The following is a 57671-nucleotide window of genomic DNA, read 5'->3' as shown; positions in this document are numbered from 1 at the left end:
CCCAATTCACTGTATCAACTCAGGTGGCAGGCAAAACAGCACAAGCCGTCACTACGGCGACGATAGAGCTATTAAGGCCATATAGGTCAGCGCTTCATAGCATCACGGCTGACAATGGAAAAGAGTTCGCTTATCACGAGCAAATCACAGAGGCTTTAAGTGTTCCTGTTTATTTTGCTCACCCTTATCACTCATGGGAGCGCGGATTGAATGAAAACACGAATGGATTACTACGTCAGTATTGGCCGAAGAGCACCGATTTTAAGGCGGTAACACCAGCGCAAGTTATACCAGTACTTGAGCAACTTAATAATCGTCCGAGGAAGACACTTGGATTTGAAACGCCTGCAAAATTGATGCAGGATCACTTGGCGGCTAAAGCCGCCTAAACGTTATGCACTTCAGATTTGAATCCGCGTTGTTATTCTTTTTATTAATTGAGAGTTATTTTAGAAATAGTTACTTACAAATGCGTCGTTAATATTTGGTTAAGCTCTGTTATTATGTTGTTAGTGAGTTTTTGAGGTAATTAAGTTATGCAAACAAGAATACTTAAATGGGTTTTTCCTTTTGTTGCACTTGCCATTGGCATAGTGAGCTTTATGGGAATTAACGCTATTGCAGAAGAATCAGCAGAAAAAAAACCAGTAGATACACGCCCTACCGTTAAAGTGGAAAGTGCTTTGGCAAATAATCATCAGGTTATTATTAATAGTTACGGTGAAGTAAAGCCGCTTGAAAATACCCAATTGTCGGCGCAGGTGTCGGGTGAGGTATTAAGTTGGCACCCTAACTTTATTGCCGGTGGTGTAGTTGGCCGTGGCGAAACCCTATTTACTATTGAAAAAGATAATTACCAAGCAGCCGTTTTAATGGCTGAAGCTGAGCTTGCACGCGCACAAGCAGGCTTAATTGAAGAACAAGCACAAGCGCAAGTAGCAGCAGACGAAGCAACACGCTTTCCTGGTAAGGCCCGTACAGATTTATTTTTACGTAAACCACAAGTTTTGAGTGCACAAGCGTCGGTTAAATCGGCGCAAGCTGCCTTAAAACGTGCGCAACGTGACTTAGAAAATTGCGAAATAACTGCGCCATACGATGCGCTCGTTATTAGTCGTAATATTGGTGTGGGTCAGTTTGTATCTATGGGTTCGCAAGTGGCCGAACTTAATAACATAGAAACCGCAGAGGTGATCATTCCTATTGCCGGCTTTGATAGTATTTTTTTACCAGAGCGAATTAAAGGTATTACTGCAACAGTGATTCAAAAAGGACTAAATAGCTTTACTCGTGAAGCAGTAATAGACCGCGATTTAGGTATTGTAGATAGTGCTACCCGCATGAGTAGTTTAGTGGTGCGAATTGACGACCCTTACGGTTTAAAAAGCAAACAACCAGCAATTAAATTTGGCAGCTACGTACAGGTAAGTTTTGCAGGCGCTATGCTCAGTAACATTTACCGTTTACCGCAAGCATTAGTGAATAATCAAACGGTATGGATAGTAAATGAGCAGCAGCAACTTGAGCCGCGCAAAGTAACGGTTATTAGAGAAGAAGGTGAGTTTTTTTATATTAACAGCGGTTTAAATGCAGACGATAAACTCGTTGTTACCTTGCCAGAGTATCCGCAAAAGGGCATGGAAGTAAAAGTGGCTGGTACTAGTACTAACAGCGCAACTGAAAGCTCAGAGACAAGCAACTCTAATACTCAGCAGTTGTAAGGCAGCAAAATATGAATGAACCAATAGAGCAAAAACAAACGGGTATTATTGCCTACTTTGCAAAGAATTCGGTAGCTGCCAATTTAATGATGTTTTTTATCATTGTAATGGGGATTATTAGTTACTTTACTATTCAGCGCCAAATGTTTCCTAATGTAGAAATTAACTACATTAATATTGAAGCTAACTATCCAGGTGCATCGCCACAAGAAATAGAAGAAAGCATTCTCATAAAAATAGAAGAGTCGCTTAAGGATGTAACCGAAATTAAAAAAGGCGTGTATCGTGCGTTTCGTAATGGTGGCCGTGCGAGCTTAGAAATAAATACTGACGTTAAACTTACCGACGTGCTCGATAAAGTAAAACTTCGCGTAGATGGTATAGCCACGTTTCCTGGCGGTATGGAGCCGGTAACAATTAGCCAAGTAGAGTTTAGACAAGACGTAATAGGCATGACCTTAGTAGCCGACCTGCCACTGAGCGAGCTTAAGCCAATTGCAAACCAAATAGAGAGTGAGTTATTGCAGCTTTCTAATGTATCGCTAGTTGTTAACGATGTGCCACTTGATGAAATAGCCATTGAAATTGAACCCGATACGCTGCGCCAATATAACTTAACCTTAAGCGATGTAATGAATGCAGTACGCAGATATTCAGCTAACTTTTCGGCAGGGCAGCTAAAAACTGACTCGGGGGTTATTTCGGTACGCGTAGAAAATCAATTTTATAGCGGCGAAGAGTTTCGAAAAATACCGGTAAAAATTGGCGAGTACGGCGCAAAAGTATTATTGCAAGATATTGCCATAATTAAAGACCAATTTACTGAAGGTGAGCGCTACTTTAAGTTTAATGGGCAAAATGCGGTGTACCTTTCGGTTAAAGCAACCCAAGAGCAAAACATGATCCCGGTTGCTGAGTCGGTTAAAGCATTTATAGAACAAAAAAATAATCAGCTGCCGCCCAGTATACGGTTAGAGCCATTAATGGATATGACTTACTATCTAAATGCTCGCCTTGATATGATGAAAGCTAACTTGTTTCAGGGCGCTATTTTAGTGGCAATTATGTTGTCGTTATTTTTGCGTTTTAAACTGGCGCTGTGGGTAATGCTAGGGCTGCCAGTGTGCTTTTTAGGTGCAATGATGATGATGCCGGTATTTGGTATTAGTATTAATATTATTTCGTTGTTTGCGTTTATTATGGTGCTGGGAATAGTGGTGGACGACGCCATAGTCATAGGAGAGAGCGCCTACACCGAAATAGAAAGAAGTGGTGGTGGCGTTGAAAGCGTAGTGCGCGGCGCTAATCGTGTTGCAACGCCTGCGACCTTTGGCGTATTAACCACAATTGCAGTGTTTGCACCATTTACCTTATCGAGCGGCCCAGAAAGCGCGTTTTTTTACGGTATAGCGGTAGTGGTAATGCTGTGCTTAGTATTTAGTTTGGTTGAATCAAAACTAATTTTACCGGCGCATATTGCTCATACGCACTTTGCACCTATTAAAAAAGGCAGTTGGCGCGATCGCTTTAATACCCGTTTTTTTGGCTTTGTAAATGGCCCGTATAAACGTTTTATAGTGCGCTGCGTAGAATGGCGCTGGACGGTGATGTTTGCATTTATAGCAATGCTTATTCTTAGCGTTGGGTTAATTACCTCAAACAAAGTACGTACTGTACCCACCCCTAAAGTACCGCACGACTTTCCACAAATACGCGTAGAAATGAATGACAATGTTTCAGACATACAAACCATTGCAGCTATTCGCGACATTGAAGCTATGGTGCTGCAAGTTGATGAAGCAACCGAGCGTGAATTTGGTAAAAAAATGATCCGCGATATCTTGGTATTTAACCAAGGTAGAACAGAGTCACAGTTATTAGCGCCATTAGTTGATGAAGACTTGCGTCCGTATAACGCCTTTGAGTTATCGCGTCGTTGGCGTGAGGCTATGCCAACCATAGCTGGCGTTAAGTCGTTAACTATTCAAGATGATGCTGGCGGCGGCGGTGCCAACGGTAATGGTGAGTTTGGCTATTTATTGTATGGCTCAGACATAGACACGCTAAATAGTGCAGGGCGTCGTTTTATTCAATTACTGCAGCAACAAAAAGGTTTGTTTGATATTAGCTCGACCATTGATCCTGCTAGTAAAGAAGTGCAAATGAGCTTAAAACCGGTTGCTTACGACTTAGGTTTAGATCTTTCGAGTGTTGCCACCCAAGTAGGTGCTAGCTTTTATGGTGGTGAAGCGCAGCGCGTGATCAGAAACGGCGAAGAAGTACGTGTAATGGTTCGTTACCCTAAGCTTACTCGCGAAGCATTTTCATCACTTAAACATGCAGTGATCACCACACCACAAGGGCGTGAGGTATTACTCGGTGATGTAGTTGAGCTAACCGAAACACCAGGCATTAGTTATATTCGCCGTGAAGGAGGCTATCGTACAGTTTATGTATATGGCAACATCGACGAAGAACAAATAGAGCCAGGCGAAGTAGTTAAACAAGTTAAAGAGAACTTATTACCGCAGCTTAAAGATGAGTTCCCTACAGTTAAATCTGAGCTTGGTGGCGCAATAGAGGAGCAACAAGCGCAAGCAAGTGAGCAAATGATGTTTTTTATTGGCGGCATGATCCTCGTTTATATTTTACTGGCCGTGCCATTAAAAAGTTACTCGCAACCGCTTATTGTTATGTCGGTTATTCCGTTTAGCTTAACGGGGGCTATTTGGGGGCATTATTGGTTTGGTTTAGATATTAGTTTAATGTCGGGCTTTGGTTTAATAGCCGCCGCAGGGGTAGTAATAAACGACTCCCTAGTTATGACCGATTATGTAAACCAAGTGCGCCGTAACGGCGTAAGTATTAAAGATGCCGTTATTGAGGCAGGCTGTGCGCGTTTTAGAGCTATATTACTCACCTCAATTACTACCTTTGCAGGGGTATTACCTATTATGTTTGAAACCAGCCTACAAGCTAAATTTGTTACCCCAATGGCAGTGGCGCTGGGCTTTGCTGTCATGTTTGCTACTTTAATAACACTGATTTTAGTACCGTGTTTATATATTATTTTAACGGATATAGGCGCGTTATTTAAACGCCCGTTTAGTAAAAAAACCACTAAAGCTACAATTTAAAATAGCATTGTTAGTAAGCAGCAAAGTAAAAAGCCAACCGAATTAGGTTGGCTTTTTTGTTTTATATAGAGCTTAAGTATTAGATTTAAATTCTGGTTACATTCTTTTGTTTGATTGTTGCAAGCTTGCGAATTATAATCTTCATCTTATTAATAAACTGAGCTAATATTTAGTTTACATTTGTTTGTTTATTGCTCTAAATGTCTTGGCTGTGTATTTGTGTATTACCAATGCAAGGTTTGGATTTTAAGGTGTTGCTGTGTTTATGCATACGTCATTGGTCTGTGGAAAATGGACACCAATAGGTTGCTTAAATCAGGATGTCCAATTATCTATTGGCGATTCTGTAGTAGTAACCTTTTATGACATGCAACGAGAGCTAGTCGATTTATCATTTAGTTATGAAGTGACGGTATCTGAGCAGGGAGGGCCTAATGCGTGGCCGCGCCTAATAGCAGAATATATTAATGTGCATGTTCCCTTAGTTAGCGCAGGGCGCATGACCGATACAGGGCTAGTAGTTGCTTATCGTTATAATCAAATATTTGCACTAGAATCAAGCGGTATTTGTAAAGCGGATGTTAGTTTTAATTGTTTGACTAAACGCAATGTGTCGGTAATAGAAAATAGCGCAGAATACGATAGCGTTTATCCCGCTGGTGGCGATAACTATAATGCGGGCATAAAAGTATTGCAGCCCAAAACAGGGCATATTTATCAGTGTAAAGCATGGCCATTTAGTGAATATTGCCGTGTTAATGGTGAGCAAAGTGCCATGTTTGAACCCGGTGTGGGTAAAAGCTGGGCTATGGCTTGGCAGCAAGTAAAATAAATAGCTTGTATACAGTTTTGAATTGGAATTATTTCTCAAGGTGTTTTTCTTAAGATATTCTTCTTGAGGTGCTCTCTTCCCAAGGTATAAAGACAACAATAAAAATTGCAGAAATTTTAGTAATTGTACTTATACCGTTTAGCCCGCTCAGCAATGAGTGGGCTTTTTTATTTTTATGGTAAACTGACAAATATTGTTATTTTTTAATCGGTTTATTTGTGTCTACTTCTGATTTTTCTTTGGCCTTGCTGCCAAGCTTCCCTATTGCTGAAAAGCAAGCCTATACCCTTAACACACACGATAAAACACGTATCGATAATTACTATTGGATGCGTGATGACGAACGTCAAAATAAAGATGTATTAGCGCATTTACATGCTGAAAACAGCTATTGTGAAGCGCAATTAGCGCCAATGCAGCCATTGCAAAACATTCTTTTTGAAGAGCTAAAGGGCCGTATTGTAAAAGACGACAATACAGTACCGGTTAAAGATGGCAAATACTGGTATCACTCTGAAGTGCGTGGCGATGACGAATATTCTCGTCATTATCGCAGTAGTGATATGAGTACTAGCGATAAGCAAATTTTATTAGATGTAAATAAGCTAGCGGCCGGATTTGAATTTTTTGAGCTAGGCGAAGTAGCACTGAGCCCGTGTGAGCAATTAATGGCGTACTCAGAAGATACTGAAGGGCGTCGTATTTATACCGTGCACTTTAAAAATATAACCACTGACGAAATGCTCACCGATAAGTTAGAAAACACCGAAGGCCAAGTGGTTTGGGCTAACGACAATAAAACGGTTTTTTACGTTAAAAAAGATCTAAAAACATTATTAGGTTACCAAGTATTTAGGCACGTGCTGGGTACAGAGCAAAGCCAAGATGTAATGGTGTACGAAGAGCAAGACAGCAGCTTTTTTATGGGGCTGGGCAAAAGTCGCGACGAAAGCCTTATTATTATTGATTTAGCCAGCACCGAAACTAACGACACTTGGGTACTTGATGCTGACCAGCCAAACGGCGAGTTCAACGCATTAATGCCACGCGAAGAAGGCCATGAATTTGACGTTGATAAGCTTGGCGATACTTTTTACATAGTGACGAATTGGCAAGCCAAAAACTTTCGCTTAATGACCGCAACCAGTCAAACTATTGTCGACAAAACCCAGTGGCAGCAGCACACAGCTCATCGCGATGATGTACTGCTTGAAGGTGTTGAATTATTTAACGACTTTTTAGTATTAAGTGAGCGCGAGCAAGGGCAAGCCCGTTTTGTGGTTGTTAATAAACAAGGTGAACGCATGACATTAGCGTTTGAAGATCCTTGCTACTACGCCGCCATAGCAATGAATCCAGAGCCAGAATCACGCAGTGCCCGTATTTACTACTCAAGCTTAACTACGCCTGGCTCGCTATACGATGTTGATTTAACTACAGGCGAAAAAACCTTACTAAAACAACAGCAAATATTAGGAGACTTTAACGCCGATAATTATCAGTCAGAACGCCTAATGATAACTGCACGCGATGGCGTAAAAGTACCTGTATCTGTTGTTTACCGTAAAGAGAGCTTTAAAAAGGACGGTACTAATCCGTTGTTTCAATATGGCTATGGTGCTTATGGCTATACTATTGATCCTAGTTTTTCGAGTACATCATTAAGCTTACTCGATCGCGGCTTTGTGTACGTTATTGCGCATGTGCGCGGCTCAGAAATGTTAGGCAGGCAGTGGTACGAGCAAGGTAAAAAACAACATAAACAAAACAGCTTTAACGACTTTATAGACGTTACTAAAGCGCTGGTTGAGCAAGGTTACGGCGATAAAAATAAAGTATTTGCATCGGGTGGCAGTGCGGGTGGTTTATTAATGGGAGCCGTGGTAAACCAAGCACCTGAGCTTTATTGTGGCGTTGGTTGTCATGTGCCATTTTTAGATGTGCTAACCACTATGTTAGATGAAAGTATTCCGCTAACCACCAACGAATACGACGAGTGGGGTAACCCTAACGATGCGCAATTTTATGATGTAATTGCAGCCTATTCGCCGTACGATAATATTTGCGCGCAAGAGTATCCGCATATGCTAATAACCACAGGGCTGCACGACTCACAGGTACAATATTGGGAACCGATGAAATGGGTAGCTAAAATGCGCGAGCTAAAAACCGATAATAATATTTTAGTATTTAAAACCGATATGGATGCCGGACACGGTGGCGCATCTGGGCGTTTTAAAAGCTTAGAAGAAAGAGCGCTCGAAATGGCCTTTTTTATCGCCTTACTAAATAATTAGGCAACAATTAAAAAGTGCACAAATAAAAACATCGCCACTGTAAAGTAGGCGATGTTTTTATTTTATAGCTGCTTAAATACAGCGGTTAATGCATTTTACTTTTATTAATCTAAGTAAGCTTTTAACATCCAAACAAGTTTTTCTTGCTCTGAAATATAATCACTCATTAGCGCGGCTGTACCTTCGTCGTTTGCATCGGCTGCTTGGCTTAAAATTTCGCGCTGCATTTTAATCAACACACTGTAACCTGCAAGTAAGTTCTCTACTGCAGCTACACCGTCGCTAATACCTTTAGCTTCTTTAATTTTACTTACTTCTAGGTAATCTGAAAACGCATGCAGTGGCGCACCATCTAGCGTTAAAATACGCTCAGCAACTTCATCTACTTTTAAAAGCAATAAGTTATAAATTTCTTCAAACTTAATGTGTAGTTCAAAAAAGTTACGGCCTTTAATATTCCAATGAAACCCACGTGCGTTCATGTACTGAATTTGATAGCTGCTCAGTAGCGAGTTTAATGACTTAATAATGTCTTCACTTTTTGCACTGTTTAAACCAATAGCATTTACCTGTGACATAGCTTGTTCCTTAAATAACCGTTAATAACGTTAACTGCTAATGAGTATTGCCTATCATCAGCCGTTAGTAAAATAATTTAAATAGATGGGATTAATAGCTTAAATAAATCGTGTACTTACATTACTTATAAAAATAATAAATAGATCATTAATAGTAATGGGTCGGATTAATTAAAATACCACCCCTGAAGGGAAAATATATCTTCAACACTACAAATCATGATCCAAAACAAGCTTTAAACAAGTTAAGTGCGCCGCTGTCGCATTAATTGATTTAGGTCAAAAATCATTCGACTTGATAACGCATAATAAGGAGGTAGCAATCATTAGGAGAAATAAAGTGAGCACAAAAACAGCTAAACAACATAAAGCTGAATTGATCGTAACGGGTATCGCCGTGGTAGTGTTTTTAATTGGCGTAATAGCGCATTTAGCCAGTGCCAGCTTTGCTAACTTTGATACTTTTGGTTATATAGCCGCACCTATACCACTAGTATTAGGTATTATATTTTTAATTAGTTATAAAATTGCAGCAGCGGCAGAAGATTAATCGTCTTCGTTTAAGCGCTCTAAAATATAATCGAGTACTTGGCGAGAGTAAATCATACTGGTATGGCTTAAATGAAACACTTTATGTTCGGCCATACCTTTGAGCTTGGTTTCATCAAGTAATACAGTGCCATCAGAGCAACTGCCTTTAACAATAAGCGGCATAAGCCCTATGGGTAAATCACCAGCAATACTGTAAAGTTTGGCTTTAAAAGGCCAATTACCGTTTTTAGAAAGTAAAAACTCTACGCTATTTTTTAAAAAAGATTCAAACCCTTTTTGCTGCATTTTTTGCGCAATATGGCTGCCTTTATGTGGGGTGCCTAAAGTAATTACTTTTTCAACATGTTGGCTTGCAGGCGAGTTCGCCTCAAGATACGCACGAGCAACAAGCCCGCCCATAGAATGGCAAACAAAAGCCGAAGGCTGATCGCCTATAAACTCATCTATTTGCGCAAAAATAGCATCGCGATTAGGAGTGAGCGTATTGTAAGTTAGGTTTAACACTTTTACGCCAGAACTTTTTAAGCGAGAGCACAACGGGCGCATCACAAAGCCAGACATATATAAGCCGTGTAAAACAATAACCTGCTTAACCTTCATACGCCCCTCACCTTGGTGTTATCACATTAACTGCTGTGGTTTTATTTCAATATTGGTCGTGTCGGTATTAACCCACATCTCGCCATCTTGAATAGTAATAGCAAGCTTTATATTACGATCAACCAAATTGGCCAAAGCTTGGGTAACACCATAATCTAAACTAAATATACTAAGGTTTTTAAAATCACGTAATTTAGGCTGCTGTTTTTGCCACCAAATAGCTTGGTTGTTTTCGCCATAAGTGTAAAGCACCACTTTTTTAGCTTTATTACAGGCTTTTTTAAGGCGCTTTTCGTCAGGTAAACCCAGCTCTATCCACAGCTCTATTTCTTCACTGTAGTTTTTATGCCACAGCTCGGGCTCATCGTCAGAACTTAATCCTTTGGTAAATTCTAAACCATCACAGCTATTGAGTGCAAAAGCGAGTAAGCGGATCATCAAACGTTGTTCGGTTTCTGAAGGATGCTGGGCCAAGGTTAAATTAAAATCTTGGTAAACGTGACGGTCCATATCGCTAAGCGACAACTGCACTTTCATAATGGTGGATTTAAGAGCCATAACTACTTATTTGAAAAAATTTGCGCCAGTATAGCGCAATTAAATGAATTGCCTGTGAAAATACCAAGAAATTTACAATAGTGTTTAACTGCTGCCATATCAATTTACTGAGTAAGATTAATAATTGTTAGTTATGTTTTATAGAGGTTGATTGGGTTTTATTCATGGGATTGAATTTTTTGTTTTTAGTTTGTATTGGGCATGAGGTTATTTTATTAGTTGCATACCTTATAGGCTGAAAAATAAAGAAAATTTGCTCAATGTAGCCACATACTTTTTATCCGAGCGTAAATAAGATATTTTTCTATCAAAGCTTTAGCGCGATAGCATGATTAAAATTTCAACGGCTAGTTTATTTTAAGAAGAATTAAATCCTCTTTGTGTAGTAAACTGACACTATTAGCCAAGTACAAAAAGTGTAATTGTACTCTTTAGTACCCCACACAGTACCCATGGCGTTATGGGTTAGAATAAAAGGTTTGCAAATCAAATGAGTAGAGCAGGAATACAGTGGTTCCCTGGGCACATGAATAAAGCCCGTAACGAAATTAAAGAAATAATGCCGCAAATGGATGTGATTATTGAGGTGCTTGATGCGCGCATTCCTTATAGTAGCGAAAACCCTATGGTGGCGACGCTGCGTGAAGGTAAACCGGTAATTAAAATTTTGAATAAAGCCGATTTAGCTGATCCCAAAATGACTCAAATATGGAAAGATTACTTTGAGCAAGAAAACGGCGTAAAAGCAATTGCTTTTGGTAATGATAAAGCGGCTGAAGTACACCGTATTAATGAGCTGTGTAAAAAGTTAGTGCCTCACAAGGTGGGTGCCGATAAGCAAATTAAAGCCATGATTATGGGTATTCCTAACGTGGGTAAATCTACGTTAATTAATGTGTTAGCTGGGCGTATAGTTGCTAAAACAGGTAACGAGCCTGCGGTAACTAAAGCGCAGCAACGTATTAAGCTTGAAGACGGCATTATGCTTTACGATACGCCGGGTATGCTATGGCCAAAAGTTGAAAATGAAAACTCGGGTTACCGCTTAGGCGCAACTGGCGCAATACGCGATACAGCACTTGAGTATGAAGAAGTGGCGAGCTACACCGCTGAGTATTTAATAAAGGCGTACCCTGAGCTACTAAAAACACGCTACAAAATAGATGAACTACCAGAGAGTGACTGGGAGTTTGTTGAATTAGCGGGTAAAAAGCGTGGTTGTATTCGTGGTGGTAACCAAATAGACACTTACAAAATGTCGGAAATTTTAATTAACGAACTACGCGATGGCATTATTGGCCGCATTACTATGGAAACCCCACAAATGCGTGAGGAGGAAGAGATAATGGTTGCTGGTTTACGTGCGGCTGCGGCGGCTAAAAAGCAAGCCAAAGAAGACGAAAAGTTACAACGCCGAGCGCGAGCGCGTAAAAATCGTCGTTAATAATTAACCTGAATTTAGATAACTGAAAGTAATTTAATAGCTAAATTACAGACATAAAAAAAGCCCGTAAGGGCTTTTTTAGTTTCATATCTACCGTCACCGATATGAGCAATGTAGCAAGTAAAATAGTAGGGCGGTTACTCGTTATCAACATCAAGGGGCGTTGTGTTGAATTTACAAGTAACCATAGCAGTTAACGTGCGCTACACGTTGTTCCAGGGTCGAGAAACAAATCAGTTTATTTCGTAACAAGTTAGGATGTACTCCCCTCTTGTTGATAGTGATTATCAATTAGATTTGGGCGCGTGTCAACACTCAAATGCAAATAGTTCTTATTTGTTTTTATCGTGCATATTTTGAATTGTTAGCACTAAAGTGGGTGCTGCTTTTTTCTGCAAAAACACATATGCTAGTTAAATAATTATAAAAATAATTAAAAGAATAAAACTATGTTTTCTATTTGGTCGATTAGCTTAATTGCCGTGGTGTATTTAGGCATATTGTTTGCTGTTGCAGGGTGGGCCGATAAGCGTAAGGTTTTACCTTTTAAAGGCTTAACTTATGGTTTGTCGTTAGGGGTTTATTGTACCTCGTGGGCTTTTTTTGGCACTACCGCACAGGCTGCAAGTAATGGCTGGTGGCTCGCCCCTACTTATGCGGGCACTATTATATTATTTATTTTTGGTTGGCAGCTATATTGCCGCATTGCGCATATTTGTCGGCAACAAAAACTTACCTCAATGGCCGACTTTATAGCCACTCGGTATGGACAATCATCGAGTTTGTCGGGTTTGGTGTCGCTTATTTCGGTGATTGCAATTGTGCCGTATATTTCTTTGCAGCTCAGTGCTACGGCGCAAAGTATTAACTTGCTTACCGACCGAGCACCCACGCAAAGTAATGCGGTGTGGGCCGACAGTACTTTTTATATCACCTTGCTTTTAGCTTTATTTGCTATTTTATTTGGTGCTAGGCGGTTACGCCCAAGCGAGCATAACCCAGGGCTTATCGCCAGTATTGCGTTTGAGTCGGTGGTAAAGTTACTGGCATTTATTACAGTGGGTTTATATGTTTGCTTTGCACTATTTGATAACCCAGTCGCCTTATACGAAAAAGCCTATGAGCTTAAACTACCCACCCAAGTTACCGCTACGCAAAGCCCTGTTTATGTATATGTTGCGCACACCTTACTAGGGCTTTTAGCTACGTTATGTTTGCCGCGTCAGTTTCATATGAGCTTTATTGAAAACAATAACGACAATGAACTGGCCAAAGCGCGGTGGATATTTCCACTTTATTTACTACTAATAAATTTATTTATTTTGCCTATAGCTTACGCCGGCTTGGTTTACTTTAATGGCAATGATATTGGCCACGATTCTTTTGTATTAGCATTGCCTATGGCGGCAAACAATACGCTGGTAACGTTATTGGCATTTTTAGGTGGGTTTTCGGCAGCAACCAGTATGGTGATTGTATCGTCGATTGTATTATCGGTAATGATCACTAATGATTTTATTAATCAGTTTATTTTACGTCGCTCGCAGCTTACCTCAAGTAGCCGTGGGTTAGATAAAAACAACTTATTACATGCGCGTAAAATTGTTATTGTGCTCATTTTACTACTTAGTTACTTTACTCACCGAGTACTTGGAGAAACCAGCACTTTAGCCACAGTGGGCTTAATGTCGTTTACTTTAGTGGCGCAGTTTGCACCTGCCATGATAATTGGTTTGTGGTGGCGACATGCCTCTTGCAGAGGCGCGCAACTGGGTATTTTAACCGGCTTTGTTATTTGGGGTTATACCTTACTATTACCAAACTTGGCCAGTGGCCTGGGTAGCCAAAGTAGTTGGCTAACAGAAGGGCCATGGCAAATAGCTTGGCTGGCGCCTACCGATTTATTGTCGCTTGGTTTGGAGAGTATTAGCCAAGCGTTATTGCTATCTTTAGGTGCAAATTGCTTAGTGTATTTATTAATGCCCTTTTTTAGCCAAGCCACTCTCGCTGAGCGATTACAAAGTAATAAATTTATTGCACAACCCCATGATTCACGCCTAGACACTACATTGCATCCGTTGAGTTACCATGACCTAGGGGCTTTATTGCAGCGTTTTGCTGAAAAAGAGGCCAGTCAATCGTTGGTTAATCATTATTTTCCTGATGATAAAAGCCAATGGAAAAGCCCGGCTAAAGCCGAGTTAGAGTTATTGGTAGAGCGTGAAATGTCGGCAGTAATAGGCGGTGCATCGGCACGGCTTATTTTAGACGTAGCTAAAAATGAGCAACGCCAACCATTAGAGCAAGTGGCCGAATTTGTAGATGAGGCCAGCCAAGTACTTAAATTTAACCGCGATCTTTTACAATCTACAATTGAAAACATTCAACAAGGTATAAGTGTGGTAGATAGTGAATTGCGTTTAGTGGCGTGGAATAAAGGCTATAAACGTATGTTTACTTACCCAGACGATGCTTTATATATTGGCCGGCCAGTAGCCGATATTATTCGCTTTAATGCGCTGCGAGGGTTATTTAATAGCGGTAATATTGCCATTGAAATAGATAAGCGCTTAGCGTATTTAAAGCAAGGCAGTGCTTATAAGTTTCAGCGTTCGCACAGCGATGGCCGAGTGTTCGAAATGCAAGGCAACCCACTGCCCGGTGGTGGCTTTGTAACTACTTATACCGATATTACCGAGTTTGTAAAACAACAAAAAGCACTAACGCTAGCCAATGTAAGCCTAGAGGAAAAAGTAGCAACTCGTACCGCAGCATTAACGCAAGCTAACCAAGAGTTATCGCAGGCAAAACAAGTAGCCGAGCAAGCTACTGTGAGCAAAACCCGCTTTTTTGCGGCGGCCAGCCATGACTTATTGCAACCATTTAATGCCGCCAGCTTGTTTTGTTCTTTAATGAACGAAAAAGCACAAAGCTCTGAGCTAAAAGCGCTAGCACTCAATATTAAAAACTCATTAGGCAGTGCAGAAGAACTGCTTAGCAGTATTTTAGAATTAACCAAGTTAGATTCTGGCTCATTTAAAGTGCAGGCCAGCGAGTTTGATGTTAGTAGTTTAATTGAGCCGCTACGCAACGATTATTCGGCATTAGCAGCAGAAAAAGGCCTTAAATTTATTGTAAAGCAATGCGATGTACGCATACATACAGATAAAGCACTGTTGCGGCGGGTATTACGTAATTTACTTAGTAATGCCATACGCTATACCGAGCGCGGCGAGGTACGCTTGAAAGTGTTGCTTGAAGATGACAGCCATGTGTCGTTTGTTATTGAAGATACCGGTGTGGGGATTGCCGCAAGCGATCAGCAAAGTATTTATCAAGAGTTTAAGCAGCTGGGCGAAAAGCCCAATGCCGAAGGCCTAGGGTTAGGATTGTCGATCACTAAGCGTATTTGCGACTTACTGCAAATACCTTTGGTTATGGGTTCTGAGCTAGGTAAAGGAACGCAATTTACGCTCACCATGGCATGCACAGTAAGTAAAGCGGTACAATCTACTCAGCGGGTAATGCTTAACCCCGATACCGAACTAGGTCGCTTGCGTATTTGGCTGCTTGATAACGATAAAAATGTGCTTGATGCACTTAAGCAACTACTGCAAAACTGGGGCTGCGAAATAGCCACGGCAACTAATTTAGCTGAGCTTGAGCAATTAAAAGCAAGCGCTGCATTACCACAACTACTTATTATTGATTATCAGCTCGATGATGGTGTAACCGGGCTTGAGGTGCTTAATAAGGCGCTGCTTACTAACTTGTCGGTAATTGTAAATACAGCAAATCATGATGAAAGCATACGTGAGCAAGTGCTTGATGCAGGTTATCCGCTATTGTATAAACCGCTAAAAGCACCGGCATTAAAGCGTATGATTAAGCGACTAACCAAGTAAGTTAACGTGTAGTGTTTGTGGGCTAGTTTACTTCTAACTTACCGACTTGCGATAGCTGGTTAAATAAAATGCCAGCTTGGGTGCGGTTATAAACGTTGAGTTTGCGTAAAATAGCAGAAACATGCTGCTTAATAGTGGTTTCTTGAATCGACATTTCAAAAGCTATTTGCTTATTCAGTAAACCGTCGGCAATCATGGCAAGTACGCGGTATTGTTGCGGGGTAAGCTTTTCGAGATTTAGGGCAAAGCTGCTTTGCTCGTCATTAACAACTACGTCGGTTAAATCAATATCTGCGGGCAGCCAAGTGTCGCCATTGAGTACATGGCCAATAGCTTCGCCTATTATATCGAGCGATGATGATTTAGGAATATAACCTGCGGCACCTAAGCTCATAGCTTGTTTTATAATGCTGGGAGTTTCGTTGGCAGAAACCATAATTACTAAAATGTCGGGGTAATGATTACGTAGTTGCGATAGCGCTTGTAGGCCATTAGCACCGGGAATGGTTAAATCTAAAAATATAAGTTCTATTTCTGGGTGTATTTTGAGTAAGGCAAACAGTCCGTCTATGTCGCTGGTTTCTTGTATATGTTCTTCAGGAACGCAGGTTGCGGCTGCTTGGCGTAATGCACTTCTAAACAACGGGTGGTCGTCGGCAATTATGGTATTCACAGCAAAAGACATTCCAAATATTCTCCAATACATTTAGTTATAAGTGATTTTGCACAGTGAAACAAGGTTTGTCTGTTGGGGATAACACAGACAAACCTTTCACATAATAAAGACTAGAAGCGGTAGCCAACAGTTAACGACACAGTACGTGGGTCGCCAAAGTAGCCAATTAAGGTATTATCACCGCCTAAACCAGGTTGGTATTTGCTTACATTCGTAGGATCACTCGGATCGGGTGCTACAAACTGGTAACCGCCAATCATGTATTCTTCATTGGTGAGGTTTTTACCATATACACCAGCGGTCCAATGGCCGTCGGCGCTGTACCAAGTAACGCCTAGATTAAGCAGTCCGTACGCGTCTTGAGTTAGTAGGCTGTCTTCTTCAAATAAGGCGTAATCACCACGGTGGTAGTAATTACCATTAACTACAAAGTCGCCCATATCTGTGTACATGCGGTACGTAGCGCCTAAGTTAAAGGTTAAGTCTGGCGTGTTTGATACGCTAAAGCGATCAGATTTATCAAAGGCTGCGCCGGTATTTGGGTCAAAATCAATTACGTTATCAAAGCTACTGTCTATATAACCAATTGAGGCATTAAAGCTTAGTGACTCAGTAGCAACATAGTTAAGCTCTATTTCTACGCCATCTGATGTTGATTCACCAATATTACCTAAACGTTGGTTTAGGTCAGATCCGCTGTCCCCTGGGAGTACCGAAATATACTGGCGGTCTTTATGATCAAGGGTAAACAAGGTTATGTTTGCGCGTAAGTTATTATTCCATTCGCTTTTCATACCAAATTCAAATGAATCAACAACTTCTGGCTTTGCTGCTGGTTCAGGCGTGGTGGCTCTTGGGTTAAATGTACCCGACTTAAAGCCTTGGGCGTAACTGGCAAAAAACATAATATCGTTACTGTATTGGTACTCAACGCCCGCTCTTGGGGTAAAGCGCGACCAATCTTCGCTATCATCTAGTACGGTAGGTACAAGTTGTCCTTCTGGACGAACATAACCTGGGATCCAGCCCGACTCAGGGTAAACAGTGTCGAATATGAGACCATTATTTACAATCGCTTCTTTGCTGTCTTTGGTATAACGTGCGCCTAGGGTCATTGACCATTTGTTATCAAAGTCGTAAGAGCCTTGAATATAAGCGGCTTTACTTTTTGAGTTACTACAACCACTTACTTCACGAGTTAAACCTGGTAAGTTTAAAGATTTACCAAATTCTTCGAGTATGGCTTCAAACTGGCCACACGACTCGCCATCGTAGTAATACAAGCCCGACACTAATTTATAGTTATCGCCTTGATGATTTAGTTGTATTTCGTGAGTGGTTTGCTCATCTTCATATATAGCGGGTACATCAAAAATACGCTTTGAGGTGTTATCAAAGTCGATATTGGTTGGCGAGTAACCATCTCGGCTGGCGCCAACATATTTAATGCTTGTGCTGTCACTCATATCCCAACGTGCGGTAAAACTATAACCTTCAAGCTCTACTTCGTTCCAGGTAGGTAAGCTGGTGTAAGAGTCGTATACGCTGTCGGGTACTGGAGCGTCAGTGAGTATACTAGGTAGTAAACGATAGCCGCCTTTTGAGTTTGAGGTGTCTTTGGTTTTATCCCAAGCAAGTTTAAAAAATAAGTCATCTGTTGGCGTGTACTCTAGGGTAACGCGGGCTGCGGTTACGTCTTTGTTGTAGTTTTCACGATCTTGATTGGTTAAATCTGAGGTTAAAAACTCACCAAAACCATCGCGGTTTAAAGTAGCAAAACCAAAGCCAACATAGAGCTTTTCATCAATAAGCGGTAGTTGCCCGGTAACTTTTAGATCTTTTTGACCATAACTACCTACCGTGCCTTTAATGTTAAGGGTTGCATCGCCATCCATTTCTTTGGTGACGTATTTAATTGCGCCGCCAATAGTGTTTTTACCATATAGCGTGCCTTGCGGGCCGCGTAGTACTTCAATTTGTTGCACGTCGAGCAGGTCAAGTACCGCGCCTTGTGGACGCGCTATGTATACGTCATCTATATAAATACCTACACCGGCTTCGTATCCCCATAGCGGATCTTGTTGGCCTACACCCCTAATAAATGCAGTAATAGTTGAGTTAGTACCACGGCTAGATTGCAGTGTAGTGTTAGGCGAAAATTGTTGTACTTCGGTCATTACACTAATACCGTTTTCAGCCAGTTCTTGTGCGCCAATAGAGGTTACTGCTACCGGTACTTCTTGTAAGTTTTCTACCGTTTTACGCGCCGTTACTTCAATGCGCTCTAGCTCGCCTTTGTTAACTTGGTTAGTTTGTTGTTCTGCTGCATAACTATTTGCACCGATCAGCGCCAATGACACAGCGAGTGTAACGGGTGCGACTTTTTTATTGAGCTTTATCATGTTGATTACCTTTTATTGTTGTGATTAATGCCAACGGAATAAATACCAGCTATTTATTTGCCTATACCTAAGTGCCGTTGTTTAAGCCTCGCCATCGCTAACTACTAAGATTGCTGCAGACCTTTACTCATTGCTCATGTCACCTGTTAACTACTTTAGAAGATTGTTACAAAAAATGAATTAGTACCATAGTGCTATACCTAGGTTAAACCCATATATAACAATGCCTGCAAGCCTAAATATAACTATGTAGTACCATAGTGCTATGTATTTAATTACAAATAAGCAACAATATAATTAACATTACTGCGATGTCACCTCATCTTTGTAATAACAATAACTTTAGGAAAGCTTATGCTGAGCATGATAGGGCTAGTAGGTGGTTTAATACTGCTGATTATTTTAACTTTGCGCGGGGTAAATTTATTTATAGCCGCACCGCTATGCGCGTTACTTGTAGCACTGAGTAGCGACATGGCAATTTTTCCTGTCACGGCCGATATTAATTTTATTAATGCTTATATGGATGGTTTTGCTAGTTTTTTAAGTGCATGGTTTTTTATGTTCTTGCTGGGATCACTATTTGGTAAGTTTATGGAAGACACCGGCGCTGCCGATAGTGTGGCCAGTTATATAGTTGGCAAATTAGGTATGAAACATGCTGTTTTAGCAATAGTGATAGCGTGTGCGGTATTAACCTATGGTGGTGTTAGTTTATTTGTGGTGGCTTTTTCGGTGTACCCAATGGCGCTTAGCTTATTTAAAGACGCAAACCTGCCACGGCGCTTTATTCCGGCTACGCTGGCTTTTGGCTCGGTTACTTTTACTATGACCTCGGCAGGATCGCCCGAAATTCAAAATTGGATCCCAATAAAATATTTAGGCACCTCCCCCTATGCCGCATGGGAAGTAAGCCTAGTGGTGGCTATTTTTATGGCGACATTTGGCTATTATTGGCTCAATAAAATGATAAAAAAAGCGCTTGCCAATGGTGAGCATTTTGAAGAGCGCGATGACGATCCAAGCGTGGTTGATCGTAAAAGGCCACACCCTATTACTGGGCTTATTCCGCTATTAGTGGTGCTGCTATTGTCATTCACTTTACATGATACATTACAACAAACCGCGCTTATTATTGCCCTACTAGGTGGCGTGCTGAGTATTATGGTAATTAACTTTAAGTACTTTCATGATCTGGCTGGCGCTGTAAATGTAGGAATAACCGGGGCATTAGTGGCAATAGGAAATACAGCCGCGGTAGTTGGGTTTGGTGCAGTTGCCAAAGTGTCACCAGCATTTACTGCCGCGGTTGAAGTAATGACCCATATGCCAGGTAATGAGCTAGTAGGCGCGGCTGTAGCGGTAAGTGTAATAGCGGGGCTAACGGGTTCTGCCTCAGGAGGGCAAGTTATTGCATTACCACTGGTTGCTCCAGGATATATAGATATGGGGGTTAACCCAGAGCAACTACACCGCGTGGTAGCTATTAGTTCAGGTGCGCTAGATACCTTGCCGCACAATGGTTATGTAGTTACTTTGATCCGCGCTATTTGTAAAGAAACACATCAGCGTGCTTATTGGTCTATGGCTGCGTTAACAACCGTAGTACCGCTAATTGGGGTTGCATTAGCAATTGGCTTATTTATTTTCTTTTAAGGGATAACAATGAAAACTAAATTAATAATGAGTGTACTGCTGTTAATAGTAAGCACAGTTGCTTATAGCAATGATAAAACAGCGCCTATGTTGGTTGAAAAACAACATTTTACCACTAAAAATTTTACTACTGTGTCGGGAGTTACGCTTAGCCAAGTAGACGTAGGCTGGGAGAGCTACGGTACTTTAAATAAAGCTAAAGATAATGTGGTACTAATTACGCATTATTTTTCGGGCACGTCGCATGCAGCTGGTAAATATAAAGCCGACGATGCCTTAGCGGGTTATTGGGATGCGTTAATTGGCCCAGGTAAAGCAATCGACACTAATAAATACTTTGTTATTAGCTCAGACACTTTAGTTAATGCCAATTGGCACGATCCTAATGTAATTACGACTGGCCCTGCATCAACTAATCCGGCAACAGGTAAACCGTATGGCCTTGATTTTCCGGTAGTGACCATTACTGATTTTGTTGAAGTGCAAAAACGCTTACTCGATAGTTTAGGTATTAACAAACTGCATGCCGTAATGGGGGCATCAATGGGATCGTTTCAGGCACTTGAGTGGGCGGTACGTTATCCAGAGCAAGTAGAGCGCTTAGTACATGTAATTGGTGCGGCAACCATGGATGCATGGACTGTGTCGGCACTAGAAAAGTGGGCTATGCCAATTCGTTTAGATAAAAACTGGCAGCAAGGTAATTACTATAATAAAGAACGCCCACTTGCAGGGCTTACCGCTACGCTACTAAACATTACCCAAGATGCTATGCATCCGCTTATTTATAACGCTAGTTTCCCACATTTTGAGGTGCTAGATGACGGCGCACTGCAAGATATTCGTACTCTACCAAAAGTAAACCAGGTTTTAGAGGCTAGAGCATTAGCTAAAGCTAAGCTTCAAGATGCAAACCATGTGTTGTACTTAGTGCGAGCATCGCAGTTATTTACCGCAGGTAGATCAGCCAATTTAACTGATGCCCTAAAAAAGGTGCAGGCAAAAACCTTATTGCTACCTGCCACTAACGATTTATTACTACGTCCCGAAAATGTCCGCAAAATGCACTCAATAATGGATGAACTAGGTAAGGAGGTTACTATTTCTGAAATTGCGGGAGGCTGGGGTCATTTAGATGGGCTGTTTTCGATTGCGCCTAAAGCGCAGCAAATTAGTGAGTTTTTAGCCAACTAGGAGGCCTGCATGAGCAAAACAATTTTAATAACCGGTGCAGCCAGCGGTATTGGCTTATATATAGCACAGCAATTAGCCGTAGCGGGTCATCATATTATAGTAACCGACCTAAATGCAGCGCACGCAAAAGAAGCGGCAGAAGATATTGTTACTAATGGCGGAAAAGCCCAAGGTTATGCATTAAATGTGGCCGACAGCGAGGCAATTACCGTTTTTTTTAAGCAGTTACCGCAAGCTGTTGATGTACTTATAAATAATGCCGGCATTCAGCACGTAGCAAAGCTTGAAGAATTTCCGGCTGATAAATGGCAATTTTTGCAGCAAGTAATGCTAGTTGGGCCCGCAATGATGACCCAAGCGGTATTGCCTAAAATGCGCGAACAAAATTTTGGCCGAATTATTAATATTGGCTCTATTCATGCCATGGTGGCCTCTAAATATAAGTCGGCCTATGTGGCCGCCAAACATGGCTTAATTGGCTTTAGTAAAACCATAGCGCTTGAAACAGGAGATGCCAATATAACCATTAATACCGTGTGCCCCGCGTATGTGAAAACTCCGCTAGTAGAGCAGCAAATTGCCGCACAAGCCAAAGAGCATGGTTTATCTGAGCAACAAGTTATCGATACTATTATGCTAGCACCCATGCCTAAAAAAGCCTTTATTGGTTTAGATGAAATACACCATACGGTAACCTTTTTAATGGCTGATGCGGCGCGAAACATTACCGCACAAGCTATAGCAATAGATGGCGGCTGGACCGCACAATAGGAGCTAACAATGGCAGGATTCGATAAAGTAGTAAGCAGTTACAGCGAAGCAATGGCAGGGCTTGAGGATGGCATGACAGTGATTGCCGGTGGTTTTGGCTTGTGCGGTATACCGGAGGGACTTATTGGCCAAATTAAACGCCAAGGTATTCGTAACTTAACTGTGGTGTCTAATAACTGTGGCGTAGATGGTTTTGGTTTAGGCGTGTTACTAGAGGATAAACAAATACGCAAAATGGTGGCCTCGTATGTGGGCGAAAATGCCTTATTTGAGCAGCAACTACTTAGTGGTGAGCTAGATGTAGAGCTTACTCCACAAGGTACACTGGCTGAAAAAATGCGCGCTGGTGGTGCAGGTATTCCTGCTTTTTATACCGCCACTGGAGTAGGCACGCCAGTGGCTGAGGGCAAAGAAACGCGCAATATTAATGGTCGAGACTACTTGTTAGAACACAGTATTACCGGTGACTTTGCCATTGTAAAAGCCTGGAAAGCGGATCGCTTTGGTAATTGTATTTATCGCCATACCGCGATGAACTTTAATCCTATGGCCGCCACCGCAGGTAAAATAACTGTACTCGAAGTAGAAGAAATTGTAGAGCCTGGGGAGTTAGAGCCAAGCCAAATACACACTCCCGGTATTTATATCGATCGGGTTATAAAAGGGGTGTTTGAAAAACGCATAGAAAAAGTGACCACCCAAGCAGCAAAGCAATAAGGAGTAAGCTAATGGCATTAACACGTGAACAAATCGCCAAGCGAGTCGCGATGGAATTACAAGATGGCTATTACGTTAATTTAGGCATTGGTATTCCTACCTTAGTAGCTAACTATGTCCCCGATAATATTGCAGTAATGCTGCAATCAGAAAATGGCCTACTGGGTATGGGGCAGTATCCTACTGCCGATGCGCTCGATGCTGATATGATAAACGCCGGTAAAGAAACCGTTACTGCCGCCACTGGCGCAGCAATTTTTAACTCAGCCGAAAGCTTTGCGATGATCCGCGGCGGTCATGTTGACTTAACCGTATTGGGTGCCTTTGAGGTTGACCAAAACGGCAATATTGCTAGCTGGATGATCCCCAATAAGTTAATAAAAGGTATGGGCGGTGCGATGGATTTAGTGGCTGGTGCAAAAAACATTATTTGTACCATGACCCACGCTAACAAGCATGGTGAGTCAAAATTACTCAGTGAGTGCAGCTTACCGCTCACCGGCGTGGGGTGTATTAATAAAGTAATTACCGACTTGGCCTTACTGGAAATTAAAGATGGTGCATTTCATTTATTAGAGCGCGCCCCCGGAGTGAGCGTAGAAGAAATTCAAGCGAAAACACAGGGGCGTTTAATTATCCCTAAAAACACACCCGAAATGACATTTTAATAATAGCTTATTAATTAAGCCCGCATTGTTGCGGGTTTTTTTATAACTTAAAAAGCTACCAATTTATTTATTATAAAACCACTTTAAATATAAAGGCACTATAAATCAAAGAGTAATGCGCGGCTAGTTTTGTCCTTTTTGCGCATGGTTTTTATGCACAAAAAGCGCGTAAAGATCATCAATGCACCTTACCGTCTAAATATTTAGTTAATTTCACGTTAACAATAAGCTGCGCTTTAGATAGCAGTTTGTAGTCGCTTATCTACCTGACAATAAATACACCAACACAGCGTGGAGACAACAATGAAAGCAAGTAACACACAACTCGCTTTGGCAGTAGCTGCCGCATTAGCGAGCACATCAGTTTTAGCCGATAACGATACCGATAAATTACAACAGCAATTAGATGCATTACAAAAAGAAGTCAGTGCATTAAAAAAATCGAGTGGTTTTAATTTAGAGTTTGGTGGACGCGTACAGCTTGACTACAACTATTTTGATGGCGCTTACAATGCAGATAATGGCGGCTCTGGCGGCAGTGATTTTTTTCCGCGACGTATTCGTACTTACGTTGCTAGCGAGCATGGTAATTGGGATCACAAGTTATTACTCGAATTTGGCGAAGGCACAGCTGAAATTGTTATGGCACGTGTACGTTATGCGTTTGATAACGGGCTTAAAATTAAAGCAGGTAAAATTCGCGAAGATATATCGCTTAATGCATTAACCAGCTCAAAACATATCAACACTATTGAGCGTAGTAGTTTAGCAAATACCTTCTCGCCATTTTTTCGTTGGGGTGCATCGGCTTACCAATACTTTAAAGATTCGGGATTTCGCTACGCAGTGGGTGTTTATAAAAATGATGCCTTTGGCGCAACGGGTAATGATGAAAACGACAGGCTAACTTTGGCTGCAACAGGGCGCGTAACGTGGTCAAGTGCTGCACCGGGTGATGTGATTCATTTAGGGGCGTGGCATTCATATCGTGATATGGGCGGCAATGAATTAGGTGCGCGTTTTGCTCGTGGAGAAGTTCGCGAAGCTAATACTAGGCTTGTTGATTATGCCGCTGGTGGCGTAACCGCAGCACTTGATAGCTTATCGCAAAGCGGACTTGAATTTGCTTACCAAGCAGATTCTTTAACCCTTGAAGCTGAATATGCAAGCCGCTCGTTAAACGCAGTTAATAGCGCAGACTTGCTAGATGGCGAGCGCTTTGATGGTTTTCATGTATCGGCAAGTTACTTTTTAGGTGGCGAGCAGCGCCAATACAAAGCAAGTTCAGCATTATTTGTACAACCTAAAAACATTAAAAATGCATGGGAGTTAGTTGCGCGTGTTTCACAAATGGATGCAACTAGCAGCTTACAAGGGACGCAAGCAACTACTTATACATTAGGCACATCTTATTACATCAGTAGCGATATTAAGTTTATGGGCAACCTTATTTACAGTGATGTGACAGGCCCTGGTACTACAGCTTTGGTAGGCGATGAAGACTCTGGTATGGGCTTTAGTGCGCGTATGCAGTATTTATTTTAAGGAATCATACAATGAAATTATTTAAGTCACTTAAATCACTAAAAACCACAGTACTTGCAGCATCGCTGGTACTTAGCAGCCCATTTGTAATGGCCGACATTCACTTTTTAGTACCTGGCGGCCCTGGTGGCGGTTGGGATACAACAGCACGTGGTGTAGGCGAAGGTTTAGTTAAGTCAGGTATTGAAGATAATGCGTCTTTTCAAAATATGTCGGGTGGCGGCGGCGGTCGTGCTATTGCTTACTTAATTGAGTCGGGCACTAAAAAGGGCGATATTTTAATGGTTAACTCAACACCTATCGTATTGCGTGCATTAACTGGTCGCATTCCTTATAGCTACCGCGATTTAACTCCTGTTGCCAGCATGATTGCCGATTATGGCGCATTTGTGGTGCGTAACGATTCGCCATTTAAAACGTGGCAAGATGTTGTTAAATCAATCAAAGAAGATCCAAGCTCAGTAAAGGTAGCGGGCGGTTCTGCGCGTGGCAGTATGGATCATTTAGTTGCAGCGCAAGCAGTTAAAGCGGCGGGTATTGATGGTCGACGTTTACGTTATATTCCTTACGACGCCGGTGGTAAAGCAAAAGCTGGATTACTATCAGGCGAAGTTAACTTACTTTCTACCGGCTTAAGTGAAGCACTAGAAGTAGCTAATGGTGGTCAAGCACGCATTTTAGCGGTTACCTCAGGTGGGCCGTTACCGGATTACCCAGAAATACCTACCCTTAAATCTCTTGGTTACGATATGGAATTTGTAAACTGGCGTGGTTTTTTTGCAGCGCCGAACTTACCTGCTGAAAAATTGGCAGAGTACACCAAAAAACTGCGCAAATTACAAAGTACTCCTGAGTGGGAAGTTGTCCGTGCACGTAACGGTTGGTTAAATTTATTCCAAGAAAAAGAGCAGTTTATTAAGTCATTAGAAGCGCAAGAAGCGCAGCTTAAAGTAGTGATGGAAGAGCTTGGCTTTATCCGTACATTGCAATAATCGAGGTTTAAAATGATGAATCGCGAATTACTAGGGCCAAGTTTATTCTTGGCGCTATTTACCCTGTACGCCGTTGTTGCATGGCAAATTCCACTTTTACCGTTTGAAGAATACGAAACGGTTACTTCTGCAACTCTACCTAAAGTATATGCCGCGTTTGGTATTGTGGTGTGTTTACTTGCTATTGCTACAACATTACTTAAACCAAGCGAAAAAGAAGCTACCGATGAAAACCTCGAAAAATCACATGTACTGCGTACTATTAGCTTATTAGTGCTAATGGTGATTTATAGCGCCATGTTAGAGCCGGTTGGGTTTTTAATTTCGACCAGTACATTTTTGTTAGCAGGCTTTTTTGTAATGGGTGAAAGGCGCAAAGGTATTTTATTATTTGCATCGATTCCGGTTGCTGTGGTGTTTTGGTTTTTAATGACTCAAGTGCTAGGTATTTACTTAGTTCCGGGCGATTTGTGGAGTTAAATTATGTTTGATGGAATTATGCTTGGTTTGTCGACCGTGCTCGACTTTAATAATTTAATGTATGTGATTGCTGGCTGCCTAGTGGGCACTTTTATTGGTATGTTACCGGGGTTAGGGCCAATTACTGCGATTGCATTAATGATCCCGATTACTTATAGCATAGGTGCCGACTCAGGCATGATTTTAATGGCAGGTGTTTATTATGGTGCCATTTTTGGTGGTTCTACTTCATCTATTTTAATTAACGCACCAGGGGTTGCGGGTACGGTGGCATCCTCCTTTGATGGCTACCCACTGGCAAAACAAGGCCATGCAGGTAAAGCATTGGCAATTGCTGCCTACTCCTCCTTTATAGGGGGCACTATCGGCGCTATATTGTTAATGGTTGCCGCACCTTTATTAGCTAAAGTATCGCTGAGTTTTCAATCACCAGATTATGTAGTGCTGATGTTTTTAGGCTTAACCGCAATTGCAGCGTTTTCTAATAAAGGACAATTTTTAAAAGCGATGATGATGACGGTATTTGGGCTAATGCTTGCTACTGTTGGCATCGATCCTTCATCGGGCACCGACCGATTTACTTTTGGCCAAGCGGACTTACTTGATGGTATTAGCTTTTTATTAGTGGCTATGGCAACCTTTGCATTAGCAGAAGCGTTAGTTAACGTAGTAAAACCAGAGAAAAAAGACGCCAAAAATATTAACGATTCAGATACGCCGCAAATAGGTTCAACTAAGTTAACTAAAAGCGAGATTAAAGAAATAGCGCCAGTGATTGGTCGCTCGTCTATTTTGGGCTTTATTGTCGGTGTGTTACCGGGCGCAGGCGCAACTATTGCAAGTTTTATGGCTTATGCAACCGAGCGCAACTTAGCACCGAAAGGCTTAAAAGAAAAATTTGGTAAAGGCTCATTACGTGGTTTAGCTGCACCCGAATCGGCTAATAATGCGGCATGTACTGGCTCATTTGTACCTTTGTTAACGCTAGGTATTCCGGGCTCAGGTACTACGGCTATTATGCTAGGGGCATTAATTGCCTATGGTATACAACCAGGGCCAATGCTTATGCAAGAAAACCCCAGTGTTTTTTGGTCTGTTATTGTTAGTATGTACTTTGGTAATATAGTGCTGCTTATTTTAAACTTACCGCTTATTCCTTACTTTGCAAAAGTATTAGCTATGCCCAAATCGGTACTCACAGTAATGATTTTGTTCTTTAGCTTAATTGGTGTGTATTTGGTGTCTTTTAATACCTTTGACTTATTTATGATGGTGGGATTTGCCTTAGTGGCGTTGGTATTACGATTATTAGCTTTTCCTATGGCACCTTTATTACTCGGTTTTATTTTGGGTGATATGATAGAACGTAATTTCCGTCGCTCTATGATGATTTCTGATGGTTCATTGAGCTTTTTATGGGATCGCCCACTTACATTGAGTATATTTGTTATTTCAATTTTAGTGCTTTTATTTCCGTTAAAAGATTACTTAATGCAGCGCCGTGCAGATAAAGCTGCGCTTCAAGAGCAGGCTTAACAGAGTCATAAAATGAAAAACACCAACCCGCTAAGCCCATTGCAACATATGGTTAAAAAACCTAAACGCCTAGAAACTCGGCTAATTATTTGGGTAACCGGTTTATGTGTATTACAAGCATTGTTGTTTGGCGCGTTGGTGTATCAGCTTACGGCGCAAAGCTTACATAGTCACATTGGCGACAAAGCATTGGCCGTTGCCAGCAGTATAGCCTCACGCGTTGATGTTATAAAAGCACTGCAAAATCCAAAAGATTTATTGGCTATTAACGAGGAAGTAGAAGAAATAAGGCAACTCACTGGAGCCGACTTTATTGTTATTGGCGATGAAAATGCATTGCGTATTGTGCATCCTGATGAAAAGAAAATTGGCAAGCGTATGGTGGGTGGCGATAGCCAAGCTGCATTAAAGGGTGAGCGCTATATTTCGCTTGCCCGTGGCAGTTTAGGAGAGTCAATTCGCGGTAAGGTGCCTGTTTATTCGAATAATAACCAAATAATAGGCTTGGTATCGGTCGGGTTTTTAGTACAGTCAATTGACCCTCTTATACGTTCTCGCAGTATTGAGATTTTAATTTGGGGCTTAGTGGTGGTGGGCTTAAGTATTGTGGTGGCTATTTATATTGGTCAGCGGGTGCGAAATGCTATTTTTGGTTTACAGCCAGATGAGATTGCGCGGTTGTTTTCAGAACAAAATGCTATTTTAAATACGGTGCGTAACGGTATAATTGCGCTCGACCCCGAGGGGAATGTACGTAAGTTGAATCAACGTGCTTGCGAAATTTTAGATAAACCTCTTGCTTATACTCACCAACCCCTCACGCTTGCTGATTTACTTCCTGAGCATGCTGAATTTTTGCTGCGTAACCAGTCACGTGAAATAGTAGGGTTTGAACTATTTGCCGCCGATAAACGAATAATATTATCGCGCTTTGCTTTGCAGGTACAAGGCCAAGCTGATGGCATTTTACTTAGTATGCGCCCCTCTGATGAACTCGAATATTTAAGCCAACAACTTACTAAAGTGCAAGCGTTTGCGGAGCTGTTAAGAGTGCAAACTCATGACTATTCAAATAAGCTCAATTTAATTGGGGCGTTAGTGCAAATGGGCAAAAATGAGCAAGCGATTGAAATTATAGGTCAAGAAAGCCAAGGATCGCAGGCGCAAATACATAACTTGTTAGAGCGAATACAAGATCCTGTGCTTGCAGGTTTGTTAGTTGGTAAATACCATAAAGCAAGAGAGTTAAATGTGGTGTTAACGCTTAACCCTGATAGCTTGCTTGGTGAAATAACTCGCAAAGATATTTTAGAGCGGGTGGTATCTATTTTAGGTAACCTAATCGACAACGCGATTGATGCGGCCATTCGAGCATCAGATACTCGTGCTGCTAAAGTGCGGGTAACGGTTGATGAAACCAGCAAAACGCTACTTTTTGATGTAGAAGATAGCGGTTTTGGTTTAGGACCTGATCATAATGTGATATTTACCCCACAATACAGCTCTAAGTCGGGGGCGGAACATGGAATTGGTTTGTATTTAGTTAAAACTAATTTAGATTCGTGCGGTGGGAGTTTAGAAATAGGTGAATCAGATCTACTGGGTGCGCGCCTCAGTGTTTATATCCCCAAATAATAAGAGTAATAAAACATGACGTACTCAGTAGTGATAGTGGAAGATGAAGTAGAGGTTGCGCAGTTATTAGCACAATATTTACTGCTACCCAATGGTGTTGCAGGAAACAACACACCCAAGCAAAGTCTCAGGCAAGGGCAGTATCAGGTAGTGGGCATTGCCGGTAACTTAGCTACGGCAAAGGCTTTGTTGCAGGCAGTTAATCCAGATTTAGTGTTACTTGATATTCATTTGCCCGACGGTAACGGCTTAGACTTATTGAGTGATTTGCGCCGCTTAAACATAAAAAGCGAAGTGATGTTGCTCACAGCGGCAAAAGAAGTGGAAATACTCGAAAAAGCAATGCAGTTAGGCGCCAGTGACTTTTTAGTAAAACCACTCATGTTAAGTAGGTTAGATCAAGCTCTGGCACGTTTTGAAGCTCGGCAACAATGTTTTTCGGCTGCTGTTGAGGTAACGCAGTCTATGGTTGATACTCTATTTGGTTCAAAAGAGCGCGTTAGCACCACAACACGCTTACCCAAAGGAGTCGACTCGCTTACCTTAAAAAAAATAATAACTGCATTTAATGAACATAAAGAAACAGCATTTACAGCTCAGCAAATGGGCGATTTAGTGGGTGTAAGCCGATCGACTGCTCGCCGATATCTAGAATATATGCTTGAAGCGGAACAGGTTAGAGCCGATCAAAGCTATGGTAGTATTGGTCGTCCAGAGCGTTGCTATAAAATATGCCAATAAAATAAAGAGTACAGAGTAAGGTAAGGCCTCATTAGGTAAATAGATCGCTCGCTCGCACTACAAAAAATAGCTATTTCAAAGGATGGATTATTTTTTTTATATAATTGGCTGCATTTTAAGCGACTTCTATGGTGATGTTCGCTTTAAGTGATGTTATACTCTGGCCGAATAATTTTTCGACTTTATTAAGAGTAAACTAATGGCAGATTTATCGAAGTACAGAAACATTGGTATTTTCGCGCACGTTGATGCGGGTAAAACTACCACCACTGAGCGTATACTAAAGCTTACTGGTAAAATCCACAAAAGTGGTGACACGCACGATGGCACATCAGTTACAGATTTCATGGATCAAGAAGCTGAGCGTGGTATTACTATTCAGTCTGCGGCTGTAAGCTGTTTCTGGAAAGATCACCGTTTTAACGTTATCGATACTCCTGGACACGTTGACTTCACTGTTGAAGTTTACCGTTCACTTAAAGTATTAGATGGCGGCATCGGTGTATTCTGTGGCTCTGGTGGTGTTGAACCACAATCAGAAACTAACTGGCGTTATGCGAATGAGTCAGGTGTAGCACGTGTTATTTTCGTAAACAAATTAGACCGTATGGGTGCTGATTTCTTCCGTGTAACTAATCAAGTACAAAAAGTACTTGGTGCAACTCCATTAATCATGACTTTACCAATCGGTAGAGAAGATGAGTTTGTTGGTGTTGTTGACGTTTTAACCAAGCAAGCATATGTTTGGGATGCGACTGGTCTTCCAGAAAACTACACTATTGAAGACGTTCCTGCAGACATGGTTGACCAAGTTGAGGAATACCATGAGTTACTTATCGAAACTGCTGTTGAGCAAGACGATGAGCTACTAGAAACGTACATGGAAGGTGTAATCCCTTCAATTGAAGATGTGAAGCGTTGTATCCGTAAAGGTACTCGTGACCTTGCTTTCTTCCCAACATACTGTGGCTCAGCATACAAAAACAAAGGTATGCAGCTTATTCTTGACGCAGTTGTTGATTACTTACCATCTCCTACAGAAGTTGATCCTCAACCTCTTATGGATGAAGAAGGTAATGAAAACGGCGAATTCGCTATCGTATCTACAGACCTACCATTTAAAGCGTTAGCATTCAAAATAATGGATGACCGTTTTGGTGCGTTAACATTCGTACGTATTTACTCAGGTAAACTAAACAAGGGTGACACTATCCTTAATGCGTTTACTGGTAAAACTGAGCGTGTTGGCCGTATGGTTGAGATGCAAGCAGATGACCGTAATGAATTAGCTAGCGCACAAGCTGGTGACATCATTGCTATCGTAGGCATGAAAAACGTGCAAACTGGTCACACATTATGTGATCCTAAGCACCCAGTAACACTTGAGCCAATGGTATTCCCAACTCCAGTAATCTCGATTGCTGTACAGCCTAAAGATAAAGGCGGTAATGAGAAAATGGGTGTTGCTATCGGTAAAATGGTTGCAGAAGATCCATCTTTCCAAGTTGAGACTGATGAAGATTCAGGCGAAACTATTCTTAAAGGAATGGGCGAGCTTCACTTAGATATCAAAGTAGATATCCTTAAGCGTACTTACGGTGTAGACCTTATTGTTGGTCAACCACAGGTTGCTTACCGTGAAACTATCACTAAAGAAATTGAAGATAGCTACACGCATAAGAAACAGTCTGGTGGTTCTGGTCAGTTCGGTAAAATTGATTACCGTATTAAGCCAGGCGAAGTTGCTTCTGGTTTCACGTTTAAATCATCTGTTGTTGGTGGTAACGTACCTAAAGAATTCTGGCCTGCAGTTGAGAAAGGCTTTAAGTCAATGATGGGCACTGGTGTTCTAGCTGGCTTCCCAGTACTTGACGTTGAAGTTGAGCTTTTTGATGGTGGCTTCCACGCAGTGGATTCATCAGCAATCGCGTTCGAAATCGCTGCTAAAGGTGCTTTCCGTCAATCTATCCCTAAAGCGGGTGCACAACTTCTTGAGCCAATCATGAAAGTTGACGTGTTCACGCCGGAAGATCATGTAGGTGACGTAATCGGTGACCTTAACCGTCGTCGTGGTATGATGAAAGACCAAGAGCCTGGTTTAACTGGCGTTCGCATTAAAGTAGACGTACCGTTATCAGAAATGTTCGGTTACATCGGTTCATTACGTACAATGACATCAGGTCGTGGTCAGTTCTCTATGGAGTTCTCACATTACGCACCATGTCCTAATAACGTTGCTGAAGCTGTAATCGCTGCAGAAAAAGAGAAAAAAGCTGCTAAGTAATTAGCACCTTAACTCTTTAAAAAAACCCGCACATGTTGCGGGTTTTTTATTGCCCATAATAAAATTGATATATTAGGGTGTGCTTATCTTTCGAGGTTAAATTTACAGCATTGCGTTTCCTTTTAAGGCTAGGTAATAACGGCGCGTAAATGCCCAGCATGCGTTAATTTGGCGTTAAATATAACGATTACAGCGAGCCCAATGAGTTATTAACTTAGCTGTGTGTATGAAAAGTTATATAGTGTGAGGAGTATTGCGATGATGTATCTAGCGTCAATTAACTTGGCCGGTTCCGCGTCAATTATCTTGGCCGGTTGACACCGAATTTTATTTGCTCTTATTGAGCGCTGTTTTGCGTCGGTAACTTTCACCTTCGCAATGAATAATCGTTGCATGATGAACCAAGCGATCGATTGCCGCGACAGTCATCGTTGAATCATCAAATAGTTCATCCCATTGTTCGAATGATTTGTTTGATGTGATGATCATGCTGTGTCGCTCATAGCGATGGGCTATCAATTCAAACAGCACACTCGTTTCCTGTTCCGTTTTTCGAACGTAACCAACGTCATCAACGATTAATAAGCTGTATTTATCGAGCTTTACAAGTTCGTCTTGCAAGCGTAAATGTCGCTTTGCTTGCTGGAGTTGTTGAACAATCGCTGACGCGGCAACAAACTTAACTTTATGGCCCTGCTCGATAAGGCCATAACCGATGCTACTGGCGATATGCGTTTTACCAAGACCACTGGCGCCAAATAACAATATATTGCCACCGTACTTCAACCAATCCGGCTGATTTATTAAATCAGCAACAAGGGGCTTACTAACCCCATCAACAAGGGTAAAGTCGAAGCTGCTAAGGTGTTTACCCACGGGCAATTTTGCATCTTTTAAAAGCCGCTGAAGGCGTTTGTCATCGCGTGTCGCAAGTTCAATATGGCACAGCTCAGATAAGTATTGCTGTGGGCTCCATTGTTCTTCTATCGCTTTTTTGCCCAGAGTATTCCACTGTTGAAGCATGGTGCTAAGCTTTAATTGTTTCAGCATTAAAGGTAACGAGGCCGTGAAGTTATCCATGTAGACCTCCCGGTATCATGCTGCTATAAGCGCTCAAGCTGTGTTGCTTTATTGTTATTGTGGGTATGTTTGATGCAATCACTAAAAATTGCGCTTCACATTCTCGGATGGCCGGTAATTGTCGCTGAGTAATTGACGCTGCTACAAATCGTCCTAATTGACGTTCACACCCACTTTGCTTCGCTAAATGGAGCAATTTCACCATGTAATAGCTCGCTTCATCCGCTAAAAGGTGGGCATTAACGTATTCCCAAATAGCTTTGTAATTGTCGCTTGGAAGTAAGTCGTCACGTAGTTGTGAGTAGCGAAATGCCAATGGTTTTTTAACCAGTGCGTCAATAACATGCAAGTAACTAATATTACGTGCACGGCATCCTTTAGAAGCATAGACACGCGCTAACGTTTGAACTAAATCGCTGCCATAGCGCAGCTCTAAACGGTTGTCATATAAACGAACAAGTAATCGGCTACCAATAAGGCGTGACGGGACGCTATAGGTAACACGTTTCAACGAAATAGTACTCGTACGTGACACCGTTAGATAATGCTCGGTGTAATTGACGCTCATCGTCCGTGGTAAAGCATGTAATTGTCGCTGCTCTACTGCGTATTTATCACTTACACGGCGATTACGGCGAGCTACAATGTCGGCAACAAACGATTCATAGACTTCTCTTGTCTGAAAGTCATAACTACCACGGATTTTTAATGCTTGCTCCAGTTGCGATTTAAGATGCCCATGAGGGCTCTCAATAGCCCCATTTTCATGCGCAATACCACGGTTATTGCGGGTCGCTTTAAAGCCATAATGGGTGACTAATTCATTAAAGCGCTCTGTAAAATCGTTATCATTAGTGTGATTACGATAGGCGGCACTCAGACTGTCTGTACGCACTTCTTTAGGCACACCGCCGGCTGCTTTAAATGCGTTTTGCACGCCATCAGAAAAAGCAGCAAAGCTTTCACCGCCGTAAATCACTTGGGCATAAGCCCAGCCACTGGCGGGCATACGATAATGAAACAACATATGCTTTAAGGGTTCACTAGCAATGGTAACGGGTGACTTCACATGTGTAAAATCACACATGCCTAATAGGCCATACTCGTGTGTTTGCAGGAATACGACCTCTTTGCTTGAGCCATACAGTGCTCGCCATTTGTGAATTCGACGCTCTAATGTACGCCGTGAGCTAGGGTTAAATTTGTCGGTGTGAAACTCGCAAAGGTGATCAAAAATTCCCACCGGAGTTAACGTTGCATCACCTTGAAGTAGAGGGACAACAATACTGTCCCAGATAGACTCAAGTGGATCTATACGCGTTCGCCATTGGCGTTTATTAGACAATGGCTGCTCATCCAGTTTATCAATGCGCCTTGCTGAACGTTCAGAAATACCTGCTTTCGCAGCCGCGATAACTTGGCTATTACGTTTTCTATGTTTCATATAAATAGTGACCTGCTGATCAGTGATTCGTGTTCCCGGCACAGTGAACTCCTCCGTTCTGCTGTACCGAACCTTATCAGATCAACCGGCCAAGATAATTGTCGCTAGACCGGCCACCGTAATTGTCGCTTAATAGATGATGCGCTATACTCCATGATATTATTGTTGAGTGGTATACCTTTGCCTATAAACGCTACTAATTTAATACAATTAATAAAAAAGGTGTAAACAGCTAATTGCCGACAATAAAAAAGGAGCTATTTGTAGCTCCTTTTTTATTTTAAAGTGTGGCGCTAGCTAAGCTTTTTAATTAGCTTTTCTTTTAGCGCTTTCATCTTTGGCGAGCGTGACTTATTAAAGCTTTGTATTGGCATGGTAACCAAGTGCTCTTTTGGCAATGCGGGTATAGTTAAAGGGTATTGCCCTGCGGTGGGTACCGAAATCTCTTTAAGGTGCACTTTAAGTGCCTCTAGCATGGTATCGTTATCTACTTCACTAGGGCAGATAAATATACCTAGCTTTCTGAGTTTAACCCCCAGTTTTATACTGCTTGAATAACGCACTATAGGTGCAGCTAGTACTAAACCTAGTAATATAGGTGATAGCCACCAAAAAAATACCGGCGTGAAGTAATACGCTGTGCTACCCCAAGCAATAGCGACCAAAGTAGAAAATAACGTATAACTAAACGCTTCTTTCCATGGCACCATACGGCCTTCTCGTGGTTGAGCATCCCACTTAACTTTTTTGCCTAAAAACACACAAACAACAAAATAAGCATGAAACACCATCATTAATGGAGCCATGACAATAGCAAAAACTGTTTCTATAATTGCGCCTAACGTAAGCTTAATAGCACCACCGAAGCGGTTTTTTCTGTGCACCAAGGTTACGATTATACCCATTAGTTTTGGTAGCAATAAAATAACAATAGTAAGATAGAGCAGAGCATCAATTAAATCGGTTTTAGCTATTTGCCAAGTAGGGAACAATTGATAAGCGCGGTTAAAATAAACGTCGCTATTTAAAGCACGTGTTACGGCATCAACCGTACTTAACGCGAGCATAAGTAACCATATTAATGACGAAATATAAGCGGTAGCGCCAAGTAAAAAGTGAAATTTGCTCATCAGCTTTAACTTTGGTGACGGGAGTAATCCAATGTGTTGAATATTACCCTGTACCCAACGTCTGTCGCGCACGGCATAATCTAAAATATTACTTGGGACTTCTTCATAGCTGCCTTCAATATCTGCAAGTAGTAATACTTCCCAATTTGCACTGTGTAGTAATGATGCTTCTACAAAGTCATGGCTGAGTATTTCACCACCAAAAGGAGCATTGCCTTTAAGTGTGGGTAAACCACAGCAGTCAATAAATGCGCTTACTCTAATTATGGCATTATGGCCCCAGTAGTTTGCTTTATCGGTTTGCCAAAATGCCGATCCTGTTGCCAGCATAGGGCTATAAAGTACCGAAGCAAACTGTAAAAAACGACCAAAAAAGGTATCTTGGCGTACCGGAATAGGAATGGTTTGAATAAGTCCTACTTGCGGGTTGTTAATCATGCTTGCCGTTAGCTCTAGCATGCATTTACCTGTCATAACGCTGTCGGCATCAAGCACAATCATATGATCGTACTGGCTTCCCCAGCGCTCACAAAAGTCGGTTAAATTACCTACTTTACGGTGTTTATTATCTTCGCGGCGACGATAAAACAACTGCTTTGATGTCTCGCCTAGGCGCTCACACAAAGCATGCCAAGCACTTAGTTCATTTTTAGCTATTGTTGGATCTTGTGTATCACTGAGTAAATAAAAATCAAAGTTGGCTAATTCCCCAGTCTCTTTTAATGACTGTAAGCTCACTTCAAAGCCTGCAATAACGCGGTGTGTATCTTCGTTATAAATAGGCATTACTATGGCAGTTTTTTGCTGAGAAAATGCCTGACTATCAAGCTTTATAGGTTTTATGCGCCTAAGGGTAAGCGGATCAATACGCAGTAACTGCAGTACAAACCCTATAGTACCACTACAAAATGCGGTAACAATCCATGCAAAGGTAATTGAAAATAATGCCAGCAAAGCATATTCAAGTGGTGTCATACCATTTGAGTTTAAAATTTCAAACATAATAGAGATGCCATACGCAGATATACCAATTGCGGCAATGGCAAATAACCAAATACGAAGTGCCTTAAAGGGCATAGATATTTTGGTGGTTTGTTTACTTGATGTCATTTGGATACCAAACATAACTCCATACCTCGCTAATTTCTTTATCATGCAGCTTTAACGATAAGCGCATGTCTACAGGTTTACCGTTTTGTGGAGCTATTTTAAAAGCAACTCGCCAGCCTAATGAATCAGGTAATTTTTGCACAGTTACATCTCTAACCTCACCCGTTGTTAATTGGATGTCGGCATTTAAATTTAACTTTTCTGAAAGCTTATTTATATCAGGCCCAGCAAAATCAACCGTAAATTGGCGATGGCTTTTAGGTGGCGGATTATCTTCACCCGGTAATGCCGCGCTACCAATGCGAGTGCGAACTGCGCGTGCCTTATCATGCTGAGTTAAGTAAGCATTAAAGGTGGTCATTTTATAGCTTAGCTTTAACGAATCGCCTGCTTTAAATGGTTTTTCAGGTACCCAGTAGCTCACTATGTTGTCGTTTGTTTCTGTATCTGTCGGTATTTCTACCAGCTCTACTCGACCATTTCCCCAGTCACCTTCAGGCTCTATCCACAGGCTAGGGCGGTTGTGATAATGCGCTTCAATATCAAAGTAATTATTAAATTCACGATCACGTTGCGCTAAGCCAAATCCCTTAGGGTTCTCGTATGAAAAAGAGGTTACGCTAAGTTGCGACGGATTATTAAGCGGACGCCAAATCCAGTTGTTATCCTGAGATTGGGTTAACAGTCCGTCTGAGTCATGCACTTCTGGGCGGTAATCGTCAAAAAACTTAGTGCTGTTTTCGCCGTGATAAAACATGCTTGTTAGTGGTGCTACGCCTAATTTTTTCACGTCTTTACGGGCAAAAATTTGCATATCTACTTTAACGCTGGTGTTGGTGGTAGGGTCAATACTAAACTTATAAGCGCCGGCAACCGATGGGCTATCAAGCAGTGCAAAAATGATAATGTTAGTTTGTTCTGGCTGTGGTTTTACTAGCCAAAACTCTTTAAACACAGGAAACTCCTCACCAGACGCTTCAGCAGTATCAATTGCTAACCCTCGCGCCGATAGGCCATACACTTGATTAGGCCCAACAACTCTAAAATAAGAAGCACCTTGAAACACCATTACTTCATCTTTGTACTCAGTGGTATTAATTGGGTAATGCAGCCTAAATCCAGCATGGCCTAATTGTTTATTGGCAACACTCTTGGCTATTTCATCTTTTAAAGGTGCTGCAGTACCATCGTACTGATAAAAGTCAGTACTAAACGGCAAACGGCTAAGTTTAGAATCGCTATCAACTGTATTAATTGTTACTGGTGTTTTATATAAAAAGCCGGGGTGAAACAACTGTAGCTCGTAAAGACCTTCACCTTTCCACATTGACTTGTCTTGTTTAAAACGAATAGAGCGATAATCTTGATACTCAATATTATTTAGCGCATCTAGCTCGATGTTTTTAGGGGCAATATACTCCTCACTCGCTAATTTTTGAGCGCGGGCGCTGATCACATCAAATAAACTGTCTTGCGGGATGGCAACGTCAAGCGTGGCGGAAAATGCTTGCTGAGCTGAAAAAACAAGAAACAAGCTAAGTAATGGTACTGAGGCTTTTTTCCATGTTGATATTAGGTGAATTGGTGCTTTCATTTTCGTTCCTTTATAAAAACATGACTTATTTTTACAGTTAAGATTAATATCGATTTATTAATTTGTTTCATTGGTACTTTTAATAATAAACGTATAAAAAGGCTCAAGTATGCTTTGTTGTTTACAGGCTAAATACGAGAGTGAGTAGATTTAGTACGGATAGTACACAAAGTTTACTGAAGCTTGTCTGAATTACATTTGTGTAAAAAGAGAAAAGCCGCAACAGCGGCTTTTTAACAATTATAGTGTTGGCTTTTAGCTTTTAAACCTGCGAAATAAAGTAAGAGGTACCAAAAAAATAGTTAACCAAAATAATGAGCCAGAGTCATCGTCATCATTTTGAGCCTCATCACTATTAACATTTATAGTAACTGTTTGCTCTAATGATATATTGTCAGCACTATCCTGGGCTTGCACAACTAAAGTAATAAGACTTTGTTGTTCATAATCAAGTTCAGCAGTCACCACGATCTGACCCTGGTTGTTAATAGTTACGCTATTGCTACCCGACACAATAAATTTAACAACGGGAGAGTCATTAGCATTTGGATCGCTAAACGCTAACTGGCCAATCACAGTACCAACAGGGCTATTTTCATTAACAATAAATGTCTGGTTAGCTGCTATAACTGGGGTTTGCTCCTCAGGTGTTAAAATAACCTCAGATTTTATATCAACAATTATTGGATCGTGATCTGATGCACGATATGGGCCTGCTGCGTATAAGCTTGATTGTTGAGCATCACTTTTAAACTCGACATTGTAATCGAGTAAAGTGGGCTCATCGGCATTAATATGCCAATCATTCGTTGCAACTATTTTGCTTAATAATGATGGGCTTACTAAGGCATAATCTAAGCTACCCGCACGTCCAGAAAAACTATAAGAGTAGCCAAGGGTATTACCATCAAGCTCTGCAACTGCATTTTTATAGCCATTGTCGGCAAATGCACGAATAGGATCTTCCATGGCATAGGCATTTAAATCACCAATAAGAATAATATCCTCATCATCAATACCGGTTGGCTTGCTATTAAGCCAGCTTGCGTATGCATTAGCGCCGGCAACGCGTGTTTCATTCCAACATGCTTGGCCATCACTTTTATCTTGGTTTGCTCCTGTTGCGCTACTGCAACCACCTTTTGATTTAAGGTGCGCTACTGCAGCGGTAAATACCTCATCTGTTGCTAATACTTTAAAGCTTTGTGCAATTGGTGGGCGGTTTCCAAAGTCAAACGGAGGTTGTGTGGTGATTGCTGCACTACCTACTTCTACTACTCTATTTACACGATAGATTAAGGCTGTGGTAATTGCATCACTACCAATTTTATCAAGGCCAAAATTAACAAATGCATACTGGTTAGCTGTGTCAAAGTCGTTAAGCGCATTTACTAAGCTAGCAATTGCACTAAACTCACCAAAGCCATCGTTTTCTATTTCCATTAAGCCAATAACATCGGCTTGTATTGCACTAATAGCACTAACAATTTTAGCTTCTTGACGAATAAACTCAGCTTCACTATCGGCACCACGACTAGTGGGGAATCCGGCCCCCTGACCATCGCCATTAAAATAATTAAGAACGTTAAAGCTAGCTACCCTTAGATCCGCATCTACGTGAAGTTCGGGAGCATTTTTACGTGCATTGGTAGTGATAAACTGCGGTGTTATGGTAGGGTGAATGCGATAAGTATCAAAGCTATATGCAAGCACCCCAGTTACAGTGTTAACGGTATCGCCAGTGCGTAGCGTATTTTCGGCAGATAAACCCGGTATAGGGTAAATTGGCTCAATATTTTGTAAAGTTGAGCCATCGTCTAAAAGAATTCTTTTAGTTAAGTTATTCGCTTCAAGTGTGTTGGCGGCATCACCGGGCAGGGCAACTTGTGTACCTTGATACAAACGCTCGGTTGCCAGCTCTATTTCACCATAGCGTCCTAAACCAAAGTTATTAGTCACTATTAATGGCTGCTCTAGTGTAATAAGCATGCCTTCAAATGCTTCTAAATCTGTTGTATTTGTAACTGGGAGTGAGATTTTAGTTGCTGATACAGTTAAACCCGAATTGCAAACGGCCACTTGGGTAACGCTACCAATTTGAGTGGCATTGAAATACTCTTCAACACTGCCTTGTACACGCACATGGTCGCCTACACTCACATTTGCTGCTGCAAAATAAACAAAGATGCCTTCAGAGGTTAGTGGGTTAGTATCGTCATCAACAGGTAAAGAGCTAATAAAAAAGCCTTTTAACTGATTGTCACCTTGGAAGTTGGCCGTTACAACCCCTTCTAACTCTACTGTAGTATTAACCAATGGGCTGGCAGCACCAGTACCTTGAATGGCGTTAATGGTTGTTTTATCGTTGCCACATATCAGTGGTTCAAGTGGCTCTGGTTCAGGTTCAGGTGTTGTGCCGATACCAAAAAAACCTAGCCCTGAAAAGTCGTTTTTATCAAATTGTAGCCATTCGTCACTTGGGTTAAAAGTGGAGTCAGGGGTTGCCCGACCAATAAGAATATTTTCCTTACGGCGTAGCGTTTTATCTTTTGTAGTTACGCCCCCGGCAGACCAAATTTCTTTTACCCCACGCTGCCCAAAACTGTCAATAACATTAGAGCCTTGCATTAGTACTAATGCGTCGTCACCATTAAAGTTAACTGCACCACTAAATAGCTGAGCTTTTAATTTAAGCTCATCATTTGCTCTAGAGTCTGAAGTGACAATAACATAGGTACTGTTTGCAGCAAGCAACCCCGTAAGCTCTTCAGTTACACTGGCTGATCCAGAGCCATTTGAATACAAGCTAAGTGAGTAGCCATTTAAAGAAACCTCTGCGGATGATGTGTTATAAATCTCAATAGCTTTATTAAAGCCACTTCCCTCAACATATTCAGAAATTATCAGTTCGGCAGAGGCTGATGCACTAATGCTTGCAATAATAAGCGCTAATGGGGTTATTTTTGTTTTAAACATTGGTCATTATTCCCGTTTATAATTCCAGATAGGATATTAGTTTAGAGAATAAATATTACAAAAATAATATTCAGTGTGAATGATTGTAAATGCAAAGTAAGGCGGGCTTGTTGCCCGCCTTGTAAGGCTTACTTTTTAGCTAAGTATTGTGCAGCTTGCTTAGCAAAATAGGTAAGAATGCCGTCGGCGCCAGCACGTTTAAACGCCAGTAACGACTCCATGATAGTGGCCTCTTCAGCTAACCAGCCGTTATCAATAGCAGCTTTGTGCATAGCGTATTCCCCACTTACTTGATAAGCGAAGGTTGGCACGCCAAACTCATCTTTAACTCGGCGTACAACATCCAAATATGGCATGCCAGGTTTAACCATTACCATGTCGGCGCCTTCTTGCAAATCAAGCGCGACCTCGCGAATGGCTTCGTCAGAATTAGCTGGATCCATTTGATAGGTTTTTTTATCAGCACCCTTTAAGTTACCGGCAGAGCCTACCGCGTCTCTAAATGGGCCATAATAGCTTGAGGCGTATTTAGCTGAGTAAGCCATAATGCGAGTGTGAATGTAGCCATCGGCTTCAAGTGCCTCGCGAATAGCGGCAATTCTGCCATCCATCATGTCCGAAGGGGCAATAACGTCAGCACCTGCTCGGGCGTGCGACAGTGCTTGCTTAACTAGTATGTCAGTTGTGATGTCGTTAATTACATAGCCACTTTCATCAATAATGCCGTCTTGTCCGTGGGTGGTAAACGGGTCTAGCGCGGCATCAGTAATTACACCTAACTCAGGGAATGCTTCTTTTAATGCACGTACTGTACGTTGTGCTAAACCATCATCGCTATACGCTTCTTCAGCATGTAATGACTTTTTGTCGGCCGGTGTTACCGGGAAAATAGCAATGGCGGGCACACCGAGCTCAACCAGTTCTTTGGCTTCTATAAGCAGTAAGTCAATTGATAAGCGCTCGATACCGGGCATTGATTCAATTGCTTCACGACGGTTTTTACCTTCGAGTACAAATACCGGATAAATAAGATCATTAACGCTAAGCTGGTTTTCAGCCATAAGACGGCGTGAAAAATCATCGCGGCGCATTCTGCGCATGCGAGTATATGGGAAAAGATCTAGACCAGATTGGGCCATATTTATACGCTCCTACTTTTGGATTGTGGGATTGGAAAATTAATCACTTGGTTACGACCATGCTGCTTGGCAAAATACAGTGCTTTGTCGGCACGTTCGGTAAAAATTTCAGGATTATTTATATCTTCAGCAACGCTAGTATACACTCCCGCGCTGATTGTAAATGAAATAGTAGTGCCAGCCACATGCACATTATTAGTAGCAATAGCGTGGCGAATTTTTTCAGCAATGGCTATCGCGCCATCATTTTGGGTATTGGGTAATAACACCACAAATTCTTCGCCGCCGTAACGTGCTACTTCATCAAGCGGGCGCTGTAATTGCTTTTTAATAGTATCAGCAGCAGTACGAATAACCTGATCGCCAGTTAGGTGGCCATAGGTATCGTTTATTACCTTAAATTTGTCTATATCAAGCATAATAACACTTAATGGTGTTTGTTCGCGACGCGAGCGGCGCAACTCCATCACTAATTTTTTATCAAAAAAGCGCCGGTTTTTAATACCAGTTAAGGGATCTTCCATGTTTAGCTGTTCAAGCTCACGGTTTTTTTCTTCTAGTTCTCTTAGTGTTACTTGTAACTCAAAAGTACGCTCATCTACTTGTGTTTCGAGCTCTTGACGCACGCTTTCTTGTAAAGATAGCCGCTCATGTAATAAGGCATCTTGGGCAGCACTTTTGGCTATTAAGGTTTGTTGAGTAGTTACTTGTTCATCGCGCTGTAAAATAAAGAGTTTCATCACCGCATATCCAAGGGAGAAAGCGCAGCTAAGAGAGCAAATAAACACAAAAGCCACTCTACTGTTTGTAAATATATAAAGCCCTGAAACAGTAATAATAAAATAAACAATTGCGGCTAAAAAGCTGCATAAAGCTAGCAAAAGTGCTTTTTGGGGTTCTGATGGGTTTTGGCGAATACAAAGTAAGGTTGTTACAACATAGTAGCCTAAAACAATGGGAGTGGTAATAAAGCAAAATAAGGTGACAACAAGTGTGGGAAAAAGCCAAACAAACGCAATAAGCAGTGCATATATAGCTATTATAATTTTTTGCACTTTAAACCATGTAACGGTTTTAGGCTGACATACCTGTTGCTGTAGAGGTAAGAAAAGTACCGTTATCAGCATCACCAACATGGGGATCATAAGTTGTACTGTGCCCGCAGAACGTGTGTGGATGAAACTAAAGCCACAAATAAAATATAATAAGATGCTGAGCATTAATGTTATAGCGCCCGTGTAAGCAAAGTATTGCTTACGCGAAAAAGCATACAAAATAAGACAGCTAATCGCTAAAGAAAAAACAAAGCCAATTAATAATCCGTAAAGCAAATTAAGCTTACTTTTATATGTAAAGAGCGCATCTGCCTGCCATAAGGTTAAAGGCACGCGTAACCCTGAGCTATTGCTCACTTTAACAATAACAGTGGTATTACTGTGGGCAGGAAGCGTTAATTTTACCAGCAAAGGTTCGTTTTTTATTTGTTGTTGTGGCAGTAAAGGAGGGGCATTAATATTTATTGAGGAGGATCGTCGCTTATCGAGTAAGTGATATACCTGTACTTCATTTAATAGCGGATTATCGATAGAGAGTATTGGCGTTACACGCGTATTGAGCGTATTTTTAATTGTAAATTGGATCCAAACAGGGCGTTGTTCAATCCCTAAATTAAGTGGTTTGTTGGTTAACGTTTGCCACTGTTTAAGATCGCTCTGCTGGGCGGTTGCTATGGATGTAGGCGCAAAAGAATAATAAACAGAGTTAATTTTTTCAGATGTAAACTGCTCATCGATCTCTATCGTATTAGCGGCTGCTAAACCAGCAAAAAGGATAGTTAATAAGCTTAATAACACCCCAATAACTTTCATTACTTAGCTTTTAAACCAAAAACATTATAAAAGTTTAGAGTAGTTTGCTGCGCTATTGCCTCAGGAGTAAGGTTGTATAATTGGGCAATTGTTTCGCACACATAAGTTAATAATGCAGGTTCATTACGGCGAGATTTAGGCTTTGGGCTAACGGTGCGCGGAATCAAAAAAGGCGCATCAGTTTCTATTAACAGTTTATTAAGAGGGATACTGGGGATTAATTGTTGTAGTTCTTTTCCACGGCGTTCATCGCAAACCCAGCCGGTAATGCCGATATAAAGCCCTAACGCTAAGTAGCTTTTTAATGCCTGAGCGTTACCTGTAAAGCAATGTAATACGCCGCGTACATTAAATTCTTTTAAAATACTGAGCATGTCTTCGCTGGCATCACGTTCATGCAAATATACAGGTAAGTTTAGCTGTTCAGCTAGGGCAAGCTGGCGTCTAAGTACACTTCGTTGTACATCGCGAGGCGAAAAATCACGGTTATAATCAAGGCCGCACTCCCCAATGGCTATAACTTGTTTATGGCTTGCAAGTTGAGTGAGTTGCGTCTCAAGCTCATCAGTAGCCGATTTAGCATCGTGAGGATGTACGCCTGCTGTAGAAAATTGCTGATGCTCTATAGCCAGCTCAAGCGACTGCTCACTGGCTGCTACATCGCAGCCTATAATCAGCATATGCTTTACTCCCGCAGCATTAGCGCGGGCAATAATATCTTGATGCTGTTTATCAAACTGATGGTTAGTTAAATTAACCCCAGCATCAATTAAGCTGTATGGCATTATTGAGTACGTTTAACGCGTATAGAGCGGTTTTGACCTTCTTTTTTTAATAAAAAAGAATTAAATACACCACGACTAATAACCACGTTGTCATCTTCTTTTAGCGTTATGCCGTCAGATCCAATTTGGCGCCATTGTTGGCCGTTTTCTAGAGTAATAATTAACTCACCATAAGCTGCTTCTTTAATGGCTGATACAGTTGAGCTAATAGAGCTGTCATTTTCTTTCGCAATATTTTTATGCTCTAAACCAAACTCTTCTGCTTGTGTTACCGCTACAGCAACAGGTGCGGTGGCTTCTGTATTTGTTGGTGAGAGTGTTTTATTTACAGTAGGCTTGCTCAGCGGTTTACCGGCAACCGTATTATCGTAACAAAGCAGGCGGTTAAAGTCGTTTTCAATAAAGCTACATGCTTGCAGTGCTTGCTCGTTAATAGCTGTGGCTGCAAAAGTCGGTGCGCTTAACAAAACTAATAGTGAGAGTAGTTTTTTGTTCATGTTATTCCTCAGATTCTTGTTGTGGTTTAGCGGTATAAAATTTAGCTAAAATTAGGCCTAGCTCAAACAAAATAAGCATAGGTAGCGCTAATAAAGTTTGTGACAATACATCGGGCGGTGTTAAAAACATCGCTACTACAAAAACACCCACTACAATATAGGGACGTTTTTCTTTTAAGCTTTGCGTTGTTGTAGCGCCGCTCCAGCACAGCAGCATAATGGCTACTGGAATTTCGAAAGCGACACCAAAGGCAAAAAATAGTTTTAGTACAAACCCTAAGTAGCTACTAATATCCGGTGCTAAGGTGAGCATTGCAGGACCCGCACTGGTAAAAAAGCCTAAAATAATTGGCAGTACTACAAAGTAGCAAAAGGCAATACCACCATAAAACAAAAAGATGCTTGAGGCGAGTATTGGCATTAACATGCGTTTTTCGTGCTTATACAATCCCGGAGCTATAAAACCCCAAACCTGGTGTAATATCCACGGAATAGAGGCAAATAATGCGACAAATAACGTTAGTTTAAAAGGGGCAAAAAATGGCGCTGTGACATCAGTTGCTATCATGGTTGCAGTGCTTGGCAAATGTGAAATTAATGGCGCTGCAACAAATGTATAAATGTCGTTTGCAAAATACACTATTGCAATAAAAATAACTAAAATGCTTAATAGTGATTTAATCAGCCGATCGCGTAATTCAATTAAATGCGCGACAAACCCCGATTTTACTTCCTCAGCCATTATTTTTTATACCATTTAGTAAGTTGACCACAAAGTGAGAAATTAATTTCACTTTGTATCATCAATATTTTGCTTATTAGAGGGATCGATTTGATTTTTTTTATAACTGTGGGTCACAGACTGAGCGGCCTGTTGAAGTTCAGTTAGTGAACTTTGTAGTTCAGGACTTAAATCGGTTAAGTTTTGTTGCTCCGCTTTTTTAAGGTTTTCGTGTAATTCGTGCACACGCAACTCTTCGCTCACTTCAGCTTTCACTGAGTTAGCAAGCGACTTTGCAGTTTTTATCCATCGGCTTACCGTTCTAATTGCTACAGGTAAACGCTCTGGACCAAGCACCACTAAACCAACAATTAAAACAACAATTAGCTCCCACATCCCCATGCTAATTAAACCTTGTTATTGTCTTTATTTTTTTCAGTATGGGCAGAATCAAGCGGTGCACTTTCTTCTGATTTTTGAATCTGCTCTGGCTTTTCTTTATCTGTATTTTTTTCGTCAGACATTGCTTTTTTAAAGCCTTTAACTGCTCCACCTAAATCACCACCAATACCGCGTAATTTTTTAGTGCCAAACAAAAGTACAATAATTGCTAATACAATCAATAACTGCCAAAGACTAATACCGCCAAATCCCATGTTTATCTCCCGTTTTCATAATTATAAAGTGTATATTTTAAATACTAATTATACGCCTAAAAACGTAAATAGCACTTAGTTTATGTGCTACGCCATGCTGCTATAAAACCAATAATAGCGCTACTTATAGCGATACTTGCAGCAATTAAATCGTGCTGTAAATAAAATAATGCAGCAATAACCATAGCCGCACTGCTAAACAAACCTAAAACCAAAGGTTTATGAGATCCCTTCGGAGCCTGTACTTGAATTTGTGGTGGGCGTTTTAAGCTTTGATAAATTAGATCGGGCAGCTCTGGCATTTTTTCGGCCCAAAAGGGTAATTGTGCATACATTTGCTTTATAACCGATAACGGACCAACTTGTTGCTTAACCCAGTCTTCTAAAAAGGGCTTAGCGGTTTTCCATAAATCTAATTGTGGATAAAGCTGGCGGCCTAAACCTTCAACATACAGTAAGGTTTTTTGCAGTAATACCAATTGTGGTTGTACCTGCATATTAAAGCGCCTTGCAGTATTAAATAAATTAACCAATACATGACCAAACGAAATTTCAGCTAAAGGCTTATTAAATATAGGCTCGCAGACAGTGCGAATAGCAAATTCAAACTCTTCAATACTGGTGTCGGGCGGTACCCAACCCGAGTCCACATGCAACTGCGCAACTTGGCGATAATCACGATTAAAAAAGGCTATAAAGTTTTCCGCTAAATAGCGTTTATCTTCTTTGTTTAAGGTGCCCACAATACCGCAATCTATACCAATATATTTAGGGTTTTCGGGGTGCTCACGAGAAACAAAAATATTACCTGGGTGCATGTCAGCATGAAAAAAGCTGTCTCTGAACACTTGGGTAAAAAACACTTCAACGCCACGCTCAGCCAGTAGTTTCATATTGGTGTTTTGCGCTAATAAAGCATCAGTATCTGATACCGCAATACCATAAATACGCTCCATTACTAATATATTATGGCGGCTGTAATCGCTATAAACGGTAGGGATGTAAAGCGAATCTGAGTCTTCAAAGTTACGTTTAAGTTGAATGCCGTTTGCACCTTCGCGCATTAAATCAAGTTCATCAAGTAGAGTCTTTTTGTACTCTTTTACTACTTCCACAGGACGCAGACGTTTTGACTCGTGGTGTACTTTTGCTAACACCTTAGCGAGCTTTTCCATTAAGGCTAAGTCGGCGTTAATTTGTTGATTAATGTTAGGGCGGATTACTTTAATAACTACATCTTGCTCTATACCATTTGTGTCAACTAACGTTGCGGTATGTACTTGTGCTATTGATGCCGACGCCAGTGGTGTTTGTGAAAACTCACTAAAACGCTCGCTTATGTCATTAATTTCGAGAGCTTTTTCTATTATTTTTTGTGCAAGTTCGCCGGGAAAAGGTTCAACCTGATCTTGCAAAAATGCCAGCTCTAATGCAATTTCGTGCGGCAGTAAGTCACGACGCGTAGAAAGCATTTGGCCAAACTTAACCCATACTGGGCCAAGCTGTTGTAGGGCTAAACGTAATCGCAGCCCTGCTGGCTTATCTTTATGCTGATTACGCAGCCAAAATAAACTACCTCGGGCTATTTTCGCAAACCAAGGGATTTTATGTTTTGGTACTAACTCATCTAATCCGTAGCTAAGCAGTGTTTTAGTGATGTAATACAGTCGTGCAGTTGACACAAAAAATCCTTAGCGGGTAGTCAAAGTGGTTAGTAAGGCATTAATGCGTTGTTCTATAGCAGCAACTTGGCCTTTAAGCTCACGGTTTTGTTGTTTAAATTGTTTAAGCTCTAACGGATGAATGGTAATTGCCAATTCATCTTGGCATAAGCTTGTTAGGGTGCGGCTTAACTGCGTTTTTGCTTTATTGCCGTGTTGCTGGAGCGTTTTGAAGTGTAAATATAATTGCTGTGCGGGAGCATCACCAAGGTGCGATGAAAGCTGCTCAGGCCAATCTATATCTAGTGTTGAAAATGCATTGCTATAGGTTTGAGCTATGTTTAAATCGCCTTGTAAATCAAGTTTGTCTTGGCGAATTAGCTGGGTAAGCATGGCTGGGTTTTTTAGCGCAAGCAGGGTGTTAAGGTCGGCGCTAATCATGCAATCTGCGTCTGTATCACTGGTTGCGCTATATAAATGAAGTTGCTTGTCGCTAAACACTAGCAGCAGCTTTAGCTGAGAGCCCCTAACATCAACGACTAAGCGCTGATGCTTAACTGCTGCCAACTTTCCCGATAGGCTTGTATCGAGTTTAAGTGCTTGATTAAGTATTCGCTCCACGAGCGAAAGTACTAAGTTGGGTAACATAAAAAAATCAGTTGAGGGAGCCTCAGTAGAATTTTTTTCGGTTGCTTGCTCAAGCGCCATAATTATTTACCTTAGTATTTAAAGCCGCGATGCAGCGCAACAATACCACCGGTTAAGTTTTGATAAGTGGTTTGCTCAAAGCCTGCATCAGACATCATGCTTTTAAGCGTGTCTTGATCTGGATGCATACGAATCGACTCAGCTAAATACTTGTACGATTCGCTGTCGTTTGCCACTAACTTACCCATAGTTGGTAATAAGTTAAATGAATAAAAGTCGTATGCCTTACTGAGTATTTCATGCTCTGGCTTTGAAAACTCTAATACCAGTAAGCGCCCGCCTGGTTTTAAAATGCGGTACATTGAACGTAATGCTTTGTCTTTGTCGGTTACATTACGTAAACCAAATGCAATAGTGATCAGATCAAAGCTATTATCTGGGAATGGTAAGGCTTCAGCGTTCATTTGCACGTAGTCAATATTGCCAACTAAGCCTAAATTATGGAGTTTTTCACGGCCCACTTTTAACATAGACGAGTTAATATCACCGAGTATAACCTGACCGGTTTCTCCGACTAGTTGGCTAAATTTTGCAGTTAAATCGCCCGTACCACCGGCTAAATCTAAAACATGGTGGCCTTTACGAACGCCAGAGCTGGCTATTGTTTGACGTTTCCATAAACGATGTACCCCAAAAGACATTAAGTCATTCATTACGTCATATTTTGCCGCAACTGAATGAAATACGTCTGCAACCATTGAGGCTTTATCGTTTTCGGCTACCGTTTTATAGCCAAAATGCGTGGTCTTTTGTGGTGTTTCGCTCATCATTAATCTCTATCGTGGTAATAAAGACTAGTGTACTTGATTGTGCCCTGAAGGTGCAATTTGAATATGATTTATCAGCTAATTAATGCTCCGCAGTAAAGCTATTTTGCCCTAAAGAGCGTGCTTTAAATGCCGCATTAGAAGCACTTTTAGTTAATTGCTCAAAGTCAGCTTGTTGTTGCTGTGCAATCCCCAAAGAGAGCTTAATTGCAGGTAATGCCAGCGCGTTTTTTGAGCTGATAAAGCGCAGCTTTGCAACACCAGCGCGTACTTTTTCTGCAATTAAATTGGTTGTTTCACAATCTACGTCGGTAAGTAGTACAGTAAATTGATCTTTTGCAGTACGCCCCGCTAGGCCGCTTTGAAACACATATTTTTGTACTTGTTTAGCCACTTTGCTTAAAATTGCTTCTGCGATTACATCGCCAAAGTTATCAATAAAGTGATCTAAATTGTCTATTTGAATAGCAATAGCACAAACCGGTTTATGTTGATTTGCCCATATTTGCACTTGCTTGGTTAAATAATGACGTTTATACAAGCCAGTTTGACTATCAATAATATGTTGTTTACGCAGGGTGTTAAGCTGCTTTTTAGTTTTTTCGTGGAGTTGTTTAGCATTACTTAATTGTTGTTTAAACTGTTTGTGTTGCGTTAACAGTGTTGCTGTTTGCTGATCTAGCCTTGTAAGTGCGATCCGGCTATTTTTAATGTTATTTTCATCAAGCGAATGCATACACTCGCTAATATGGCCGGCAAAATTAATAAATTGTTTTTCAGTGTGTTGTGCGCTTTTAGACAGCGAGTTAATTACCCCATTAACATTCTCTATCATCGACACTTCAGTGGCATGGCCTTGATTTAAATGCTCAAAATAGAGTTGCTCGGTAAATAAACTGTCAATAAGAGTGTTACTTGCAATAGCGCGCTCAATGGCGCTATTAAGGTCGTTGTTTACTTGGCTAATATAAGTATAAACAACCTGATAATTAAGTGGTGTAGGTGGCAAAACATGGCGCTCTAAAAATACACACACTTTTGTCATTTTATCTTGTGCTACAGCCATAGAGTCATGGAACATCATTTGCAAATACCAACTAAATACATATGCGTATTAATTTATAAACTCATCCAATGAAGCGTTTCGCATCCAAGCACTTGTACCATAATCATTATATCGGTTATTTAAAAGTAAAAACGACAGTTAGTTATCTAAATTGTAACTTTAGCAACATAATGGCTGCTTTTATCATCAATTACTTTTTGTTTTATTCAAAAGCATGTTTTATTACTGGTTATTAAATACCAACCTGCTTATATCAGTCGTATTAGTTTTTGCGTGCTTGGTCGTATTTATCTTGCTATTTATTTAGCCTGCGATAGGTTTACAAAATCTATTTAATTGTGAAGCTATATAATAATGAATCAACTTTTATCTCGACCATTACGCCACTCGCTACTGGGAATTACTTTTTTATGCACCTTAAGTGCATGCCAAACAACCTCACTTAATGCTGATAAGCAATTTACTCAAGTTGCCGAAAACATTGTGCAAAATAGACAAGATGCTAGCCCCTACAGTAATAATCCTCAGGGGGTAGATGGCTACTTACTACCTAACTTAACTGCCGAGTATTTAGCGCAAGAATATAAAAAAAATACCCAACTACTTGCCGATTTAGATACGGTAAACATTGATAAGTTAAGTGATGAAAATCGGATTAACTTTAGTATTTTGCGTGCTCAAGTGCAAAATAGCGTGGATGAGTATGTATTTAATGCCCACTATATGCCGCTTACATCTGAATATGGGTTTCATTCAAGCTTGTCGTTTATGGTTAAAAGTTCACAATATAAAACGTTACAAGATTATAAAAATTATTTAGCGCGATTAGCTCAGGTACCACGCTTTTTTGAGCAAAATATTTATTGGATGAAACAAGGTTTAGCAATAGGGTTAACGCAGCCTAAAGCTGTACTTAAAGGTTATGAAGATTCAATTAGTGTTTATATTGTTGATGATGTAACACAATCTGAATTTTATCAGCCATTTTTAACGAATACTGCAGGCTTAAGTAGCAGCGAATTTTATGAGCTGCAACTCCAAGCTAAAACAATAATTAAAGAACAAGTAATAGCAGCATATAAAGATTATCTCACCTTTTTTACTGAAGAGTATCAAGCAGGTGCTCGAGACAGTATTGGTATTTCGGCAACGCCTAATGGGGCTGCTTTTTATGCTAATCGCGCCAAGCATTACACCACTACAGATATGACCCCAAAAGAAATTCATGAGTTGGGCCTAAAAGAAGTGGCACGTATTCGTAGCGAAATGGAAGAGGTAATAAAAGAAGTTGGTTTTAAAGGCACGTTCGCCGAATTTATCCACTTTTTACGTACTGATCCGCAGTTCTACGCAACTACTCCAGAGCAGTTACTAAAAGAAGCTGCTTATATTGCTAAAAAAATGGATGCGCAACTGCCTAGATTATTTCATACCTTGCCGCGCAAACCTTATGGCGTAGTGGCTGTTCCCGCCAATATTGCTCCTAAATATACTACAGGGCGTTACTCGGGTTCGAACCGCGACGATCAAGCTGGTTATTACTGGGTAAACACTTATGCGCTAGATAAGCGACCTCTTTACGCGCTAGAGGCGTTAACGCTGCATGAAGCTGTACCAGGGCACCATTTACAAATATCACTTAATGCTGAGCTAGAAAATTTGCCGAGTTATCGTCGTGATGCTTATTTATCAGCATTTGGCGAGGGGTGGGGGCTTTATTCTGAGTACTTAGGAATAGAAGCTGGGTTTTATCAAGATCCATATAGCCGTTTCGGACGTTTAACCTATGAAATGTGGCGCGCTGCACGTTTAGTTGTTGATACGGGAATGCATATGTATGGCTGGAGCCGTGAACGCGCGATGAACTTTATGGGCGATAACACTGCTTTGTCGTTGCACAACGTTAAAACTGAAACAGATCGTTATATTTCATGGCCTGCGCAGGCGTTATCGTATAAAATTGGAGAATTAACTATTAAGCGCTTACGTAAAGAAGCGGAGCAGGCCCTTGGCCAAAAATTTGATGTGCGAGAGTTCCATCATCAAGTGCTACGCCATGGTTCAGTACCGTTATCTGTACTTGAGCAGCAAATTCGTTTGTATATTAAAAACGAACTAGCTAAACAGGATATTTAATTAATCCGCATCAATCGTAATGGCTTATATTAGGGTCTGTTTATCTTTCAAGGTTAAATTTGCAGCAGTGTGTTTGGTATTTAGGCAAGGCAGAGCCTATGTGGTGTGGTTACTCCCCATAAATAGGCGATAACGTAGCATCAATGCCAAACATGCGCTGCCCGAAGGGTTCTGCCTAGGGGCGATTGACTCTTTGTTGCCTACATGGATGTAGGTAAGGGGCGTGAGCAGGACGCGGAAGCTTTGCTCGGTTTTTACTTAGCCCACGAGGTTACAAACCTCGCGCCGTGATTAAATCGCCCCTAGTTTGAACAAATTTCAATCCGCAAAGGTCAACAGACCCTAGGGTTATAAATTAATAAAATGCGCATATCATCTATAATAAGTGATATGCGCATTTGTCTATTGAAGCCATTTTCATTTATTGGCGAAAAAGTACTGCAGAGGGGTTTTGAGTGAACAATTTTATAGTTCTAAGTATTAATGTATTTGCGAGCCTTTTTATTGTTGTATTAGGGTTTATAGTTTTATCGGTTATTATTTTTTATTTTAGAGATATAACCCAAACAAAGCATGCAATTAGGCGCAACTATCCGGTAATTGGTCGGTTTCGATATTTTTTTGAGCGCCAAGGCGAATTTTTCCGCCAGTACTTTTTCGCACTTGATAGAGAAGAAATGCCGTTTAATCGTGCTGAACGTAGTTGGGTATATCGCGCTGCAAAAGATGTTGATCATACTGCTGCGTTTGGCTCGACTCAAAGCCTTGAAGTAACCGGTACAGTGATGTTTATGAACTGTGCATTTCCTACTTTAGATGAAGAAGCGCTCGATCCTAGTAATGTGACTTTAGGCCCTTACTGTAAAACACCTTACACCACTAATTCAATATTTAATATTTCAGGTATGAGTTTTGGTGCTTTGTCAAAACCTGCAGTACGTGCTTTATCTAAAGGAGCTAAGCTTGCTGGCTGTTGGTATAATACCGGTGAAGGCGGTTTAAGCCCGTATCATTTAGAAGGCGGGGGAGATATTGTATTTCAAATTGGTACTGCTAAATACGGTGTGCGCGACGATAATGGCAATTTAAGCACTGCTAAATTAAAAGAAATAGCAGCTCACGAACAAGTAAAAATGTTTGAAATAAAGCTAAGCCAAGGCGCTAAACCAGGTAAAGGCGGTATGTTACCAGGGCGAAAAGTTAACGCTGAAATTGCAAAAATACGCGGTATTCCCGAAGGGCAAGATTCAATTAGCCCTAATGGCCACCTTGAAATTAAAAAGCCGTCAGATATTCTTGATATGTTGGCAACCGTACGTAACGCAACCGGTAAACCAACCGGCTTTAAAGCGGTAATTGGTGAGTATACTTGGTTAGAAACTCTTTTCGCTGAAATAAATCATCGCGGTATTGAGTCAGCGCCCGACTTTATTACTATTGATAGTGCAGACGGTGGCACAGGCGCCGCACCACAGTCATTATTAGATTCAGTGGGCTTACCACTGCGAGAAAGCTTGCCATTAGTAATTAACTTGTTAGAAAAACATGGGCTCAGAGAGCGAGTAAAGGTTATTGCCTCAGGTAAGTTAATCGTACCCTCTAAAGTTGCATGGGCATTAGCACTGGGGGCTGATTTTGTTGTATCTGCTCGCGGCCATATGTTTGCACTAGGGTGTATTCAAGCAATGCAATGTAATAAAGACACTTGCCCTACAGGGATCACCACGCACGACAAGCGCCTGCAACGTGGCTTAAATGTGGCAGACAAAGCACAGCGTGTGGCAAACTATAATAAGTATGTGCACTATGGAGCGGGCTTAATCGCGCACTCGTGCGGCGTATCTAGTGCGCGAGAGTTAAAACGTGAACATGTGCGTATAGTTCAAGAAAGTGGTCTTTCAGAGCCATTAGATAAAATTTACGAAAATTATAAATAACACAGTGAGCATTAAATATATGAGTGCTTAAGCGCACTAAACTAAGCTGCTTTTTTATGCACTCAATATTTATTAGGTCATTAATTAAGGCCCATTGTTACGTAATATAACAATGGGCCTTAATTTTATTTATTTATTATTTGCTTGAATGCCGGTAATTTTTAAACGCTCTAATTCACAGCTAAATAAAAATTCCAGCACTTCTAAATGACGACGAACTTCATCAATATTTCGCCCTACAGCATATAAACCATGGCCACGTATAAGCACTCCGTGTTCAATAGGTGTGTGTAAATGATGGTCGCTTACCAATAAACTTAAATGGTCTATGTCTTGGTCGTTATTAAAAATAGGAATGCTTAGGGTTTCTAAATGCGAGGTAAAACCGGTTAAAGCTTTTTGCATTTCGTAGCCAGTTAAATCGAGTTTATGACTTTTTGTTATTTGCGAAAGCACGGTAGCCGCAACAGAATGCGTGTGCAGTACACATTGCGCTTCGGGAATTAGCTGATACAAGCTCAAGTGCAGTTGTGTTTCGGCTGAGCGTTTTTTTGTTCCTGCCAAAGGCTTGCCTTGTAGATCTAGCTGTAAAAAGTGCTCATTGGTCAACTTGCCTTTATCTTGGCCACTAGCTGTTATTACAAAGCCCGACTCAGTTCTTGCTGAAAAATTCCCACCGGTTGCGGGTATCCACTCTTTTTGGCTAACCCACTTCCCAGCTTCAATAAGTTGCGAAATAGCGGTATTGTTGTTTTGCATATATTCCTCACAAACGAGCATCAGTTAATTGTATTTAGACGGCTAAACTTCTATCTTAAGTGATGGTAGCACCGCTTTGCGTGCAAAACCACAATTAAGGATATAGAGTGTTAATAACTAAGCTACCAGCATAAGGTATGTTTTATCAAACTCTAATAACAATTAAGTTGGTTTAGCTAAAAACACTAAAAACTTAAAAGAGGGCGGCACAAAGCTATGTCAACTTTAACACTTACATTATTGCAAAGCTCACTACACTGGCTCGATAAAGACGCTAATTTAGCTATGTTTAATAAGCAGTTAGATGCAGTGACTCAGCAGTCAGACTTGATTTTACTGCCCGAAACCTTTGCCACAGGCTTTGCAATAAACTTAGATTGCGCTGAGCCTGAAAACGGCAAAGTACTTACCTGGTTAAAGGCGCAAGCGCATAAACATAATGCAGTAATTGCAGGCTCAGTATTTGTTACGCAAGGCAGTAAAAAGGCCAACCGGTTTTATTGGGTGCAGCCCAATGGAGAAGTAGACTTTTACGATAAGCGTCATTTGTTTTGTTTAGGCAACGAAGGCGACTTTGTAGTAGCAGGACAAGCGCGCAAAGTGTTTACTATTAATGGCTTTAAGCTATTACCACAAGTGTGCTACGACCTACGCTTTCCGGTATTTCAGCGCAATAACAACGATTACGATGTAATGATTAATATTGCTAATTGGCC

The 57671-nt window shown here is 41.1% G+C and carries 45 protein-coding genes (2 of these 45 only partly in view); 23 read left to right on the top strand and 22 right to left on the bottom strand.

From position 1 onward, the window contains the following. The 5 genes from PNIG_RS16275 to PNIG_RS16255 form a co-directional block, all read left to right on the top strand. A protein-coding gene (locus tag PNIG_RS16275) for an IS30 family transposase (RefSeq protein ID WP_089368737.1) crosses the window boundary here: on the top strand, nucleotides 1-389 show its 3' portion. 580 nt of this gene lie to the left of the window's left edge; the window shows 389 of its 969 coding nt (coding positions 581-969); its start codon lies beyond the left edge, outside the window; it ends in the stop codon at nucleotides 387-389. A 147-nt stretch (nucleotides 390-536) separates the two neighbouring features. After that, nucleotides 537-1721: an efflux RND transporter periplasmic adaptor subunit gene (locus PNIG_RS16270; RefSeq protein WP_089368897.1), complete on the top strand. Its 1185-nt coding sequence runs from the start codon at nucleotides 537-539 to the stop codon at nucleotides 1719-1721. Between the two features lie 11 nt (nucleotides 1722-1732). Continuing rightward, nucleotides 1733-4858: an efflux RND transporter permease subunit gene (locus PNIG_RS16265; protein ID WP_089368896.1), complete on the top strand. Its 3126-nt coding sequence runs from the start codon at nucleotides 1733-1735 to the stop codon at nucleotides 4856-4858. Nucleotides 4859-5123: 265 nt separating this feature from the next. Then, entirely contained in the window at nucleotides 5124-5690 is a 567-nt protein-coding gene (locus tag PNIG_RS16260; RefSeq protein WP_089368992.1) for a chitin-binding protein, read from the top strand. Nucleotides 5691-5908: 218 nt separating this feature from the next. Further along, nucleotides 5909-7987 carry a S9 family peptidase gene (locus PNIG_RS16255; protein WP_089368895.1) on the top strand — a complete coding sequence of 693 codons (2079 nt, stop codon included), beginning with the start codon at nucleotides 5909-5911 and terminating at the stop codon, nucleotides 7985-7987. Between the two features lie 104 nt (nucleotides 7988-8091). Here the strand turns inward: PNIG_RS16255 and PNIG_RS16250 are convergent, their stop codons facing one another. Then, on the bottom strand, nucleotides 8092-8565 hold the full coding sequence (locus PNIG_RS16250; protein ID WP_011329579.1) for a Dps family protein: 474 nt from the start codon (nucleotides 8563-8565) through the stop codon (nucleotides 8092-8094). A gap of 340 nt (nucleotides 8566-8905) precedes the next feature. Here PNIG_RS16250 and PNIG_RS16245 point away from each other — a divergent pair, with 340 nt between their 5' ends. Further along, nucleotides 8906-9115, top strand: coding sequence for a hypothetical protein (locus PNIG_RS16245; RefSeq protein WP_011329578.1), 210 nt, complete (start codon nucleotides 8906-8908; stop codon nucleotides 9113-9115). Here the strand turns inward: PNIG_RS16245 and PNIG_RS16240 are convergent. Continuing rightward, nucleotides 9112-9717: a PGAP1-like alpha/beta domain-containing protein gene (locus tag PNIG_RS16240; RefSeq protein ID WP_086993140.1), complete on the bottom strand. Its 606-nt coding sequence runs from the start codon at nucleotides 9715-9717 to the stop codon at nucleotides 9112-9114. The genes PNIG_RS16245 and PNIG_RS16240 overlap by 4 nt on opposite strands. A gap of 21 nt (nucleotides 9718-9738) precedes the next feature. After that, nucleotides 9739-10275 (bottom strand): YaeQ family protein, encoded by a 537-nt coding sequence (locus PNIG_RS16235; RefSeq protein WP_058374423.1) that lies wholly within the window; start codon nucleotides 10273-10275, stop codon nucleotides 9739-9741. Nucleotides 10276-10765: 490 nt separating this feature from the next. Here PNIG_RS16235 and ylqF point away from each other — a divergent pair, with 490 nt between their 5' ends. Together ylqF and PNIG_RS16225 are read left to right on the top strand one after the other, a co-directional pair. After that, on the top strand, nucleotides 10766-11719 hold the full coding sequence (gene ylqF / locus PNIG_RS16230) for a ribosome biogenesis GTPase YlqF (RefSeq protein ID WP_011329575.1): 954 nt from the start codon (nucleotides 10766-10768) through the stop codon (nucleotides 11717-11719). 449 nt (nucleotides 11720-12168) lie between these two features. Beyond that, the gene (locus PNIG_RS16225) at nucleotides 12169-15624 is read left to right on the top strand and encodes a PAS domain-containing hybrid sensor histidine kinase/response regulator (protein WP_089368894.1); all 3456 of its coding nucleotides are present in this window, start codon (nucleotides 12169-12171) and stop codon (nucleotides 15622-15624) included. Nucleotides 15625-15646: 22 nt separating this feature from the next. On the opposite strand, the gene PNIG_RS16220 is transcribed toward PNIG_RS16225, so the two are convergent. Beyond that, nucleotides 15647-16309: a response regulator transcription factor gene (locus PNIG_RS16220; protein WP_011329573.1), complete on the bottom strand. Its 663-nt coding sequence runs from the start codon at nucleotides 16307-16309 to the stop codon at nucleotides 15647-15649. A gap of 101 nt (nucleotides 16310-16410) precedes the next feature. After that, entirely contained in the window at nucleotides 16411-18702 is a 2292-nt protein-coding gene (locus PNIG_RS16215; RefSeq protein WP_011329572.1) for a TonB-dependent receptor, read from the bottom strand. A gap of 354 nt (nucleotides 18703-19056) precedes the next feature. Here PNIG_RS16215 and PNIG_RS16210 point away from each other — a divergent pair, with 354 nt between their 5' ends. The 12 genes from PNIG_RS16210 to fusA all read left to right on the top strand — a co-directional run bounded on the left by PNIG_RS16210 (nucleotide 19057) and on the right by fusA (nucleotide 32921). Then, nucleotides 19057-20358, top strand: a complete 1302-nt coding sequence (locus tag PNIG_RS16210) for a GntP family permease (protein WP_089368893.1) — start codon at nucleotides 19057-19059, stop codon at nucleotides 20356-20358. Nucleotides 20359-20367: 9 nt separating this feature from the next. Then, the gene (locus tag PNIG_RS16205; RefSeq protein ID WP_089368892.1) at nucleotides 20368-21552 is read left to right on the top strand and encodes an E22 family MetX-like putative esterase; all 1185 of its coding nucleotides are present in this window, start codon (nucleotides 20368-20370) and stop codon (nucleotides 21550-21552) included. Nucleotides 21553-21561: 9 nt separating this feature from the next. Next, nucleotides 21562-22323: a 3-hydroxybutyrate dehydrogenase gene (locus PNIG_RS16200; RefSeq protein ID WP_089368891.1), complete on the top strand. Its 762-nt coding sequence runs from the start codon at nucleotides 21562-21564 to the stop codon at nucleotides 22321-22323. A gap of 9 nt (nucleotides 22324-22332) precedes the next feature. Further along, on the top strand, nucleotides 22333-23040 hold the full coding sequence (locus tag PNIG_RS16195; protein WP_011329568.1) for a CoA transferase subunit A: 708 nt from the start codon (nucleotides 22333-22335) through the stop codon (nucleotides 23038-23040). An 11-nt stretch (nucleotides 23041-23051) separates the two neighbouring features. After that, nucleotides 23052-23708 (top strand): 3-oxoacid CoA-transferase subunit B, encoded by a 657-nt coding sequence (locus PNIG_RS16190; protein WP_024594936.1) that lies wholly within the window; start codon nucleotides 23052-23054, stop codon nucleotides 23706-23708. Between the two features lie 303 nt (nucleotides 23709-24011). Then, a complete protein-coding gene (locus PNIG_RS16185) occupies nucleotides 24012-25253 on the top strand; it encodes an OprO/OprP family phosphate-selective porin (RefSeq protein WP_089368890.1) in 1242 nt (413 codons plus the stop codon). Between the two features lie 11 nt (nucleotides 25254-25264). Continuing rightward, nucleotides 25265-26245, top strand: a complete 981-nt coding sequence (locus PNIG_RS16180) for a Bug family tripartite tricarboxylate transporter substrate binding protein (RefSeq protein ID WP_089368889.1) — start codon at nucleotides 25265-25267, stop codon at nucleotides 26243-26245. 12 nt (nucleotides 26246-26257) lie between these two features. Further along, a complete protein-coding gene (locus PNIG_RS16175) occupies nucleotides 26258-26725 on the top strand; it encodes a tripartite tricarboxylate transporter TctB family protein (protein WP_089368888.1) in 468 nt (155 codons plus the stop codon). 3 nt (nucleotides 26726-26728) lie between these two features. Continuing rightward, nucleotides 26729-28261 carry a tripartite tricarboxylate transporter permease gene (locus tag PNIG_RS16170; RefSeq protein WP_089368887.1) on the top strand — a complete coding sequence of 511 codons (1533 nt, stop codon included), beginning with the start codon at nucleotides 26729-26731 and terminating at the stop codon, nucleotides 28259-28261. 12 nt (nucleotides 28262-28273) lie between these two features. Next, nucleotides 28274-29896 (top strand): ATP-binding protein, encoded by a 1623-nt coding sequence (locus tag PNIG_RS16165; protein WP_089368886.1) that lies wholly within the window; start codon nucleotides 28274-28276, stop codon nucleotides 29894-29896. A gap of 15 nt (nucleotides 29897-29911) precedes the next feature. Then, a complete protein-coding gene (locus tag PNIG_RS16160; protein WP_089368885.1) occupies nucleotides 29912-30637 on the top strand; it encodes a response regulator in 726 nt (241 codons plus the stop codon). Between the two features lie 199 nt (nucleotides 30638-30836). Beyond that, nucleotides 30837-32921, top strand: coding sequence for an elongation factor G (gene fusA / locus PNIG_RS16155; protein ID WP_089368884.1), 2085 nt, complete (start codon nucleotides 30837-30839; stop codon nucleotides 32919-32921). A gap of 327 nt (nucleotides 32922-33248) precedes the next feature. On the opposite strand, the gene istB is transcribed toward fusA, so the two are convergent. The 16 genes from istB to PNIG_RS16075 all read right to left on the bottom strand — a co-directional run bounded on the left by istB (nucleotide 33249) and on the right by PNIG_RS16075 (nucleotide 52123). After that, nucleotides 33249-34001, bottom strand: coding sequence for an IS21-like element helper ATPase IstB (gene istB, locus PNIG_RS16150; RefSeq protein ID WP_089368257.1), 753 nt, complete (start codon nucleotides 33999-34001; stop codon nucleotides 33249-33251). Beyond that, on the bottom strand, nucleotides 33994-35487 hold the full coding sequence (istA, locus tag PNIG_RS16145) for an IS21 family transposase (protein ID WP_089368256.1): 1494 nt from the start codon (nucleotides 35485-35487) through the stop codon (nucleotides 33994-33996). Before istA ends, istB begins: the two co-directional genes overlap by 8 nt. Before the next feature lie 251 nt (nucleotides 35488-35738). Next, nucleotides 35739-37700, bottom strand: a complete 1962-nt coding sequence (gene mdoH / locus PNIG_RS16140; protein ID WP_089368883.1) for a glucans biosynthesis glucosyltransferase MdoH — start codon at nucleotides 37698-37700, stop codon at nucleotides 35739-35741. Beyond that, nucleotides 37672-39279, bottom strand: coding sequence for a glucan biosynthesis protein G (locus PNIG_RS16135; protein WP_089368882.1), 1608 nt, complete (start codon nucleotides 39277-39279; stop codon nucleotides 37672-37674). The genes mdoH and PNIG_RS16135 overlap by 29 nt, the downstream gene beginning before the upstream one ends. 255 nt (nucleotides 39280-39534) lie before the next feature. Next, nucleotides 39535-42255 (bottom strand): ExeM/NucH family extracellular endonuclease, encoded by a 2721-nt coding sequence (locus tag PNIG_RS16130; RefSeq protein WP_089368881.1) that lies wholly within the window; start codon nucleotides 42253-42255, stop codon nucleotides 39535-39537. A gap of 128 nt (nucleotides 42256-42383) precedes the next feature. Then, nucleotides 42384-43394, bottom strand: coding sequence for a porphobilinogen synthase (gene hemB, locus PNIG_RS16125; RefSeq protein ID WP_011329560.1), 1011 nt, complete (start codon nucleotides 43392-43394; stop codon nucleotides 42384-42386). A 2-nt stretch (nucleotides 43395-43396) separates the two neighbouring features. Then, the gene (locus tag PNIG_RS16120) at nucleotides 43397-45262 is read right to left on the bottom strand and encodes a sensor domain-containing diguanylate cyclase (RefSeq protein WP_089368880.1); all 1866 of its coding nucleotides are present in this window, start codon (nucleotides 45260-45262) and stop codon (nucleotides 43397-43399) included. After that, nucleotides 45262-46047, bottom strand: coding sequence for a TatD family hydrolase (locus tag PNIG_RS16115; protein WP_089368879.1), 786 nt, complete (start codon nucleotides 46045-46047; stop codon nucleotides 45262-45264). The genes PNIG_RS16120 and PNIG_RS16115 overlap by 1 nt, the downstream gene beginning before the upstream one ends. Next, the gene (locus PNIG_RS16110) at nucleotides 46047-46544 is read right to left on the bottom strand and encodes a hypothetical protein (RefSeq protein ID WP_011329557.1); all 498 of its coding nucleotides are present in this window, start codon (nucleotides 46542-46544) and stop codon (nucleotides 46047-46049) included. Before PNIG_RS16110 ends, PNIG_RS16115 begins: the two co-directional genes overlap by 1 nt. 1 nt (nucleotide 46545) lies before the next feature. Continuing rightward, nucleotides 46546-47286 carry a twin-arginine translocase subunit TatC gene (tatC, locus tag PNIG_RS16105; RefSeq protein WP_011329556.1) on the bottom strand — a complete coding sequence of 247 codons (741 nt, stop codon included), beginning with the start codon at nucleotides 47284-47286 and terminating at the stop codon, nucleotides 46546-46548. Nucleotides 47287-47334: 48 nt separating this feature from the next. Further along, nucleotides 47335-47667, bottom strand: a complete 333-nt coding sequence (gene tatB, locus PNIG_RS16100; protein ID WP_008467380.1) for a Sec-independent protein translocase protein TatB — start codon at nucleotides 47665-47667, stop codon at nucleotides 47335-47337. A gap of 5 nt (nucleotides 47668-47672) precedes the next feature. After that, nucleotides 47673-47921, bottom strand: a complete 249-nt coding sequence (tatA, locus tag PNIG_RS16095; protein WP_008467382.1) for a Sec-independent protein translocase subunit TatA — start codon at nucleotides 47919-47921, stop codon at nucleotides 47673-47675. Nucleotides 47922-48001: 80 nt separating this feature from the next. After that, nucleotides 48002-49603 (bottom strand): ubiquinone biosynthesis regulatory protein kinase UbiB, encoded by a 1602-nt coding sequence (gene ubiB / locus PNIG_RS16090; protein ID WP_011329555.1) that lies wholly within the window; start codon nucleotides 49601-49603, stop codon nucleotides 48002-48004. Between the two features lie 9 nt (nucleotides 49604-49612). After that, nucleotides 49613-50290, bottom strand: coding sequence for a ubiquinone biosynthesis accessory factor UbiJ (locus PNIG_RS16085; protein WP_011329554.1), 678 nt, complete (start codon nucleotides 50288-50290; stop codon nucleotides 49613-49615). 11 nt (nucleotides 50291-50301) lie between these two features. Continuing rightward, nucleotides 50302-51057 (bottom strand): bifunctional demethylmenaquinone methyltransferase/2-methoxy-6-polyprenyl-1,4-benzoquinol methylase UbiE, encoded by a 756-nt coding sequence (gene ubiE / locus PNIG_RS16080; RefSeq protein WP_011329553.1) that lies wholly within the window; start codon nucleotides 51055-51057, stop codon nucleotides 50302-50304. A gap of 82 nt (nucleotides 51058-51139) precedes the next feature. After that, a complete protein-coding gene (locus PNIG_RS16075) occupies nucleotides 51140-52123 on the bottom strand; it encodes a GGDEF domain-containing protein (protein ID WP_041454617.1) in 984 nt (327 codons plus the stop codon). 354 nt (nucleotides 52124-52477) lie between these two features. On the opposite strand from PNIG_RS16075, the gene PNIG_RS16070 reads away from it, so the two are divergent. Continuing rightward, on the top strand, nucleotides 52478-54259 hold the full coding sequence (locus PNIG_RS16070) for a DUF885 domain-containing protein (RefSeq protein WP_086994415.1): 1782 nt from the start codon (nucleotides 52478-52480) through the stop codon (nucleotides 54257-54259). Between the two features lie 455 nt (nucleotides 54260-54714). Next, a complete protein-coding gene (locus tag PNIG_RS16065) occupies nucleotides 54715-56196 on the top strand; it encodes an FMN-binding glutamate synthase family protein (protein WP_011329550.1) in 1482 nt (493 codons plus the stop codon). A gap of 129 nt (nucleotides 56197-56325) precedes the next feature. On the opposite strand, the gene PNIG_RS16060 is transcribed toward PNIG_RS16065, so the two are convergent. Further along, nucleotides 56326-56955, bottom strand: coding sequence for a methylthioribulose 1-phosphate dehydratase (locus PNIG_RS16060; RefSeq protein ID WP_086994421.1), 630 nt, complete (start codon nucleotides 56953-56955; stop codon nucleotides 56326-56328). A gap of 216 nt (nucleotides 56956-57171) precedes the next feature. Here PNIG_RS16060 and PNIG_RS16055 point away from each other — a divergent pair, with 216 nt between their 5' ends. Continuing rightward, on the top strand, nucleotides 57172-57671 hold the 5' portion of the coding sequence (locus PNIG_RS16055) for an amidohydrolase (protein ID WP_011329548.1). Its footprint extends 274 nt past the window's final position; only the first 500 of its 774 coding nucleotides appear in the window; it begins with the start codon at nucleotides 57172-57174; the stop codon falls past the right edge of the window.

The sequence above is a fragment of the Pseudoalteromonas nigrifaciens genome (assembly GCF_002221505.1).
Classification (GTDB): domain Bacteria; phylum Pseudomonadota; class Gammaproteobacteria; order Enterobacterales; family Alteromonadaceae; genus Pseudoalteromonas; species Pseudoalteromonas nigrifaciens.
The sequence above is the reverse complement of the archived record's forward strand: the minus strand, read 5'-3'. Positions and strand labels throughout refer to the sequence as shown.

Coding starts and splice junctions, on each gene's coding strand:
- PNIG_RS16180 (WP_089368889.1), top strand. CDS start 25,265: ATGAAATTATTTAAGTCACTTAAATCACTAAAAACCACAGTACTTGCA.
- PNIG_RS16160 (WP_089368885.1), top strand. CDS start 29,912: ATGACGTACTCAGTAGTGATAGTGGAAGATGAAGTAGAGGTTGCGCAG.
- PNIG_RS16265 (WP_089368896.1), top strand. CDS start 1,733: ATGAATGAACCAATAGAGCAAAAACAAACGGGTATTATTGCCTACTTT.
- PNIG_RS16240 (WP_086993140.1), bottom strand. CDS start 9,717: ATGAAGGTTAAGCAGGTTATTGTTTTACACGGCTTATATATGTCTGGC.
- fusA (WP_089368884.1), top strand. CDS start 30,837: ATGGCAGATTTATCGAAGTACAGAAACATTGGTATTTTCGCGCACGTT.
- PNIG_RS16185 (WP_089368890.1), top strand. CDS start 24,012: ATGAAAGCAAGTAACACACAACTCGCTTTGGCAGTAGCTGCCGCATTA.
- PNIG_RS16200 (WP_089368891.1), top strand. CDS start 21,562: ATGAGCAAAACAATTTTAATAACCGGTGCAGCCAGCGGTATTGGCTTA.
- PNIG_RS16220 (WP_011329573.1), bottom strand. CDS start 16,309: ATGTCTTTTGCTGTGAATACCATAATTGCCGACGACCACCCGTTGTTT.
- PNIG_RS16195 (WP_011329568.1), top strand. CDS start 22,333: ATGGCAGGATTCGATAAAGTAGTAAGCAGTTACAGCGAAGCAATGGCA.
- PNIG_RS16135 (WP_089368882.1), bottom strand. CDS start 39,279: ATGAAAGCACCAATTCACCTAATATCAACATGGAAAAAAGCCTCAGTA.
- PNIG_RS16210 (WP_089368893.1), top strand. CDS start 19,057: ATGCTGAGCATGATAGGGCTAGTAGGTGGTTTAATACTGCTGATTATT.
- mdoH (WP_089368883.1), bottom strand. CDS start 37,700: ATGTTTGGTATCCAAATGACATCAAGTAAACAAACCACCAAAATATCT.
- PNIG_RS16235 (WP_058374423.1), bottom strand. CDS start 10,275: ATGGCTCTTAAATCCACCATTATGAAAGTGCAGTTGTCGCTTAGCGAT.
- PNIG_RS16070 (WP_086994415.1), top strand. CDS start 52,478: ATGAATCAACTTTTATCTCGACCATTACGCCACTCGCTACTGGGAATT.
- PNIG_RS16190 (WP_024594936.1), top strand. CDS start 23,052: ATGGCATTAACACGTGAACAAATCGCCAAGCGAGTCGCGATGGAATTA.
- PNIG_RS16115 (WP_089368879.1), bottom strand. CDS start 46,047: ATGCCATACAGCTTAATTGATGCTGGGGTTAATTTAACTAACCATCAG.
- ylqF (WP_011329575.1), top strand. CDS start 10,766: ATGAGTAGAGCAGGAATACAGTGGTTCCCTGGGCACATGAATAAAGCC.
- tatB (WP_008467380.1), bottom strand. CDS start 47,667: ATGGGGATGTGGGAGCTAATTGTTGTTTTAATTGTTGGTTTAGTGGTG.
- tatC (WP_011329556.1), bottom strand. CDS start 47,286: ATGGCTGAGGAAGTAAAATCGGGGTTTGTCGCGCATTTAATTGAATTA.
- PNIG_RS16085 (WP_011329554.1), bottom strand. CDS start 50,290: ATGGCGCTTGAGCAAGCAACCGAAAAAAATTCTACTGAGGCTCCCTCA.
- hemB (WP_011329560.1), bottom strand. CDS start 43,394: ATGGCCCAATCTGGTCTAGATCTTTTCCCATATACTCGCATGCGCAGA.
- PNIG_RS16120 (WP_089368880.1), bottom strand. CDS start 45,262: ATGAAAGTTATTGGGGTGTTATTAAGCTTATTAACTATCCTTTTTGCT.
- PNIG_RS16250 (WP_011329579.1), bottom strand. CDS start 8,565: ATGTCACAGGTAAATGCTATTGGTTTAAACAGTGCAAAAAGTGAAGAC.
- PNIG_RS16130 (WP_089368881.1), bottom strand. CDS start 42,255: ATGTTTAAAACAAAAATAACCCCATTAGCGCTTATTATTGCAAGCATT.
- ubiE (WP_011329553.1), bottom strand. CDS start 51,057: ATGAGCGAAACACCACAAAAGACCACGCATTTTGGCTATAAAACGGTA.
- istB (WP_089368257.1), bottom strand. CDS start 34,001: ATGGATAACTTCACGGCCTCGTTACCTTTAATGCTGAAACAATTAAAG.
- PNIG_RS16075 (WP_041454617.1), bottom strand. CDS start 52,123: ATGGCTGTAGCACAAGATAAAATGACAAAAGTGTGTGTATTTTTAGAG.
- PNIG_RS16205 (WP_089368892.1), top strand. CDS start 20,368: ATGAAAACTAAATTAATAATGAGTGTACTGCTGTTAATAGTAAGCACA.
- PNIG_RS16175 (WP_089368888.1), top strand. CDS start 26,258: ATGATGAATCGCGAATTACTAGGGCCAAGTTTATTCTTGGCGCTATTT.
- PNIG_RS16260 (WP_089368992.1), top strand. CDS start 5,124: ATGCATACGTCATTGGTCTGTGGAAAATGGACACCAATAGGTTGCTTA.
- PNIG_RS16215 (WP_011329572.1), bottom strand. CDS start 18,702: ATGATAAAGCTCAATAAAAAAGTCGCACCCGTTACACTCGCTGTGTCA.
- PNIG_RS16165 (WP_089368886.1), top strand. CDS start 28,274: ATGAAAAACACCAACCCGCTAAGCCCATTGCAACATATGGTTAAAAAA.
- PNIG_RS16270 (WP_089368897.1), top strand. CDS start 537: ATGCAAACAAGAATACTTAAATGGGTTTTTCCTTTTGTTGCACTTGCC.
- tatA (WP_008467382.1), bottom strand. CDS start 47,921: ATGGGATTTGGCGGTATTAGTCTTTGGCAGTTATTGATTGTATTAGCA.
- PNIG_RS16060 (WP_086994421.1), bottom strand. CDS start 56,955: ATGCAAAACAACAATACCGCTATTTCGCAACTTATTGAAGCTGGGAAG.
- PNIG_RS16225 (WP_089368894.1), top strand. CDS start 12,169: ATGTTTTCTATTTGGTCGATTAGCTTAATTGCCGTGGTGTATTTAGGC.
- PNIG_RS16110 (WP_011329557.1), bottom strand. CDS start 46,544: ATGAACAAAAAACTACTCTCACTATTAGTTTTGTTAAGCGCACCGACT.
- PNIG_RS16170 (WP_089368887.1), top strand. CDS start 26,729: ATGTTTGATGGAATTATGCTTGGTTTGTCGACCGTGCTCGACTTTAAT.